General features: G+C 42.3%; 35 protein-coding genes and 1 pseudogene. 9 read left to right on the forward strand and 27 right to left on the reverse strand.

Annotation, left to right across the window (positions count from 1 at the left end):
* Positions 1 to 249: 249 nt before the first annotated feature.
* A complete protein-coding gene (locus ACXLDX_RS02080) occupies positions 250 to 810 on the reverse strand; it encodes a DUF4136 domain-containing protein (protein ID WP_457575532.1) in 561 nt (186 codons plus the stop codon).
* The gene (gene lepA, locus ACXLDX_RS02085) at positions 807 to 2,600 is read right to left on the reverse strand and encodes a translation elongation factor 4 (protein ID WP_457575533.1); all 1,794 of its coding nucleotides are present in this window, start codon (positions 2,598 to 2,600) and stop codon (positions 807 to 809) included. Before lepA ends, ACXLDX_RS02080 begins: the two co-directional genes overlap by 4 nt.
* Before the next feature lie 711 nt (positions 2,601 to 3,311).
* Here lepA and ACXLDX_RS02090 point away from each other — a divergent pair.
* From ACXLDX_RS02090 to greA, 4 genes are all read left to right on the forward strand, one after another.
* The gene (locus ACXLDX_RS02090; RefSeq protein ID WP_457575534.1) at positions 3,312 to 4,289 is read left to right on the forward strand and encodes a sigma-70 family RNA polymerase sigma factor; all 978 of its coding nucleotides are present in this window, start codon (positions 3,312 to 3,314) and stop codon (positions 4,287 to 4,289) included.
* 131 nt (positions 4,290 to 4,420) lie between these two features.
* On the forward strand, positions 4,421 to 5,605 hold the full coding sequence (locus ACXLDX_RS02095) for a DegT/DnrJ/EryC1/StrS family aminotransferase (RefSeq protein ID WP_457575535.1): 1,185 nt from the start codon (positions 4,421 to 4,423) through the stop codon (positions 5,603 to 5,605).
* A 432-nt stretch (positions 5,606 to 6,037) separates the two neighbouring features.
* Positions 6,038 to 10,090 carry a tetratricopeptide repeat protein gene (locus tag ACXLDX_RS02100; RefSeq protein WP_457575536.1) on the forward strand — a complete coding sequence of 1,351 codons (4,053 nt, stop codon included), beginning with the start codon at positions 6,038 to 6,040 and terminating at the stop codon, positions 10,088 to 10,090.
* A gap of 587 nt (positions 10,091 to 10,677) precedes the next feature.
* Positions 10,678 to 11,163 (forward strand): transcription elongation factor GreA, encoded by a 486-nt coding sequence (gene greA / locus ACXLDX_RS02105; protein WP_457575537.1) that lies wholly within the window; start codon positions 10,678 to 10,680, stop codon positions 11,161 to 11,163.
* Between the two features lie 57 nt (positions 11,164 to 11,220).
* Here greA and ACXLDX_RS02110 read toward each other — a convergent pair whose 3' ends face one another.
* Positions 11,221 to 11,802 carry a TetR/AcrR family transcriptional regulator gene (locus ACXLDX_RS02110; protein ID WP_457575538.1) on the reverse strand — a complete coding sequence of 194 codons (582 nt, stop codon included), beginning with the start codon at positions 11,800 to 11,802 and terminating at the stop codon, positions 11,221 to 11,223.
* Positions 11,803 to 12,288: 486 nt separating this feature from the next.
* On the opposite strand from ACXLDX_RS02110, the gene purD reads away from it, so the two are divergent.
* From purD to ACXLDX_RS02125, 3 genes are read left to right on the forward strand one after another with little or no spacing between them, the layout of a single operon-like run.
* Positions 12,289 to 14,088, forward strand: coding sequence for a phosphoribosylamine--glycine ligase (purD, locus tag ACXLDX_RS02115; RefSeq protein WP_457575539.1), 1,800 nt, complete (start codon positions 12,289 to 12,291; stop codon positions 14,086 to 14,088).
* A complete protein-coding gene (locus tag ACXLDX_RS02120; RefSeq protein WP_457575540.1) occupies positions 14,072 to 14,665 on the forward strand; it encodes an L-threonylcarbamoyladenylate synthase in 594 nt (197 codons plus the stop codon). The genes purD and ACXLDX_RS02120 overlap by 17 nt, the downstream gene beginning before the upstream one ends.
* Before the next feature lie 21 nt (positions 14,666 to 14,686).
* Positions 14,687 to 15,010 (forward strand): Hpt domain-containing protein, encoded by a 324-nt coding sequence (locus ACXLDX_RS02125; protein WP_457575541.1) that lies wholly within the window; start codon positions 14,687 to 14,689, stop codon positions 15,008 to 15,010.
* A gap of 331 nt (positions 15,011 to 15,341) precedes the next feature.
* Here ACXLDX_RS02125 and ettA read toward each other — a convergent pair whose 3' ends face one another.
* From ettA to ACXLDX_RS02170, 9 genes are all read right to left on the reverse strand, one after another.
* Positions 15,342 to 17,024 carry an energy-dependent translational throttle protein EttA gene (gene ettA, locus ACXLDX_RS02130; RefSeq protein ID WP_457575542.1) on the reverse strand — a complete coding sequence of 561 codons (1,683 nt, stop codon included), beginning with the start codon at positions 17,022 to 17,024 and terminating at the stop codon, positions 15,342 to 15,344.
* Between the two features lie 447 nt (positions 17,025 to 17,471).
* Positions 17,472 to 18,284: a 4Fe-4S dicluster domain-containing protein gene (locus ACXLDX_RS02135; RefSeq protein ID WP_457575543.1), complete on the reverse strand. Its 813-nt coding sequence runs from the start codon at positions 18,282 to 18,284 to the stop codon at positions 17,472 to 17,474.
* A gap of 35 nt (positions 18,285 to 18,319) precedes the next feature.
* Complete coding sequence (locus tag ACXLDX_RS02140) at positions 18,320 to 20,563, reverse strand: molybdopterin-containing oxidoreductase family protein (protein WP_457575544.1); 2,244 nt, start codon at positions 20,561 to 20,563, stop codon at positions 18,320 to 18,322.
* Positions 20,538 to 21,128: a TorD/DmsD family molecular chaperone gene (locus ACXLDX_RS02145; RefSeq protein ID WP_457575545.1), complete on the reverse strand. Its 591-nt coding sequence runs from the start codon at positions 21,126 to 21,128 to the stop codon at positions 20,538 to 20,540. The genes ACXLDX_RS02140 and ACXLDX_RS02145 overlap by 26 nt, the downstream gene beginning before the upstream one ends.
* A 301-nt stretch (positions 21,129 to 21,429) precedes the next feature.
* On the reverse strand, positions 21,430 to 22,293 hold the full coding sequence (locus ACXLDX_RS02150) for a lytic transglycosylase domain-containing protein (RefSeq protein ID WP_457575546.1): 864 nt from the start codon (positions 22,291 to 22,293) through the stop codon (positions 21,430 to 21,432).
* Between the two features lie 8 nt (positions 22,294 to 22,301).
* Positions 22,302 to 23,615 (reverse strand): M18 family aminopeptidase, encoded by a 1,314-nt coding sequence (locus tag ACXLDX_RS02155; RefSeq protein ID WP_457575547.1) that lies wholly within the window; start codon positions 23,613 to 23,615, stop codon positions 22,302 to 22,304.
* A 163-nt stretch (positions 23,616 to 23,778) separates the two neighbouring features.
* The gene (locus ACXLDX_RS02160; protein ID WP_457575548.1) at positions 23,779 to 24,435 is read right to left on the reverse strand and encodes a putative metalloprotease CJM1_0395 family protein; all 657 of its coding nucleotides are present in this window, start codon (positions 24,433 to 24,435) and stop codon (positions 23,779 to 23,781) included.
* Positions 24,436 to 24,687: 252 nt separating this feature from the next.
* Positions 24,688 to 25,683 (reverse strand): TIGR00266 family protein, encoded by a 996-nt coding sequence (locus ACXLDX_RS02165; RefSeq protein ID WP_457575549.1) that lies wholly within the window; start codon positions 25,681 to 25,683, stop codon positions 24,688 to 24,690.
* Positions 25,684 to 25,806: 123 nt separating this feature from the next.
* Positions 25,807 to 26,406, reverse strand: coding sequence for a hypothetical protein (locus tag ACXLDX_RS02170; RefSeq protein ID WP_457575550.1), 600 nt, complete (start codon positions 26,404 to 26,406; stop codon positions 25,807 to 25,809).
* A gap of 1,742 nt (positions 26,407 to 28,148) precedes the next feature.
* On the opposite strand from ACXLDX_RS02170, the gene ACXLDX_RS02175 reads away from it, so the two are divergent.
* Positions 28,149 to 29,078 (forward strand): manganese-dependent inorganic pyrophosphatase, encoded by a 930-nt coding sequence (locus ACXLDX_RS02175; RefSeq protein ID WP_457575551.1) that lies wholly within the window; start codon positions 28,149 to 28,151, stop codon positions 29,076 to 29,078.
* A gap of 105 nt (positions 29,079 to 29,183) precedes the next feature.
* On the opposite strand, the gene ACXLDX_RS02180 is transcribed toward ACXLDX_RS02175, so the two are convergent.
* The 15 genes and pseudogenes from ACXLDX_RS02180 to ACXLDX_RS02250 form a co-directional block, all read right to left on the reverse strand.
* Positions 29,184 to 30,035, reverse strand: a complete 852-nt coding sequence (locus ACXLDX_RS02180) for a bifunctional UDP-sugar hydrolase/5'-nucleotidase (RefSeq protein WP_457575552.1) — start codon at positions 30,033 to 30,035, stop codon at positions 29,184 to 29,186.
* A gap of 457 nt (positions 30,036 to 30,492) precedes the next feature.
* Positions 30,493 to 31,224 (reverse strand): TlyA family RNA methyltransferase, encoded by a 732-nt coding sequence (locus ACXLDX_RS02185; protein WP_457575553.1) that lies wholly within the window; start codon positions 31,222 to 31,224, stop codon positions 30,493 to 30,495.
* A gap of 223 nt (positions 31,225 to 31,447) precedes the next feature.
* Positions 31,448 to 32,524, reverse strand: a complete 1,077-nt coding sequence (locus ACXLDX_RS02190) for a tetratricopeptide repeat protein (protein ID WP_457575554.1) — start codon at positions 32,522 to 32,524, stop codon at positions 31,448 to 31,450.
* Positions 32,525 to 32,597: 73 nt separating this feature from the next.
* Positions 32,598 to 33,881, reverse strand: coding sequence for a DPP IV N-terminal domain-containing protein (locus ACXLDX_RS02195; protein WP_457575555.1), 1,284 nt, complete (start codon positions 33,879 to 33,881; stop codon positions 32,598 to 32,600).
* 39 nt (positions 33,882 to 33,920) lie between these two features.
* Positions 33,921 to 34,763 carry an energy transducer TonB gene (locus tag ACXLDX_RS02200; RefSeq protein WP_457575556.1) on the reverse strand — a complete coding sequence of 281 codons (843 nt, stop codon included), beginning with the start codon at positions 34,761 to 34,763 and terminating at the stop codon, positions 33,921 to 33,923.
* A 530-nt stretch (positions 34,764 to 35,293) separates the two neighbouring features.
* The gene (gene tolR / locus ACXLDX_RS02205) at positions 35,294 to 35,725 is read right to left on the reverse strand and encodes a protein TolR (RefSeq protein ID WP_457575557.1); all 432 of its coding nucleotides are present in this window, start codon (positions 35,723 to 35,725) and stop codon (positions 35,294 to 35,296) included.
* 4 nt (positions 35,726 to 35,729) lie between these two features.
* Positions 35,730 to 36,431, reverse strand: coding sequence for a protein TolQ (gene tolQ / locus ACXLDX_RS02210; protein WP_457575558.1), 702 nt, complete (start codon positions 36,429 to 36,431; stop codon positions 35,730 to 35,732).
* A 236-nt stretch (positions 36,432 to 36,667) separates the two neighbouring features.
* On the reverse strand, positions 36,668 to 37,105 hold the full coding sequence (locus ACXLDX_RS02215) for a 3-hydroxyacyl-ACP dehydratase FabZ family protein (RefSeq protein ID WP_457575559.1): 438 nt from the start codon (positions 37,103 to 37,105) through the stop codon (positions 36,668 to 36,670).
* Between the two features lies 1 nt (position 37,106).
* The gene (gene fabG, locus ACXLDX_RS02220; RefSeq protein WP_457575560.1) at positions 37,107 to 37,847 is read right to left on the reverse strand and encodes a 3-oxoacyl-ACP reductase FabG; all 741 of its coding nucleotides are present in this window, start codon (positions 37,845 to 37,847) and stop codon (positions 37,107 to 37,109) included.
* 208 nt (positions 37,848 to 38,055) lie between these two features.
* Positions 38,056 to 39,459 (reverse strand): phytoene desaturase family protein, encoded by a 1,404-nt coding sequence (locus ACXLDX_RS02225; protein ID WP_457575561.1) that lies wholly within the window; start codon positions 39,457 to 39,459, stop codon positions 38,056 to 38,058.
* Positions 39,460 to 39,717: 258 nt separating this feature from the next.
* Positions 39,718 to 41,103, reverse strand: coding sequence for a phytoene desaturase family protein (locus tag ACXLDX_RS02230; RefSeq protein ID WP_457575562.1), 1,386 nt, complete (start codon positions 41,101 to 41,103; stop codon positions 39,718 to 39,720).
* 4 nt (positions 41,104 to 41,107) lie between these two features.
* Entirely contained in the window at positions 41,108 to 41,359 is a 252-nt protein-coding gene (locus ACXLDX_RS02235) for an acyl carrier protein (RefSeq protein ID WP_457575563.1), read from the reverse strand.
* Positions 41,360 to 42,099: 740 nt separating this feature from the next.
* Complete coding sequence (locus tag ACXLDX_RS02240; protein ID WP_457575564.1) at positions 42,100 to 43,347, reverse strand: beta-ketoacyl-[acyl-carrier-protein] synthase family protein; 1,248 nt, start codon at positions 43,345 to 43,347, stop codon at positions 42,100 to 42,102.
* A 221-nt stretch (positions 43,348 to 43,568) separates the two neighbouring features.
* On the reverse strand, positions 43,569 to 44,000 hold the full coding sequence (locus tag ACXLDX_RS02245) for an SH3 domain-containing protein (protein WP_457575566.1): 432 nt from the start codon (positions 43,998 to 44,000) through the stop codon (positions 43,569 to 43,571).
* 30 nt (positions 44,001 to 44,030) lie between these two features.
* Positions 44,031 to 44,354, reverse strand: a pseudogene (locus tag ACXLDX_RS02250) (SH3 domain-containing protein); the annotation flags it as partial.
* A gap of 621 nt (positions 44,355 to 44,975) precedes the next feature.
* Between ACXLDX_RS02250 and ACXLDX_RS02255 the strand changes: the two are divergent.
* On the forward strand, positions 44,976 to 45,523 hold a 548-nt coding region (locus tag ACXLDX_RS02255), incomplete at its 3' end, for a hypothetical protein (protein WP_457575565.1).

The raw sequence follows: 45,523 nt of genomic DNA on the forward strand, positions 1-45,523 counted from the left end.
CTCTTTCGTCCGCATAGGTAGGCTATAGCGAACAAAAGAGCCTGCAAAAATCTGCGGCACCTGTGAGCAATTACAGTTCAGAGGTAATAAAATCATATAATTGCTACCCCTGTGAGTAGTTACAAAACCAGTACAATGTAATTCTTGAATTTACGGCTTATGAAACAGGCACATCCCCAGGTTTTCAAGTAAGGCTGAGTCTGTGCGTAATCAGAAAAGTAGGTGTTGTGGACTCTTATGTTTTCAGCCTTATCGCAAAGGGGGAAACTGTCTGAGCACTGATTCCACCATTGCATTCACTTCTGTTGTAATGGCTTCGGGAGATGAACTGGTGAACACATCTCTTGTGCCGACACCCTGCCAGACTAGATCATGTGTATTCCCATAAAAGATGGAAATCACCAGTTTCCCGACATTGTATTGTCTTATCCCGGGACCATCGTACAATGTTATGCCTCCATATCTCCCGAAAAAACCATATCCATATCCTAAGGAAGGATAAAAAGGATCAGTCTCCAGTCGCTGAATTATGGAATAGGTGTAGGAAACAAGGAGATCAGGATTTTCTTTCAGCTCGAAACCACGGGAAAACAGGGAATTTTCGATGGCGTCCCTGAACCGTTTGTCCATGAGCTGATTTACGTCTTTCTCACCGAAAGAGTTATTATCGTTTTTCTCTGAATCCCAGTTAAAAGAGGAAGTAAATTCAAAACGAAAAGACGGATCATAATCGTGACTCACCCTGGTTGTTGCACAACCGGAGAGAAGAATGATTGAAAAAAACAATAATGGAAAGAAGCGGGAGTTCATTGATCTGATTTCAAGACTGCAAGAAATGCATTTTGTGGAATATCCACATTACCAACTGTTTTCATTCTTTTTTTACCGGCTTTCTGTTTTTCAAGCAGCTTTCGTTTTCTGGTGATGTCACCCCCATAACATTTGGCGGTAACGTCTTTTCGCATGGCGGAAACATTTGTTCTTGCAATAATGGTCCCCCCGATTGCAGCCTGAATGGCAATTTTAAACATCTGGCGGGGAATTTCATTTTTAAGGACTTCACAGGCTGCCAGCCCCCTGGCTCTTGCATTGTTCCTGTGAACGAGCTGCGAGAGGGCATCAACAATTTCCCCGTTGACAAGTATATCGAGTTTAACCAGGTCACTCCTGCGGTGATCAAGCATTTCATAATCAAAAGAACCGTATCCCTGGGTGACAGATTTCAGTCGGTCATAGAAGTCATAAATAACTTCCGAAAGGGGTAACTCGCATTGAAACTCGATCCGGCCGGGCATAGGGTAGTGGAAACTTGTATTTTCTCCCCGCCGATCCATGCAGAGAGTCATGACTACCCCCATATATTTTTCGGGAATAAGAATAGTGGCCTTGATAAACGGTTCCTCGATTTTTTGAATATGTGCAGGGTCCGGGAAGTGGGCCGGATTATCAACAATTTTCCGTGTTCCGTCAGCAAGATGGAAAATATACTGAACGGACGGTACAGTAAGAATGAGTGAGATGTCAAATTCTCTCTCAAGTCGTTCCTGGATGACTTCCAGATGCAACAGGCCAAGAAAACCGCATCTGAAACCGAAGCCGAGCGCAGCCGAGGAGTCTTTTTCAAAAGTGAGGGCGGCATCGTTTAATTTCAGCTTTTCCAGTGCTGCAGCAAGATCTTCATAATCATCTGTTGAAATAGGGTAAATTGATGAAAAAACAACCTGCTGAACTTCACGAAAGCCGGGAAGAGGCTCGGGACATGGGTTGTCCTTCAGGGTAATTGTATCTCCCGGCCGTGTATCTTCAACAGTTTTAATACCAGCAAGTATGTAACCGACCTGTCCAGCACTAAGTTTTTTCTGCGGCTCCTTTTCAAATTTAAAGAGTCCGGTTTCTTCTACCTTATATTCTCTGCCATTGGACATGAATCTTATGATATCGCCTGGCTTTACAGTACCATTAATAATGCGGACCGAAATAATTGTGCCCCTGAACGGGTCATAGGTGGCATCAAAAATCAGAGCCTGAAGAGGTGCATCCGGGTCTCCTTCCGGTGGAGGCAGGTTTTTTACAATCGCTTCGAGAATGTCTTTGACACCTGTTCCGACCTTGGCGGAACAGAACTGTACCAGGTCACTGTCCAGTCCGAGATCCTCCTCTATCTGAAGGGCCACGGATTCCGGGTCAGCTGAAGGAAGATCGATTTTATTGATTACAGGAATAATTTCGAGATCATTCTCCATTGCCAGGTACAGATTTGCCAGGGTCTGAGCCTCGACGCCCTGTGCGGCATCAATAAGCAGAAGTGCTCCTTCACAGGATGTAAGCGCTCTTGAAACCTCATAGCTGAAATCAACATGGCCGGGAGTGTCCACCAGATTCAGAAAATATTGTCTGCCTTCTTCCGAGATGTAGGGCAGGCAGATGGTTTGACTCTTGATGGTTATTCCCCTCTCCCTCTCAATGTCCATATTATCCAGAAGCTGGTCTTTGAATTCTCTTTCGGAGACCATATTGCAGAGTTGAATCATACGGTCCGCCAGAGTGGACTTTCCATGGTCAATATGGGCTATTATACTGAAATTACGAATATTATTCATCGTTGAAGAATATCTGGATAAGAAGAAATAGTTTACCAGTACCTGTTCATAGTTGGTCTTTTTGCCCGATATCTGCGTTCCCTGAAAAATTTTATCCTTGGAGGTAAGCGTAGACTCCGATATCAATTATATGCCTGCGGTAAAATTTCCAGCGCACCTTGATCTCGAACAAAAATCCTCATTTCTGGACAGACACTTACTGATGAAGATCGATCGGAAAATAAACAACCTGAGGCTACCTTGAATAAATTAAGGAAATTGGTTGGATACTTAGCATAAAATATGAATTAATAAAATAGATTTTCCACATTTACTCTCTTGTGGTACCATGAAAATAAAGGGCGGTTTTATAAATTACAGTATATAATTATTGCACTTTAATTCGAGTAGAGTAAAATTCAAATTTTTTCAAAATTACTCACAGACTACGATTTACCTTCTATGGGTGAGTAATAACGAACAATTGAAATGGACCCAGGAAATAAGACCACGTTTAAGAGAGCCGGTAAATCAGCTGTTTACTTTTTTAAATAATTGTACATTAAATTATTTGTTTCTGGTTATACATGAAACTCAGTCACAATAGAAATACGCCTGATAAAACAGGCACAGGCTCACAGGTTGCAGGCTGAGTTTTATCCGTAATTTAAATTTTTTTGTCCTGCGTGATTTAATTATATTTCCGGACAATTTTTTTCGTAAGAGAAATACATGAGTAAAGTGACAAAAACTGATCCTGTTCAAAAAAGCGCAGAAAAAGGGTACGAAAATCCCCTGGTCGCAGTGTCGGATGAAGAAAATCTACCGGCGCTCAGTAATCCGGCCCTGCACAGATATCTGCAGGAGATCAGCCAATATGAGTTGCTGACCAGAGAAGAAACCGATGAACTTGCCATACGGTTCAGGGAGGAGGGTGATCAGGATGCAGCTTACCGTCTTGTGTCCTCAAATCTTCGGCTGGTGGTCAAAGTTGCCATGGATTTCCAGAAATACTGGATGCAGAATTTCATGGATCTTATCCAGGAAGGAAATGTCGGACTTGTTCAGGCTACTAAAAAGTTTGATCCCTATCGGGGGGTGAAATTTTCCTACTATGCTGCCTACTGGATCCGCGCCTATGTGCTCAAGTTTATCATGGACAACTGGAGACTGGTAAAGATCGGTACCACCCAGGCCCAGCGAAAGCTGTTTTTCAGCCTGAATAAGGAAAGAAAACTGCTTGAGGCACAAGGGTTTCAGGCGGAACCGAAGTTGCTGGCTGAAAGGTTGAATGTTAAGGAAAAAGAAGTCATAGAAATGGGACAGCGTATGGATAACTGGGATGTTTCCCTGGAAAGTCCGGTTCGTTCCGACTCTGATGATGAACAGAAAAACTTCCTTCCAAGCAACGGTCCTGGAATTGAATCAACTGTTGCCGGAAAAGAGATTAAAGTGAAACTTGCAGAACTTCTCGATATCCTCAAAGACAGATTGAATGATAAGGAGAGGATGATTCTGGAAAAAAGGCTCTTGACGGATGAACCGTTGACCTTGCAGAATATTGCAGACAAATTTGCCATATCCCGGGAAAGAGTACGACAGATTGAAGTCAATCTGCTTAAAAAAATGAAAAAATATCTTGAGGCGGAAATGCCTGATATTGTAGACTATTTTGATGGTGAAAAAATTGTTATCCACTCTGATCGTTAAACATCCTTTCATTTTTTCCTTCTCGAACCAACCATTATAAGGCAACAATCGTGCGAATTCCATAAAAAGAGAGGCTCTCTGCCTGATATTTATGGATAATGTTGCCGAAAAATTAACATAAAAAATATATTATGAAAGTACCTCTGCTAGACCTTCGTGCTCAGCTGGAATACCTCGAAGATGATCTGATTGAAGCTGTCACCCGGGTTGTCAGGTCAACCCGTTATATCCAGGGACCTGAGGTCACCGGCCTTGAAGAAGAAATTGCTCAATATTGCGGCACTGAATATGGTGTTGCCGTTTCCAGCGGAACTGATGCTCTGCTGATTTCCCTTATGAGCGTCGGGATAGGGCAGGGCGACCTGGTTTTGACGACTCCTTATTCCTTTTTTGCAACAATGGGTGTTATTCTGCGAGTTGGAGCTGTTCCGGTTTTTGCAGATATTGACCCTGTTTCATACAATATCGATCCTGAAAATGTAGCTGAAATTCTTGAAAAGGACAGGGGACAACGAATTAAGGCGATTATTCCAGTGCACTTGTATGGTCAGTGTGCAGATATGGACAGACTCATGGAAATTGCAGGGCAATATAATATTCCTGTTATTGAAGATGCCGCCCAGGCGATTGGGGCCGAGTATCCTTCCGGGAATGGAGATTCAATCCAATATGGCCGGGCCGGGTCCTTTGGATTGTGCGGTTGTTTTTCATTTTTTCCCAGTAAAAATCTCGGTGGCATCGGCGATGGAGGAATGGTAGTTACAAATGACAGAGAATTTGCTGAAAAACTGGTCCTGATGCGTAACCATGGAGCCTGGCCGAAATACTATCACAGCATGGTTGGCGGTAATTTCAGAATGGATCCCATTCAATCAGCTGCCCTGCGAGTCAAGCTGCCATATCTTGACAGATGGCACAGTGAAAGGGGAGAAAATGCCGAGGCCTATAACCGGTATTTTACTGAGACAAAACTTGTGGAGGAGGGAATTGTTCAGTTACCTGTATCCGTTTATGACCTCCTTGAAACAATAAATGCAGAAGACAGGAATCATCATATTTATAATCAGTATATTCTGCGGGTAAAAGAAAGAGATCGATTGCGTGACTGGCTTGTAGATAATGATATCGGCTGTGAAATTTATTATCCGGTCCCCCTGCACAGACAGGAGTGTCTCGGCCGGGAGATTTCATCGAGTTCCTGTTGTCCAGAGGCTGAAAAAGCCGCGGAAGAAACTATAGCCTTACCAATCTATCCTGAATTGACAAGAAAAATGCAGCGCCATATCGTTCAGACAATTGTGCGTTTTTATACATGACCTGAATCATAACTGGTGCCTGTCCATAGTTGGTCTTTTTGCCCGATAGCTGCGTTGGCGGAAAAATTTTATCCTCGGAGGTAAGCGTAGACTCCGATATCAATTAGATGCCTGCGGTAAAATTTCCCGTGCGCCTTGATCTTAAACAAAAATCCTTATTTCTGGACAGACACTGACTGCTCCCGGGGGTAACAACTTAATGGATTTGTTACCCCTGAACTGTAATTGCCCTGAAATCCCTCCGTTCTCTGGTGTTTGATTACGGGGTACCATATTCAAATGGAATCTGGTATTCTTTCACAATCAGTCTGTTCGAGGTTTGAAAACTGACGTGTCCAGTGCAGGAAAAGAGTAGTGTCGGCAGGAACATACGTCCGACATTTTCTGTTTCTGCCCTGTTTCCTGCATCTCTTGAAGAGCTATAGTTTCTGAATGAAAGCGGATTTCACTCAATCGTGCCAGACCGAATATTCTCTTGGAATGGCTTCTTCTGTAAAGTTTTTCACGTCTGCAGTCTTTTTTCTCATTTTGTTTTTTTTCCCACTCAACTCTAATGTCGCGGCGGAAATAGCACCGACCCGGACTATTACAGTTGTGGCGGAAAGCCCGGATGTCCCGGGGTGGAAGAAAATATGGGACAATGCCAGAGAAAAAGTCAAAGCCGATGATTATGACTCTGCAGTTATACTGTATAAAAAATTACATAATCTTAAACCTAATATTGAAGAGGCAAACTGGGAATATTTCAAAGTCCTGATGAACAAGGGACTGATCAAAGAAGCAACCAGAATAATCAATTCTCTGTTGGAAAAGAATCCCTCCAAAAATGAATATTTACTCGGGTCAGGAAGAATTTTTCTTTCTGAAAAAAAATACAATTCAGCTCTGAAACAGTTTGGAAGGGTTTATGAGTTCGATCCTGACGGCAGCTTTTCTGTCAATGCTCTGGGAGGAATGATTGTAAGTCTGGAGGGTGAAAAAAAGAAGAATGTCCTATTGCCTCTGCTGGAACAACTCCATCTTCGACAGAATACTGACACCAGTATTGTCCAGAAACTGATTGAGACAGCAGCAGCCCTTGGGAAAAACGATAAGGCACTGCACTATTTTTCACTGTTAAGACAAAACAGACAGTTGAAACATATTGACAGTAAGATCCTTTTTCTGGTCGCCGGGGTATTGGAAAAAAAAGGTGACAGAAGAGAGGCAAGTCAATTGTGGGAGGAGTATTTGAGAAGAACCGGTGATTATTTCCCGTTCCACAAAAAACTTGTCGCCTATTATCTCGATGGCGGGAAAAGAGAATCGGCGCTGCCGCATCTGATTCGACTGAGCCGGAGAAGTCATGCTGATGATGCACTTTTAAAACAGATTGCTGAAATTTATCTGCACACCACCGGGCGTCCTGACAAGGCACTCACCTACCTGGAAAAATACCTTGCCAAACACCCTGAAGATAGAAAAATTAAGAAAAAAATAAAAAATATTCAGGCAATACTTGCAAATGATTTTCTAGCCATTGTGGAAAATGATGGTGCATGGCTGTTGTGGAGGGACCTGGCCCAAATTACTCCTAACCGTCTGGCAATTTACAGAGAGATGGCAACTCTTCTTGAAAAGAAAGGAAAAAAAGATGAACTTTTTGAAGTTTTGAAAATCATCTCGCACCATAATCCCGAGGACAGCGGAACGATCTATAAAATAATTTCCATCTGTCGGGAAAAGAAAAATTATCCACTTGCCCTGAAATATCTGGAGAAATTACCTGAATCAGCTAAAAACACCAAAAAGTTCTTTCTTCTTAAAGGTGATCTTGAATTTATGTCCGGCCGGGAGATATCTTCTCTTATTTCTTATGCAAATGGATTGAAAAAAGATGAAAAGGATTTGAAACTCAGGCAGACCTGTATACGTTTAGCAGGACGGCTGGGCTTTGTTGACAAGGTGAATTTCCTTTTTGAGGGGACGCCGGATCCCCAGGAAAAAAACAAAAATTTCTCATTTATATTCAACTACCTGGAGCAACTGCGCTATAACTTCTTTTTCTCTTCCCTGGATACTGCTCTTGGTAAATATTACAAACTGTTCGCAAGCAATCCTCAACATATTTTAAAATTGAGACTTTTACAGGCACAAAGCCTGAGGGCAAGAGGTAATAGAGCGAAGGCGGAAGAATTGCTCCGTTTAATTGTTGCAGAAGAGGGGCCTGTCCCTGAGGTGTTTTTCGACCTTGCGGTAACCAGTGCTGAAGTACGGAATATTTCCGCAGCCAGAGTCTGGAAAGAAGGTTTTGTTCAATTTTTTCCTGCCGATCCCAAGATCAGAGAAAAAAGAAAGTTTGAAAGGAAGAAAAATTACCTGGAAGGAATAATCAGTCTGGCGGAAGGGGATGTGGAACAGACAGTTGCGAAAACAGTGAACCTGGAAAATCTCAGGCTGAAAAAAAAGGAAGGATTGTTCCTGTCTGATCTGGAATACAAACTCAAAAAGAAACTTTGCTGGCTGTTACTGGAAGATGGAAATATAGATGGAAGCAAAGAGCTGTTGAAAGAACTTTTAAAAATAAAAGAGTTTGATCCGGAACGTGTGGTCCTGAGACATGTAATGGAGACGCTCTCTGGTGCCGAAGCAAAAGCGGGGCCTGAAAAAGACAGCCTGTATATCAACAGACAACCAGTATTGAGCAGATTCATCCAGGTTGCGTTGACTGCCCTTCATCACAATGAATTTGATTTTGGCAGACAAATTCTTAAAACAGTTTTGAAAAATATGCCGGAGTCCATTGTGGGAATGAATCTTCTTGCGGAATTTTCTTATTATTCAGGGAAAATGAAGGAACCCGTGACTATTTTCAAAAAGATAGTGAAAAGATATCCATCTGAGAAATATTTTATAAAAAAGCTTGTAATGAGTGAAGGGAAACTGGAGAGATATCAGCAGGGTTTGTCTGTTCTCGTTGAACACAATACAAACCTTACCGAATTATTAGCAAATAGATCTTTTCCCCTTCCTGCTGTTGATTTTGAAGAAATACTTCTTTTTGCCCGAATGCAATGGGGAGCGGGAAATCGAAACGAATCCCTCAAGCTGTATGAGTTTCTGCTTAATCCGCCGGTTGTTGACATATTGGAAAAAAGATTTGAATTTGAAGAGATTTATTATCTTTATTTAACAAAAGAAAAATCTTTCTGGAACTCATTGAAATTTCTTTTACAGACAAAACCGGAAATAGTAGCTGAACTGATGCAACCACCATTTCTTATAGATAACCTGAAAAATGAAACCGGGAAAATCATCGCGGAATATTACAGTCTCTATACCTGGCAGAAAATGATTGAGAACGAGTACCTGGCAAGAAAAGCCATAGTCAGGAGGGATTACGAAACTGCTGAGCGAAATTATAAACGGATGCTTGAGGATGCAGGAAGCCGGGAAGGTCTCTATGACCTCGCCTCCATCTATGACCGGCGTGGACAGTACAGAAAAGAGGCACAGGTTTATGAGGCAATCAGGAGTTCGGGAACGACCTCGGAACGACTTGAAAGTTCCATTGAAAGCAATTCTCTGAAAATAAGTCCCCATACAGGGCTGAGTGTTAATCTGGTCAGCAGGAAAGGGAGAGGTGGATATATGAATCTGGAGAAAAGAGGAGTCGGCTTTTCTTTGATGTTTACACCTGACCTGCAGAAAGACATTAAATTTGAATTTTCCAGAAATATATATGAGGAAGTGACAGGGCCCGATTCTCTTACCAGTTCATTTCTGGAATCGACGGGTACTGTTGAACTGACGGGAAATACGGATTTTATTTTTTCGGCTGCGGCTGAAAGGTTGAGTGACGATGCCGAAACAAAATTTTACTATTCAGTTGGACTGCATTCGCAACTTGATGATTTTTTCACCGGTTTCATTGAGGGATACAGAAAGAAAATTGATGATACTCTGCTTGCGATTAAAGACAGCATGTACAGTGAAGGGCTGGAGATTGGCCTTTCGGCAGAAACTCCGCTGGGTTTGAACCTTGGAGTATCATACAGGCACCGCTATTACAGTGACGGGAATTCACAGAATGGCTTCCATGGCTGGTCTTCATACAACCTTTATGGAGAATCGATTCTCTGGGCCTTACGGTATGATTATGAATTCCTCAAAAACAACAGTTGCAATGACTGCAGTGATGCAGAGGGTGATGGGGAAATTGAAGAAAAAACCTATTGGAAACCTGATACATTTGATGAACATAGAATTACTCTGCATTTTAAGCATCTTGTTTCTGGGAATTACGGTTCCGACAGGCTTCTCAGTTACTACATCTTTGACAACAGTGTTGGATATGAAGACAATGAAAATGCAATATATATTGGGAAATTTGATATTTTTCTTGAAATGAGTCACCATTATTTATTAAAAGGCAATTTTGTTTTTCAAAAAAATTCCGATTTTGAAGAAAAAACAGTTCTGTTTTCTCTTTTTTATCGCTGGTAGTTTTTTGTTTTTCTGATTACCCATGAAACTCAGCCTGCTTGGGAATGTGCCTGATTTATCAGGCTGAGTTTCGTACGTAATCAGATTTGTTTTTGTTTTACTTGTGAATCCTGTAATTGTGACAAGTTGGAGTTTGAGCTTATGTATAAACTTGCTTCAGACTGTTGATTAGGAAGCAGGAAGATGTTAATTACCCGCAGGCAAACCGGCTTTTCACGGTCTCTTTTTTTCCGCATAGATAGACTATAGCCGAACAAAAGAGCCGGAAAAATCTGTGGCCGTGAAGCAATTTTTAATCAGAAGTCAATGGCATTAACTTAAAGATAAAATGGTTTAAAACAGTCCCATTCTGATCTTGGCCGATGGTGTCTACAGTCGGGAAGGATTGCAGACAAGCCCCCATGGACGTGTTTATAGCGTCCCTCGGACAATGTCAGAATGGGACTCATCGCTTAAGTTAGTGACACCGGTTCAGAAGTTTTAAATCACAGAGTTATTGCTCCTGTGAATAGTTGCGTAAGATTATTTCCCTGTACGGGTTCCCGGGAAAGGATCCCTGCAGGTTTTTTTATGGAGGTTTAATTAAAATGGTTCAGAGAATACCGATGTCTAAAACCGGTAACACCAAGTTGCGGGAAGAACTTATCCATCTGGAAAGAGTAGAACGTGGAGAAGTGGTCAAAGCTATCGAAACAGCCCGGGAGCATGGAGATCTAAAAGAGAACGCTGAATACCATGCTGCAAAAGACAGACAGGGGCATATTGAAGGTCGGATACTTGAACTCAAGGATAAACTTGCAAGAGCTGAAGTTATTGATTGTTCCAAAGTGAATACGGATCGTGTTATTTTTGGTACAATAGTGAAGCTCCTCGATATGGATACTGAGGAAGAAGTGACATATCAACTGCTCGGACCCGAGGAAGCAAACGTCAAGGATGGTTCCATTTCAGTTCTTTCACCAATAGGGAAAAGTATGCTCGGAAAAGAGGTTGGAGATGAAGTGGTTGTAAAAACTCCTGGAGGCACAAGAGAGTTCGAAGTGATTGATATTATGCCCTCCGACTTTGCCTGATTGACATGACTCACAGGCACCCCCGGATTTTCACGGTCTTTTTTGTCCGGTGAGCAGTTACAAAAGTATTCCACTCAGAAAGAGTGACAGAACCTGATTTGTTATTTCATCAACTGTATAATGGGTTTCCAGGGAAACATTCCAGACCCTGGAAACTTCATCAAGAGCTCCAAAAAAAGCTCTTTTGGCTACGTCGGGTAAAATGTCAGGACGAAAAACCCCCTGTCTCTGTCCTTTTCTAATGATGTCTGCAATAATATTGATATATGAGCTGAATTTATTGTTACGGTAGTTTTTAATTACCTTGTTGGTTTGGCGAAGCTCGATCTGAATGACTTCCGCCAGGTTCTTGTTTTTCTTCATTTGACGCAGATGTTGATTTGTAAAAATTTCCAGCATCCGCTTCGGATCGTCTTCTTTTGCAAGAAGCTGTTGGGTTTTATCAAAAATTTTTCCGACTTCTTCTTCAAATATTGAAAGCAGAATGTCGTATTTATTGTTGAAATAGAGGTAAATTGTGCCGTCGGCAACCTTGGCTTCTTTTGCAATATCGGATATTCTTGAATTAAAGAAACCTTTTTTGGCAAATACTTTTGTTGCAGCTAAAATGATTTTTGCGTGTTTATTTACGGCTGCCATTGCTGAAACTATTTAAAGGTGGACTCTTAACCGACACAATTTTATTATGACCCGAATCCCGCAATTGGCAAGTTCGGAATTTACGCTTACCTACCGGATATACAATATTCAATGGCGCTGACGTATTTGCATACTTCAAACCATTGATAACGAAGAAGGTAAGCGAGCCTGTAAGACTTCAGGTCCGGTGAAATTGCCAATCCCGCAGGGTAAAGAAAATGGAAAAATGTTCAGTCTCACAAAAAATGAATGTCTGATTCCATTAACTATATCGCAATACATTAAGATAAAACCACAATCCTGTTTTTCATTTTCTGAAGTGCAGATTCAGGTATGAATGACTATTCATTCATGTAATATCTCGAGTGACATTTGTCAATGTTCAAAAAAACCTGTACAGATGTTTTCGATCTGGTTATGTCATATACATGCTGTTGTCTTTATAAACAACCCGAAAAATAAAAATTCTTGTTACTGGAGCAACTTATGAAAATATTAGTGGTCGGTTCAGGTGGTCGGGAACATGCCCTGGTCTGGAAAATACAGCAAAGCAGAAAAGTCAGTAAAATTTATTGTGCACCCGGAAATGCCGGGATAAGCAGAATTGCTGATTGCGTGGATATTAGTGCAACAGATATTCAGAAACTCCTGGAATTTGCCCTGGAAGAAAAAATAGATCTTACAGTGGTTGGTCCCGAATCTTCCCTGGTGGAAGGGATTGTTGATATTTTTGAAGAAAATAACCTGAGGATTTTCGGGCCTACGAAACGGGCAGCCATTCTTGAAGGAAGCAAGGTGTTCACTAAAGAATTTTTTAAAAAATATGGTATTCCTTCATCTTCGTTCAAGGTGTTCAAGGACAGAAAAAAAGCAAAAAAATATATTGAGAAAAAAGGCGCTCCTATCGTTGTTAAAGCGGATGGTCTTGCCGCCGGGAAAGGTGTAATAGTTGCGGGTACTGTAAAAGAAGCCAGGCAGGCTGTTGATCTGATCATGAAAGACAAGGCCTTTGGCTCTGCCGGAGAAAAAGTAGTCGTGGAGGCTTGTCTCACAGGAGAGGAGGCATCATTTATCGCCTTCACCGATGGAAAAACTATCCTTCCTCTTCCAACTTCACAGGATCATAAAGCAGTTTATGAAAATGATGAAGGACCGAACACCGGGGGGATGGGTGCCTATTCACCGGCACCGGTTGTTACCGACGAGATAGCAGATTTTGTGATGAACAAGGTAATGCTGCCAACGGTGAAGGGTCTTGAAGCTGAAGGAAGACCCTACAAGGGAATGCTGTATGCCGGACTTATGATAGACGGTGATGATATTAATGTTCTTGAATTCAATTGTCGGTTCGGAGACCCGGAAGCACAGCCATTGTTGATGAGGTTGAAAAGTGATATTGTCGATATTTTTGAAGCGGCCATTGATGGAAAACTTGATACTGTCGATATGAAAATAGACCCACGTCCTACCGTATGCGTGGTAATGGCCTCCGGTGGATATCCAGGATCTTACGAGAACGGCAAAATCATTAACGGCCTTACAAAGGCCGCGGCGGTCACCGGTGTTGAAGTATTTCATGCAGGTACCGCCCGTAAAAACAGAAGAATTGTCACCAGCGGTGGTAGAGTTCTGGGCATCACTGCTGTAGGCAAGAACCTGAAGGAAGCTATTGACAGATCTTACAGAGCTGTAGCACAGATAAAATGGACAAACTGTTATTATCGCAGAGATATTGGGGCGAAAGCACTGAGAGAAAGACCAGGCGGAAAGCATGAACCGGTTGTGGGAATCGTCATGGGCAGTGATTCTGATCTGCCGGTAATGCAGGTGGCAGCAGATTTTCTGAAGTCTATGGATATTTCCTATGAAATAACGGTGGCTTCCGCCCACAGAACTCCAGAAAAAGCAGCCCAATATGCAAAATCTGCTCGAAAAAGAGGTTTGAAACTTATTATTGCAGGTGCTGGTATGGCCGCTCATCTGGCCGGTGTGCTCGCCTCGCATACTGATCTGCCGGTGATTGGTGTACCTCTTGATGCATCATCTCTAAGGGGAATGGATTCTCTGCTTTCCACTGTTCAGATGCCTCCAGGTGTTCCTGTCGCAACCATGGGAATTGGAAAAGCAGGTGCAAAAAACAGTGCAGTACTGGCCTTACGTATCCTGGCTTTGAATGATTCGGCTCTCGGTTGTAAACTTGAGCGTTTTCGGTCAAAAATGGAAGAGGAAGTTGAGAAAAAAGCAGACAAGGTGGAAAAAAACAATCAGCATGTCAGCAATATTTGACAGAGCAGTTAATATTATTCAAGAAGGTGGTATTGTTGCTTTCCCGACTGAAACAAGTTTTGGACTTGCAGTCGATTATGAAAATGAAAAGGCCCTGGAAAAACTCTACAGAATAAAACAAAGATCCCATGAAAAAGCGTTACTTGTGCTGGTTGAAAACAGAGATCAGCTTTCTGAACTCGTAACTTATGTACCGGCTGAATACCGGAAACTGATGGATAAATTCTGGCCGGGGCCTCTCACCCTGATTTTTCCAGCGAGAAAAGAACTGTCAACAGTTTTAACAGGAGGAAGTGGTACAATTGGTATCAGAATTTCACCTCACCCTCTGGCCACCCGTCTGGTGAGTTGCTATGGCAAGCCTCTGACAGCAACAAGCGCCAATCTTTCCGGAAATCCCCCTGCGAAATCTGCAGAGGAAATAAGGAGAATTTTCAAGGAAAGGGTAGATTTTATAATAGAGGAGGAAAGAGTTCTTTCCGGGAATTGCTCTACAATTGTTGGAATACAAAACAGAAAGCTTAAAATTTTTCGAAATGGTGTTCTGGACATGACTCTAGATGACCTGATACCATAGATTGACAGAAAGGAATTGCCCATGAATTTATTGAAATGGAACAGGGAGTTTGCCTTGGAACAGGCCGCAGACGATATGGAACTGCTGCTGGAACTGCTGGAAATCTTTAAAGGATCTTTTAAGAATGATCTGCAGCAGATGGAAGAAGGTCTGGAGAGCAATGATGCGGAAAAGATCTGTTCCGCCGCTCATTCAATCAAAGGTGCTGCAGCAAGCCTGGGCATTGAGGGTATCCGGGAAGTGGCCCTGGCGGTTGAAGAAGACAGCAGGGCCGGTAATATGGAGGTGGCACAAAGCAAACTGCCCCTGCTGAAATCATTAATGACTGAACTGCAGAATATCTGAATTTACGAATTAGTGTCTGTTCAGAAATGAGGCTTTTTGTTCAAGATCAAGGTACACGGGAAATTTTACCGCAGGCATATAATTGATATCGGAGTCTGCGATTACCTCCAAGGATAAAATTTTTCTGTCAACGCAGATATCGGGCAAAAAGACCAACTATGGACAGACACGAACTATCTGCTGCACCTGTGAGCAATTACAGTTCAGAGGTAATAAAATCATATAATTGCTACCCCTGTGAGTAGTTACGAATAATGATGAAAACGGGCCAGCAGATAATTACAGTTCAGAGGTAATAAAAACACAGAATAACGCTGTGGTCAGTTACATATTATCTTGTCAGTTGCCTGTATTTGATCCTGTGAGGACGGTCAGCCTCAGCGCCTAACCTGGCTTTTCTGTCTTTCTCATAATCTGAATAATTCCCTTCAAACCACACAACCTGCGAGTCTCCTTCAAAAGCAAGAATATGAGTGGCAATCCTGTCAAGGAACCAGCGGTCGTGACTGATTACAACGCCACAGCCGCCAAAATTTTCCAGGGCCTCTTCCAGAGCCCTGAGTGTATTAACGTCCAAATCATTCGTCGGTTCATCCAGCAGGAGAACATTGCCGCCTTCCTTCAACGTACGGGCAAGGTGAACCCTGTTGCGCTGACCACCTGAAAGAAGACCCACTTTTTTCTGCTGTTCTGAACCGGAAAAATTAAATTTAGCAACATAGGCCCGGCTGTTAACTTCATGGGTGCCGAGCCAGACGGTGTCCTGATTATCCGATATGGCCTGCCAGATAGACGATTCAGGATCCAGAGTATCCCTGGACTGATCACCATAGGCAAGTTTGACCGTTTCTCCTATACGTATGGTGCCTGAATCTGGAGACTCCTCACCGGTAATCATCTTGAACAGGGTGCTTTTTCCGGCACCATTCGGTCCGATAATCCCGACAATACCGCCCGGAGGAAGACTGAAGTTCATATTTTCGATCAGCAGTCGATCTCCAAAAGATTTACTGACATTTTCTGCTTCAATGACAACCTTGCCGAGACGGGGCCCCGGAGGTATAAAAATTTCAAGATCCCTGGCAAGTTTTTCAGTTTCCTGGGACATCAGTTTTTCATAGGAACTGATCCTCGCCTTTGATTTGCTTCTTTTTCCTTTTGGTGACATCCTTATCCATTCAAGTTCCCTTTTCAGGGTTCGCCTGCGGTCACTTTCTCTTTTTTCCTCTAAAGACAGCCTTTTCTCTTTCTGCTCAAGCCATGATGAATAATTACCCTTCCAGGGGATGCCGATTCCCCTGTCCAGTTCAAGAATCCAGCCGGCCACATTATCGAGGAAATACCTGTCATGGGTTACAGCAATAACTGTTCCCGGGTAGGTCTGCAGATGGTGCTCGAGCCAGGCAACAGACTCAGCGTCCAGATGATTGGTAGGTTCATCCAGCAAAAGAATGTCTGGTTGGTTCAGAAGTATGCGGCAAAGGGCGACACGTCGCTGTTCGCCCCCGGAAAGAATGCCGCATTTCGTTTCGGAAGGAGGACAGCGAAGGGCATCCATTGCCATTTCAAGACGACTGTCAAGATCCCAGGCCGAAAGATTATCAAGTTTTTCCTGGACAGTTCCCTGTCGTTCAATGAGATTCTGCATTTCATCATCGGACATTGGCTCTGCAAATTTTTCATTAATTTCATTGAATTCATTGAGCAGATCTACTGTTTCCCGGACACCTTCCTCGACAATTTCCTTCACGGTTTTTTCAGGATCAAGGGAAGGTTCCTGGGGCAGGTAATCAACTTTTAGTCCAGGTGACAAATGGGTTTCACCGTTAAATTCTGTTTCAATACCAGCCAGTATTCTTAACAGGGTACTTTTACCGGAACCGTTGAGTCCCAATACTCCGATCTTTGCTCCGTAAAAATAGGAGAGGGAAATATCCTTCAATACAGGTTTATTGTCATAATATTTGCTGACCTTTATCATTGAATAGATAATTTTTTTATCATCTGTGCTCATGGAAGTTTCCTTGATATATTTTATATTTAATTGCGTACAACACTCAGTCTGCAATTGGTGAGCAATTACAGTTCAAGGGTAACAAAATCATAGATTTGCCGTTCCTGTAAGGAGGTAAGTTTTATTCACTTCAGCCTGATTATGAGAGCAAATGAGACCGAGAGTATATAAACTGATATTCTCTTACTCAAAATTTCAAATGTTTTCTAGAGAAGTTTTCTAAAAACAAAAGCGTGCAGATTGAAAAATCAATCTGCACGCTTTTGTTTTTAAACGTGGGCAGTTTTTATTAAATCTACCCACATCCCTACAGGTACCTGAATCCGTCGGCGAACACGCCGAATGGAAGCGAGTTATTTTTCAGAATAAACGTGATTATAAATAATTATTTCAATTTGTTATTAAGAAAAAAATGAAAATTCGTCACGGATTCAGGATGAAAACTGTTTAATCTTTATCTTCTGATTTATTACTTTCATTCAACAGAATGGAACCAACAGCGCCGATCAGACCAAGATTTCTGATGGTTTTCATTGCCGGTTTTGCAAGAGACGCCAGCATGGCGCGACGTCTTGCGCTGCCCAGATCTGCAAGTTCCGGAGTATGAGTCCTGAAAAGAAGGCTCATGTCTTTCTTTTTGCCGTAGTAACGGGAATTGGGGCCGAGTTCACCGCCGTCGGGCTCAATTCCTTTGGCCCCTTTCTTAACATACTTTGAAACTTCTGAGTTCGGATCGTCAAGATCACCAAAGATCCTGGCTCCTGCAATGCAGGTCTGGACACAGGCAGGCACTCCGCCCGCCTCAACACGTGGTTTACAGTAGGTACATTTATCCGCCTTGCCGTCTTCCGACACATCGTCCACCAGGTCAGGGTTAACGTAGCGGGCATTGTACGGGCAGGCATCAGCACAGGCACCACAGCCGAGACAACGGCTTTTGTCTATCTGGACTGTTCCGTCAAAAGGATCTTTCCAGGTGGCGGCAACTTCCATTGTCTTTGTTTTTCCGGTTTTGGCATCCTTGAATGTAACTTCCACCGGGTCAGCCGGGCATTCCGGTACACAAACCGGATCTGTACAATGATTGCACAGTCCGGGATAGTAGGTGGAAGCCATTTCACCGTCAACCATTTCCGGCCCCATCCTGTAAACCCAGTTCCGGGCAAATTCCACTGGGACCTCCCATTCGGCCTTACAGGCTATGGTGCAGGCATGACAGCCGACACATCGTTCGAGGTCAATAATCATTCCATATTGCATTCCTTATTCCTCCTGAAGTAACCTTAAAAGCCGGTTTAAGCAGCCGTCGGGATATTGATGACTTTACCGTCCTTGATGAATTTGACAAAATTATTTCGCATTCCGTTTGCCCCGGTTTCAGGGTCCACACCAATTTTGGTTACCAGGCTCGTGTCATCAACACCTGCTCCAACTCCAACTGTCATAAGCGGATTGGCTGACCCATAACCATGTCCCATATAGACACAGTCTTTTCGTATACCTGGAGTGGTCTTGACAACAGTTGTTGTCCTGGATTTCACTCCGTCCTGATTGATAAAACCGACCTCGTCACCATCCTTCAGCCCCATTTTTGCTGCAAGCTCATCATTGAGCCAGACAGGATTCGTTGGCATGGCGCTGTGCAGCCAGACATTATTCTGGGTTCTGTTGAAGGTATGGACAGGGACGCGACCATAGATCAACCGAGCAAAACCAGCCGGTGGTTCATCAACAGGTTTATAGGTAGGCACTCCTGGGAAACCGGCATCTTCAATATCCTCATTATAAAAGACAACCTCAAAATCATCGGGCATGTTGTACGGGTTTTTACCAGGTTGAATATGAATGCCATCTTCCTTTTTCAACTGGGCCAGTGAAAGACCGGCAACCTTCAGATTTTTTTCCACCATATCTTCCGCGCTTTCCACCGGGATATCCTCTTCGTATCCCATGCGTTTAGCGATTTCGTTGGTAATATAAACCTGATCTTTCCGTTCAAACAGGGGAGAGACAAGCGGCATCCTGGCTGAAATAAACTGCTGTTGTTTTTCTGATAAATCCCATTGGGTCCCTGTTTTGATGTAATCATATCTTTCCAGATAACTGACTTCAGGAAGAAGTATATCCGCCCACATGGTTATATCTGTAGGCATCACATCAACGCACATGACAAAGTCCATCTGCCTGAGAACGTTCTTCATTTTTTCCTGACCGGGAATAGTCTGGATAGGATTCTGACCCCAGACAACACATCCTTTAATCGGATAGGGCTTACCTGTCAGTGCCGCATCGCGAATGAGTTCAGTGGGTGTTCCCGGAGGGGTGAAAGGATGGTATAATTCATCATCACTGTTGAGATTGAGGTTGAATTCTTCCTCATGTTCCTTGTGTGCCCAACTGAGTTTACCAACCTTTGGCCCAATTGAGGGCACCCAGCCACCTTTAACATAAAAGGCACCCAGAAGACCAGTCAGGCAGGCCAGGGAGCGCTGGCGTTGAAAATCGTTGCCATACCAGGAGACATGTCTGCCTGGATGAATGGAGACATTTGGTGCGTTATCCGCCAGCAGCTCGGCCACCTCTTTTATCTGCTGTACCGTAAGATCACATTCTGCAGCAGCTTTTTCAAGGCTCCACTCTTTAATACCTTTGGCAAATTCTTCGAAACCATCACCATATTCGTCAACGAAATCAGCATCATATTTTTTGGTTGTAATGAGATAATTCATTATACCAAGGAGAAAAGCAGTATCGGTACCCGGTTTTATTGGAACCCAGATATCTGATTTTGCAGCGGAAGCGGAATAACGTGGATCAACAACAATCAGTTTAGCGCCGTTCTGTAACCCCTTCAGGTATCGTTTAATATGGGAGACATGAATGTTTTCACCAAAATGGCCTCCAAGAAGGAAAATGACCTTGGCATTAGGCATGTCAACTTTCTCTCCGGGTGCTTTGCCGATAGTCGCCACGTAGGCAGTGTCCCGAATTCCCCTGCACTGGAAAAAAGACGCTTCACTGACATTTTTTGTGCCGACAGTCCTCTCAAAGAAATGCATGGGATACTTTGCTGAAGAGCCATGGGGAAAAACGCAGATGCCTTTTGCACCGTATTTGTCCTTAACAGCCTTCAATTTAGTCCCGCATTCATCAAGAGCGTCTTTCCAGGAAATCTTTTTCCACTTGGGGTTTCCACGTTCACCGACATTTTTCAAGGGGAATTTCAGTCGGTCTGGATCGTAAAGAAGTTTGATCCCGGCGTTACCTCTTGCACAGATAGAGGTTCCATTGTCAATCGATTTCGGATTTCCCTCAAGTTTTACGAGGCGCCCACCCCTTTTTTTACCAACAAGCTGGCACCGCCAGAAACACATCTCGCAAATGCCCCCAACTACGGTTTCATCTTTGAAAGAGCCTTTTGCCTCTAGGGGAGAACGTTTGACACCGCTCTCTGATGCTATTGCCCGGGAAAGGGGCAAAGCTACAGCTGCCAAAGAGGCAGATTGTAAAAATTTACGCCTCGTTAAGTTGAACGCCATATTCCTTTTCCTCCTTTGTGAAAAAGTCGATTAAAGTAATGATGATACGATAAAAAGGGTGTTTTGCTTCCTTTTTTACCAGTTTTGAAAAAGTTTCAAACCAGGGCAGAAAATAGGTGCCTAAAAATTCGTTTTCACTTTCCTGATCTTTATCTTCGGCTAAAAACGACAGAAATTCAAGTTGATGTATCAGATTGTCAGGGAAATCAGCTTTTTCGGTCAGAATATATCCTTTAGAATGATAGTACTGCAAGACCTGCTCCGCATATTTACCCTGCAGGGATTTATCAAAATAAACAGAACCGTAAGGAGGAGCCGCGACATGTGGAAAACCATTGATGAAAAGTCGGGTATACTCTACCTGTAAATCCTCCAGAAAATCCCTGCTCTTTTTTATCTCAGTATCAATCGCATCCTTTTCTTTTTCACCACCCAGCGCATCGAGAAGAGTATAAAGACTTCCCAGGTAGGTTTCATTCATCCAGTCAGTTTCCGGGTACTGCATGCTTTGGGCGCAGAACCTGTATATCGTTGCTATATGGTCTGTTGAAAGAGAGTCTGTCATTAAAGAATTCCTGAGAAAAACCGACCGGCTGAACAATCTTTATAGATGTCGGAAATTTTAATATTTATAGCTGGTTAAGAGGAAAATGTACCACAATGTAAGCAATTTGATAATACTTTTGAATAATAAATTTGTAAATACCACAGTGTAGTGTGTTGATGTCATTTTCCGTTGATTTCAAATAACAAAAACACCTGTCATTATTGATACAATGTCGCATATTTTATCAACTACAGCAGGGATTGTAAATATTAAATTAATATCTAAAATAGAATGGTCGTACTTTATTTTGTAAAAAATGTCATGGAAAGGGTCTTTGCCTGAGCAAATAGATAAAATAATTGTTAATTTTGCCTATTAAATCTTCAGTTTCACGAAAAGGGGCGTGTTTTCCCCGGGCGAGAGACTCGGTATTCTCTCCTGCATTCCAGGCTGAAACGACAAGATCGAGTCTGCCGTTAAATTTATAATTGTATTTAGCAATCAGATAACATGTCAGCAGAATATTTACAGCGGGATCAAAAAGGTCTCTTTTTTTAAGATTTTTCAGGGTTGTTTTTGAAACATGTCGGAAATGTGTTCGTGATTCACTCAACTCCTTTGCCGCTTCCTTCCCTGTAGAATAAAGGATCTGCCCAAGGCCGATCGCCTTTCGATTCGACACAGCCCTGGGGTTGGCTCCGGATTCAGCAAGGATAAGGGCCCGGATAAAGTTCGGGTTAACCTTGTGTTTTGGTACAAAATAGGAAAAATCAGCAAAATATCGTATGAGATGGTCAAAACGAGCTAGTTTCTCTATTTCATTTTGTTCTATTTTTTTGTTTTTAAATTTTTTGAGAGACTGGTCGAGATCTGCCCAGGAAGTGTTAATCATACCCAGAAGAATCAGCACTGAAATGATAAAATGTTTTATACTGAAACATTTATCTGAAAATCCGCAGTCAAAAGTTATACCGCCGCAGTTGAGAATTTTATTAGTTTTTTGTGGCTGAGCCATTGAGTCCGGCCATGCCGGTTTATTTGAAAATCCGCAGCGAGGAAGTTCCTTTAGCCGCAGTCGGGTTTTCTTTTCTTTGCCGTTGATAAGCCTGAACCATTCGGTCCAGTCATGTTGTTTTGTCTGCCTTGCGTTGTCGCGTTTTGTATGGGACCTGGAAAAAAACATGGGACGATTCATTGACGAACGACCAGCCCGTTCATATCCATCTGCATGAACCCGGATGTAGTGCGATACAGGAGAAAGGGATCTGCGGCTCCAGTAAATTCGCGAATGGAATGCATGGCAAGTGTAGGAATACCCACATCAACAGTTTTGATACCAAGGCGGGCTGCAGTCATCGGTCCAATTGTGGACCCACAAGCCATATCGCTTCTCATAACGAATTCCTGAGGGTTCACCTCTACTTCATTGCAGATTTTTTTGTAAATTGCGGCGCTGATACTGCTGGTTGCATAGCGTTGATTGGCGTTTATTTTAATAACAGGAGCCATGTTGAGAAAAATCTTATGGGCCTTATCTGATTTACTTGTGAAATTTGGATGGGTCGCATGGCTGTTATCTATGGAAATGAGAAAAGATTTTTCCAGGGCTTTCAATCTCATGGCCGGATCTGGGATAATGCGCTTGAAAAAAGATTCAGCAAAGTTGGATCCGGCCCCGGCTACGGAAACAGAGCCGTTTTCCTCATGGTTTGTACAGAGAAGCAGACAGTTTTTCCTCATCTTACCGGCCCCAATTGACTGCATACCGACAAAACAACTCAACAGGTTATCAAGCTTACCTCCACAGATGAATTCTTTTTTATGACCTGTAAAAACAGGTGGTTGTGTGTCATAGCAGGATAGGTCGAAAGTCAGGATACTGCCAATTTTTTCCTGGGGATATTCCTGTTTGAGTTGTTCGAGGAGCAGTGTTTTCAGGTCAGGCAGTTGCCCTGTAATCGTTTGTGCAAGAAGGGGAGGCAGGTCATCCTGGGCATTGATTTCATTTTTCCTGTTGGCTTCACGGTTAAAATGAATGGCCAGGCTTGGAATAACAAGCATTGGTCGCTTGAAATCTACCAGGAAAACAGCCAGACTACCATCCTGCATCAGACAGCAGGTCCTGCCGGCCAGGGAAAGATCACGATCAAACCAGGTCTGGAGAAGTGGTCCTCCATATATTTCTACCCCAAGTTTGAGGTAAGTATCCTGTTCTATGTCCGGCAATGGTTTAATTTGTAGACACGGGCTGTCCGTATGAGCCGCCAGAATACGAAAACCGTCTTCCGGTTTCTCATCTTTTCCAAGAGTACAGGCAATAATTGAGCCATTATCTCTGATATGATAGTAGGAGGAGCCAGGATCTGCAGAGAGGGTTTCCAGGTCGAGCAATTGGGAAAAACCATGGTCATCAAAAAACTGTTTCATCTGAAAAACCGCATGATATGGAGATGCGGATTCTCTGAGAAAAGAAAAAAGCTGACTGTTAAAAATTGTCTGGTTCATTTTAAAAAATTAAGTTGACTTAAGGTAATCCTTGTTTGATCACCGGATACGCAGAGAAGATGTGTGTTAATCATGTTTGATTTTTGAATTGTATAGTGATATTTCGATTTTTTATTAAGAAAATTAGGAAGATGACGCGGGTTCAGTGTGATGACAGATGGAACTACGTTGGATTTTTCTGGAGGGCCGCTATTGTCTCATACCTGCTGAGCGCCATTTGAATGACCATTGTGTTTTGCTGTGTATTTGACGATGATTCAGATAAAGACGGGTCTTTTTCTGAATCCAAAAGGACTTCCTGGGTTTTCAGAAGAAGTTCTTTTCTTGCGGCAGCTTCTTTAACAGCCGCCTGCGCAGCTATCCGTCTGTCAGCAGAAGAAGGATTCTGCGGAGCCAGAGCGGCACGCTTAATGGTCTCCATTTTACTGATTGTGGCTTCCGGGCTGTTTTCCGTGCTGACATCAATGGGAACTTCACCAGACACGGCATAGGCACGGCCATCCGGTCCCTTCTGTGTGGTAAAATGAGCTCCACCTCCTGCATAACGCCCGGCTGCAGCAAGATGTGCCTGTTCGTGGGTCCGGACTTCTCGATCCCGTTTTTTCAGACTCTCAAGAATACGTAAGTCATCCTCGCCGAGCTGCACCGGTCCGTTCAGATTTTCATTTTTCTCTTTTATGTTTCCGGAAGATTCTCCTGACAGAGATACCTTGTCTTTGACCACATACTGACTCACAGGGGAAGAATTGTTCCCGTTGTTTTCCGGATATCCCTGCAGGTGAGACCTGTTGAGATAATTTGCTGGAGAAACAGTTGTCATAATCTGCGGGAGAGTAACATTTTCAAGGAATCGTCTTTATGGAGTAATTACAGTTCAGATGTAATAAAATCATATAATTGCTACCCCTGTGAGTAGTTACTTTATGGAAATGATGCCTGATAGTTAAGGTCCATCCATAAATGGTCTTTTTCCTGCATTCCACGTTGCAGGAAAAAGAAAATCATTCACAGGTAACTCTGAAATTATAAGGGAAAAAGTGTAAAATGGCAAATTCGGTGCCACTTCCATGAATCAGCGCTGAAAGAGATTCCCCAGCTCTCCCAGTACAGATCCCTCGCCGGAAGTTGAGAATCCAGCATTGTTCTGGGGTGCAGCCCTGTGGATTCGGCCAGCCAGGCGGGAAAATGGCAAAGACTGCAGCCAGACGTGGCCTGGTCCCGTAAGCGTAGTGAAGAAAAATCCTTCACCGCCGAATATTGCTGATTTTATACCACCAACAAACTGGATATCATAGTCAACCGTACCGGTCATGGCAACTAGACAACCTGTATCAATTCGCAGTGTTTCACCGGCCTGAAGATCTTTCTGCACTATGGTTCCTCCGGCATGAACAAAGATCTGCCCATCACCTTCGAGTTTCTGCATAATGAAACCTTCTCCACCGAAAAGGGCCGCCCCGATTTTTTTCTGAAATTCAACGCCGATTGAAACACCTTTGGCGGCACAGAGAAAAGCATCTTTCTGACAGACCAGTTTGCCCTGATAGTCTTTCAGGTCAAGGGGAATAATTTTACCGGGATAGGGTGATGCAAAGGCAATTTTCCCTTTATTCTCGCCTTTAAAGGTGAAAATCGTGGTGAAAAGACCTTCTCCGGTAATAAGTCGTTTTCCAGCACCAAGCATTTTCTCCAGGAATCCACCACGTTCAGAAGCAACACTACCATCACCAAAAACGGTTTCCATTTCAATGCCATTGGACATGTACATCATTGAACCGGCTTCAGCGACTGCACTTTCATCCGGATCCAGTTCAATTTCCACATACTGCATTTCATGGCCGAAAATTTCATAATCGATTTCATCGGCTCCTCTTTGAAGGGGAGGAGAGGGAGGTATCTCTCTGTTCTGCAGTTCAGAAACCGAGGAAAGGGGGACCCAGTTTTCAAATCCCTGTTTCCATACCAGCGTATCATTATTATAGACACCGCTGTCCAGATTTGTCTGCACCTGATAAGACGAAAAAGGACCTTCCTGTTTTCCATTTACTGCCACATACCAACTGTCCATAATATTTCCTTTGTTCCTTGTTCCTGTACACTTATACCTGAAATTGCAGAATTTAGGTTTTACTAAAACTCACCTGTGCGGGTAAAAAACGTGAAAAGCTTGAGTAAAGACTTCACAGCCACCTTAAAAATATTTTTCTTTAAGATCATATAGCTTGTCAAGGTATTCTTCCCTGTAACGCAGGTTTTTCCCAGTATTTTCCATTTCCTCAATCAGTGAGTCTATGGCCGGCCGTAAATCAATACCATGCCTGTTGTATCCTTCTGAATTCGCCCTGTCGATTATTAATACAGCATAAAAACTGATGGCCATGCGTGAAGCTGAATCTCTTCTGAAGAGATAAAGTCTTCCTCCCATCGTACTCTGAAAGAAACTGGCATAATCGTAAAGTTCCTTATCTGTAAAAATTATACCGTATTCTTTTTGGAGGGCATCAGGGTATGAAGTCAGCTCATAAAAAGTTTTGATTATTTCCTCAAAGGAAGGCTTTTCCCGATCCAGAATTCCCTTGAGTATAAGAATATTTTTTTTCCCAAGAATCCTGAAAAAATGGGCTGTATTTTTTAAAATTGTGAACAGATCATCTGTCTCATTGGTCACCACAGGAGGAGTGTCGAACAGTTTCTGCAGCAATTTTGAAAAATGAATTTTACTTGGCTCGGAAAGATGGAAATCCTTCATGTACTGCTGCTGGTCCAGATGGTCGTAAAATCCGTTAAGCAAGGCAATGAGTTTCCGGGGAACTGAGTTTTCCTGCCCTTTTTTCAGCAAGGCAGTATTTTGTACATTCTCTATATCCGAATGTATTTCGGTATTTTCTGGAATATTATGTTGCCTCTCTGAAGGTTTTTCCTCTGTGAATATTTTTTCCTTTGTGTCCGGTCTGTCAGAAGTGGGAACAGAGCTGCCATGAGTTTTTTCTTTAGCTATGACAGATTTGTCTCTACTGGTTCTTGTAGAATTTACAGATTGTGTATCCGGGCCAATTGGTATTTCTGTTGAGTTCTCAATCTGTTTATAGGGGGATTCTGATTTGGCCCGAATTGATTTTTGTTCCGTATAAAAATAAAAAAAAGCTATGAAAATACTGATCAAAAAGCAAAAAACATACAAAGCTGTAGTTGATCGTCGCCTTACCCGGGAAGTTGACCGTTGCTTTTTCTCTCTTTCTTTCATTTTTCCTGATTTTTTTATGGGCCCTGCGAGGCAGCTACTCACTGGGCTGCAACTCTAAGATTTTATTGCCTCTGAATTGTAATTACTCTCCCAAAGTCGTTAACTTAAGGGGAAAATAATTTAAAACAGTCCAATTCTGACCTTGGCCGAGACCTGAATGGGACTCATGGCTTAAATTAATCTGATTACGTATGAAACTCAGCCTGTTATTTGTGAGTCTGTGGATGTGCCTGTTAAACCGGCACATCCACAATTTGGCTGAGTTTCATGGGTAATCAAGTAAATTAATGACCTTTATGACTCACCTGCCACAGATTTTACCGGAACTTCTGTTCACTGCAGGTTATGCCTGAGCGGACAAAAAAGTATGTGAAAAGCTGAGGTGCTTGTGAGTAATAACAAATTACGGGTAAATTCATTCAAAGCAGCCATAGTGAGTGCCTGTCCATAGTTGGTCTTTTTGCCCGATATATACGTTGGCCGAAAAATTTTATCCGCGGAGGTAAGTGTAGACTCCGATATTAATTATATGCCTGCGGTAAAATTTCCCGTGCACCTTGCTCTCGAACAAAAGTCCTCAGTTCTGGACAGACACTAGTGAAGATACTATATGGCATTTGTAATGTCACGGCTAACTGTATACTGGGCTGGATAAAACATAATCGCTCACAGGCACCCAAATTTTTCATGGTCTCTTTTGTCCGCAAAGGCAGACTATAGTGAAGAAGAACCTGCAAAAATCTGTGGCAGGTGACCAATTACCACACTGAGCCGAATCCTGAGTTTTACAGGATCTCTCATCTACTTTGTTCTCAGTAGTTTAAAGGATGAAAACAGGGTTGTGCCTTTGCGCCAGACCCCTCCGGCAGAGAATCGAAGATTCGAGCTTTCCGGTTGACCGATTCAGGTTAAAATAATTTTTCAGAATATGTGCTGCTTACTGGAATTGTACACGCTATATTATGCTTGACTCGATAGCCGGAAGGAACTATTTTGGTGTGTTAACGGATTTTTCTCGTTCCGCGAAAACTCAGTCAGATTAAGAAGCTTTTTCCTTAACCGGCAGAGTTGCAATCAGGGATGTTTTTAAGGTTCAGCAGTGTTTATACTTAGATCCTGCGCACCAGAAAATGAAAAACGAAATTTTAATCTTAATGTATTGAGATATATTTTAAAAAATTGGTAATTCACCTGTTGAGTGAATGTATATTTTTCGTTTTCTTTATCCTGCAGGATTTAAGTTACATAGTTTACCCCTTTTTTATAATTTTACTTTTGGAGGAACACAAATGACTATTTCCGTGGTAGGACATTCCAATCCTGATACTGATTCAGTAACAGCGTCAATTGCACTGGCAGCACTGTTCAATGCTCAAGGTCAGGAAGCCCAGGCCTGTATGCAGTGCGCTGCTGCAGATCTCAATCCGGAATCTAAAGTGGTATTGGAAAAATTTGGTCTCGAGGCTCCTGCAGAGATCAACGATGCGGCCGGAAAAGATATTGCTCTTGTTGATTTCAGTGATCTGGCCCAGGGACCAGCTAACTTGGCGGATGCGAATGTAGTCGCAGTTGTGGATCATCACAAGGTTGGTGATCTGACCACAAACAATCCGATTCTCTTCAGGGCGGAACCTGTAGGGTGCACAGGAACTGTTTTGAACAAAATGTTTAAAGAAGCTGGCGTCTCCATACCAAAAAATGTGGCTGGAGGAATGTTGGCTGCTATTCTGAGTGATACTGTTAATTTCAAGTCGCCCACCTGCACTGAAGACGACAAAATTGCAGTAAATGATTTGAAAACAGTTGCCGGTGTGGATGATACTGATGCCCTTTTTATGGATATGCTGAAGGCGAAATCTTCAGTAGATGGAGTACCGGCAAAAGATCTTCTTTTCCGCGATTATAAAGATTTTGATATGAACGGAAACAAAGTGGGAGTCGGCCAGCTGGAGCTTGCCACACTTGATCAGGTTGCTGATATTCGCGATGATCTGATCAAAGCTATGGAAGAAGTGAAAGCCGATGGAAGACATTCTGTTCTGCTCATGCTCACTGATGTTGTTAAAGAAGGTACGGATCTCGTTGTGATCTCAGATGATCCTGCATTGATAGAGAATGCTTTTGAAGGAAAACTTGAAAGCAACTCCATGTGGATTGATGGTATGATGAGTCGTAAAAAGCAGACAGTACCCAACCTGCAGAAGGCTTTTGGCTGTTAATGCAGTAGAAAAAAGAAACTGTACGTTGTAAGCAAATAATGGCGGTAAGATCTTTAAATGTAGATCATGCCGCCATTATTTTTCCTGATTGTCCCTGAACTGTAATTACCCTCGGTTGCCCTTAAGGTATTCTTCTATTTTCTCTTTCAGCTCACTGATCATTTTATCTATGATTGCGGAGCCGCCGGATTCAGGTCGAATGGGGAGAAGCAAACCCTTGAACTGGTTTGCTGAAGGATTGTCCAACCGTTCCTTTTCAAGTATGGAGAATTTCTGATTGAGGTCTTTTTTTCGTTTTTGCAGTTGAGTATGTTTTCGTGCAAACAGATCCTCGGATAACAGGTTCCGCTTGTTCACCAATTCATTTATTTGAAGGTCGACGGCCGAAATCCTTTTTTTGAGTGACGTGATCATCAGGGAATAGTCATTTTCCCAGCGGCTTTCGGGACCAAATTTGAGCACCAGTTTTCCGATATATTTACCTCGCCCCTTAACCTGGGTCAGAAGGCAGTTGCCAAAAACCTGTGGTGCGAAATTCCCTCTTTTCCTGTCTGCCGAAATAATGATATCAATTTCGGGAACAGTTCTGGCAATAATCCTGTTATCTGAAAACGGAAGATTTGAGAGAAGAATAATCATGCCTGCTTTTTTCTTGAGAACTTCAACTTGTTCGAACAAAACATCTTTCCAGTTTTTTACTGTAAATTCAGAATTATACAAACTATCTTTTCCAGTCATACCGATAATGGCAATGGTCAGATTGTCAACTTCCCTGGTAATATATGGAGCAAAAAACAGCTTCTCATCTCCAGTAAAAATATTTGCAGAAATCCAGGGGAAATGATTGTCTTTCGTTCTTAAGAAAAAATCTTTTCCAGCAGAAAGATCACTGGCACTTACAGCCACAGCATCATATCCTGTTTCAAGATAAGCTTTTGTAATTGTTTCAGCCGTCACTAATTCAGGATATGTCCGGTGATCAGTTCTCTGTTTTTTAAAAAGGAGATTGCCTGAATCTACAATGAGAGTATTGGCTCTCCTGTCACCAGTTCTCTTTTGAATGAAATGTGCTTTACTGGACAGTCCGCCCAGTTGATTGGATTTTCAACCGCAGGGTTCAGTTTCTCCAAGGACCGAATTGGAAAAAAAGACCACAATATCTGTCTTTGCTCCTGCCGCTGTGCAAGAGGGGACGAGAATGGAAGAGTGCAGCAGGGTAAAGATAAAAATAATAAAAATATATTGATGTTTCATAAAATTGTCTCAACCTGGAAATAGAGTATTTATCATCTGTGCCTGAATCCGTGACAGCTTCGTGATTATTTGGGTAAGAATTTGAAAAATTAATATAAAAATATCAAAACGATGCATTTAAACGATCACGGATTCAGACTGTATTCCTGAAATGCAGACATCAGGTCGTAATGAGCATGAGAAATTCCCTGTTGCCTTTCGGGCCGAGAATTGGGGAGGGGACGCATCCTATGCTTTTAAGTCCTGACTTCCGTATAAACTGTTCAATTTTATGGATAGTTTCCTGGTGAAGCTGTGGTTCTGTGATCACCCCACCAGGTGGTATTTTCTCTCTTGAAAGCTCAAATTGGGGCTTTATCAGGGTGAGAATTGTTACATTTTGTGAGAAAAGAGTGACAATCGGAGAAATAAGCTTGGTTATGGAGATAAATGATACATCCATTACAACCAGATCTATGGTTTCACCGAGATGTGATGGAGTGATATTCCTGGCATTGAATCGTTCAAAAATAACCACCCGGTTATCCTGTCTGAGCTTCCAGGATAACTGTCCGTATGCCACATCAACAGCATACACTTTTTCGGCTCCATGCTGAAGCAGACAATCAGTAAATCCGCCGGAAGATGCGCCGATATCAACGCAGATCTTACCTTGAGGCGATAAATTGAAATGGTCAAGGCCTTTTTCAAGTTTGAGTCCACCCCTTGAAACATAGGGTATTCTGTCCTTGACCCGGATTTGAGCATCAGCAGGGTAGAGCAGACCCACCTTGTCCGCCAGTGAGTCGTCAACTAGAACCTCCCCGGCACCAATCATGGCCCTTGCCTTTGCAAGATCAGGTGCAAGTCCCTTTTGAAGGAGGAGTTGATCAAGTCTGGTGTTTTTTTTCAACGTAATTAAGAAATTACTGCTGCAGGTTTCAATAACCAGCAGTATCTCCCTGTAAGGTTAAGACTACCTTGAAAAATTGCTTTGCCACCCGGTTAGCGGGGATACAGGATAATGAAAAATGCTCTTATACATTTAAGTTTCGCACTTCCAGTTAAATACCTGCGCTTATTTTTTGCAGTCTTTGATTTTGAATAAAATTAATCATTTCATCGTTGACGTGACACTAGAGTTTTGCAAGTCTTTTTCTTGCAATTTCAGCTTCCGGTGAAGAGCCGTGTTGTTTCAATATTTTTTTATAAATTACACGGGCAGTACCCTTGTCCGACAGTTTTTCAAATGCCAGTCCCTGTTTCAACATGGCCGCAGGCGCTTTCACATGATCAGAATTTTGAGAAATAATTTTCTGATACTGCATGATAGCCTTGTCATATTCTTTTTGTTTGAAAAGGCATTCACCCATCATAAACCGACCCTCTACCTTGTTCCGGGATGAACCATTTTCAGCAATTTGTTCAAAAAGGGAAAAAGCCTTGGTGAATTTATTGTTATTATATAATTTCATGGCTTTTTCCATGTCATTATTAACAGGAGTTGCCAGTTGTTTCTTTCCGGATTTAATATTCTCCTTTGGTGTTTTAACCTGTGCAATGGAGGTAGGTTTGACTTTTTTCCCGGAAACAGCATTGGTTTTTTTCTGTGGGGCTGCCGGAACTGAATATTTTATTTTTTTCCTGCTTGCCAGCAGATGCTTGCCCCGTGTTTTTTTCAGACCTGCATTACTTGCTGCAAGTGCCTTTGCCCTGGCAGCTGCCGCAGCGCGGGCTGCAGCCTGTGCCTTCATTTCAGCGTCCCGAATTCTCGCTTCTTGAATAGCTTTGAGATGTTCATTCTGCAGACGGATCTGCTCATTGAGTTCATTGAGTTTTCTCTCTTTTTCCTTCTGTTTTTCTTCTATAGCCCTGAGAAGTTCTTCTCGCTTTGCTTCTTCAGTCATTGCAACTTCAGTGATTGATTCCGCAAGTTCTTTATTGTTTTCCCTTAACCGTCTGTTCAGGTGGTTGGTTTCTTCGAGCTGACTCTGAAGTTCAAGAATTTCCCGTTCGAGCTGGTCCATTTTTCCAGAAGAGGCAGCCTGTCTTTTCTGCAGTTGACCAAAGGTCGTCGATTTCATGTCTTCGAGTTTTTTATTCACGATCCGCAATTGATAGCGGAGATCATCGATATCAGCCTGGGAGGCGCACTGGATAAGAAATGGACTGCAGGCACAGACAAGAGCCAGATTCAGGAGAGTTTTTTTCATGATAAAAAATATATTATTATTAAATTATTAGTAAATTATAGCTTTCCAGGTATTGTCTATAGATGGTCTGGGGTTATCTTGACCATTGAGGATAAGTCTGACTACCAGGGAAAGAGAACATTCTTCTTTGAAATGAGCCATTTTTCATTATAACGTATATCTGGTGTCTTTTGCCATCCCGTTTTGCAAAGGCTATCTGATTTCCGTCCGGTGACCATACCGGGGATTCATGGTGACTGAGATCAACGGTCAGTTGAGTTGGGGGCTCATCTTTTAGCGGATTCATTGTAAAAAGCTGATATACTCCATTTCTCAGGCTGGAATAAACAATTTTGTTTTCGGTTGGAGACCAGTCCGGCTCGGCATTTTCCGTACCTTCAAAAGTAAGACGTTTTATTTTTCTGTTTTTCATGTTCAGCAGATACAATTGGGGTTTACCGCTTCTGTCTGAAACAAAAACGATATAACGTCCATCTGGTGACCATGTCGGGGAAACATTTATACCGGATTTACTGGTAAGCTGCTCCAGTATATTTCCTTTGCTGTCAAGAAGATAGAGGTCAGGAGTCCCGCTTTTGGAAAGAGTGAGGACCATACGAGTGCCGTCCGGCGACCATGCGGGTGCAAGGTTGAGTCCTTTCCTTCTTGACAAAGCCCGGGTTGTTTTAGACTGACGCAGATCAGTAATATAGAGGTTCTGGTTGCCTGTATGGTACGAGGTATAGGTGAGATAAATACCGCCGGGCTTGAACCTTGGTGAGACTGTGAGATTTCTGTGGCGGGTGACCTGCCTGAGTTTTTTCCCCAGGATATCGGTAAGGTATACTTCTTTGACTTTTTTAACCCTGGAGACAAATGCAATTTTTGTATTTGCAATGCCTTCTACACCTGTGAGTGTTTTGATAACATGGTCACAATATTTAAAAACCATTTTGTCCTTCTGGCCCATCGGGCCGGAAAAGGATTTTCCCATGATGACTTCATTTCCAGCAACATCAAAGAGCCGGAGTTCAAGCTTTATGCTTTTTGGTGCAAGACTATAGCTTCCAAAAATAACGTAATCAACACCATGCCTTTTCCAATCAGCCTTAAGGCTGCCGCCATAACTGGAGACCGGCAAAATTGAAATTATTCCATGAAACTTCAGTGATTTTGCCAGGGTGTCGGCCAGGTCTCTGCCAAGACGCTGTCTATGACCATCGAGATTTTTATTGTTAAACCAGGGTACAGCAATATTGATTTTTCTTGTTTCCGGTGCAGTGATGTCGAGATATACTCGATTTGCTCCAGAAACACTGCCCGTTAAAAAAAGAATTGTAAGAATAAAAAGACCGGTGGTAATTCGTAATATATTCATCGTGTTTTCAGTAGATTATTTTTTATCCAAAAAGAATTACTATCGTATTGAACCGGGTTTAAAACGTAATCCTATTTCATACCGCTGCTTTTTCATTGCTGGAGGAATTGGTGGCAGAGGGCTTGCCGATTCGATGGTTTTTGTCACAAACTGGTCAAAGATCCTGTCCCCGGATTTCTTTTCAAAAAACATATTTACAATATTACCGTTTTTGTTGATTGTAATAACCACTACCGCTGTCAACTCCGGCTTCTTCTGCATATATTCAGGAAGGGACCAGAACTGATGCAACCTGGCAAAAATAGCGGCGTGGTATTGTCCCTGCAGAAGATTCATACTTCCTGAGATCCGGCTGTTACCTGATGTTTTTTCAGCAGGTGTGGATTGTGCTGCAGCAGGCGGTGAAAAAGAATCTTTTTTTAGAAGTTCCCGTTCCCTCTGAAGTTCCTCAAGAGCTTTTTTTGCCCGCTTTTCCGCGATCTCTTCCTGGCGCAAAGCCTCAGCAAGCTTTTGCCGCTTGATTCTTGCGAGTTCATCACGGCTCTGAGTTTTGGCTTTTCTGCGTACTTTTTTTCTTTTTTTACGTTTAAGAGGTTTAATGGAAACAGCTTTCCTGGGTGATTTCACAATCTTTTTAACAGGAACTGCAACGGGAGCTATTTTTTTTGCTTTTACAACCGGGGCATTTTTTTTTATCGCAGGAGCTTTCTCCACAACCGGCTCCGGTGCAACATCCGCAACATTAATAAGACTGACAGTATAAATGTCGGCAAATTTCGGTTTCGCATCAAAAAAACCGGGAAGGTAGATTGCTCCGGCTATAAGAAGAAAATGTAGGCCAATTGCGATAGTGGACGGTATTTTCCATTCACTTTCAGACATAACTGTAATGTTACTACTCACGGGGTTTATAGCTCTGTGTTTTTATGACCCTGAACTGCAGGCCACCTTGATATCGACCTCAATCCGTGACCAAAGGGTATCACCGCACTCGAGATTTTCATTAGTTTGTGCCTGTCCATAGTTGGTCTTTTTGTCCGATATCTGCGTTGGCCGATAAATTTTATCCTCGGAGGTAAGCGTAGACTCCGATATCAATTATATGCCTGCGGTAAAATTTCCCGTGCATCTTGATCTCGAACAAAAATCCTCATTTCTGAACAGACACTTGTCCCTTCAACACCGCCCTGACGTATCTTGCTTGTCCTTTTTCGCGCCATTCTGCCTGAGGCTTATGTTACACAGCTCTATTATGCGCTCAAAGCCGCAGGCAGAATGGCACAAAAAATTACAGCGCAATATTACGTCATTTCATCGTTGACGTGACATTAGTTTGTTGAGGCCGAGCCATAGGTTCCGGATTCAGGATCGGATGAAAATATAAATTTCTCAAGGTGCCCTGCAATTTTAAATCACCTGGGCACTGGCTGTTTTTTTTCCGAAGGTTTGGTAATCATACCTATTTTATCAAATCCGACAGCTTTGATATCAGCCATGACTCCAACGACAATCCCATACGGTACATTTTTATCAGCTCTCAGGAAAATCGGCTGTTTTTTATTCATGGCGTAATTTTTTTCAAGCTCCTGTACCATGAGGGCTCTCACCTGCACAACGTTATTTATGCTTATCTGCCCATCTTTATCGATAGTCACAACAATGGGCTTTTCTTCCTGTCTCAATGACTTGGAGGTGGTTTCCGGCAGGTCGATATTCAAACCCTGGGTCATCATGGGAGCAGTGATCATAAAGATAATAAGTAAAACAAGCATAACATCAACGAGGGGAGTAACGTTGATATCAGACACCAGACGCTTTCTTCCATTTCTGTTCACTGGCCCCATCTTTCTACACCCTGCTTATCATATCTCTTTCAACAAGATTCAGAAAATCAGTTGTGAAATCATCAATTTCGCTCTGAATATAATCAAGCTGATTAGAAAAATGATTGTAAAAAATAACTGCAGGAATGGCCACAGCCAGTCCTGCTGCAGTAGCCACCAGAGCCTCAGAAATACCGGGGGCGACAACTGCAAGCGAGGCTGATCCTCTCTGACCGATATCATGAAAGGAGACCATAATTCCCCAGACTGTCCCGAACAGACCGATAAAAGGGGTGGCACTTCCAGTGGTTGCCAGAAAAGGCAGATTTTTCCCTAAAGAATTCATTTTCCGGGATTCAGCCTTTCGTACCGCCCGTTTAAGATTATCCATGGTTGCCAGCTGCATGTCCAGAGATTCACCAGAGGTACCGGTTTCTTTTTTACTGCGGATTTTGTTTATTTTCTGCAGTTCATTAAAACCGGTTATAAAAACCTCCGCCTCAGGGCTGTAATCAAAATCTTCTGCTGCCACAAGTGCCTCGCTGAGGTTGGCAGAGCTCCAGAAAGTTTCAAGAAAATCTTCTGAATCCAATCGAACCTTTTTGAACAGTCGGGCTTTTGTGATCACTATTGTCCAGGAGACAATAGAAAAAATAAGGAGCGTTAACATGACCAGCTGACCCACCGGGCCAGCATGGAGTACCATATCAGTTATTGAGAGCTGCACAACTTATATCCTTTAAATAATGGAGAGTCTGTAGGCTACCCTGTGGTAAGTCAGAACGTTTTTGATGCCATTCGAAGTTTTCTTATAATGCCACACAAATGGCTTTTACCTGGGAGCAGTATCTTACCTGCTTTGAACAAAAATTCAACCGCCTTGATTATTTTGCCGCTTGTGGAAGTTCTTGAGGTAACTTTGTAAAATCGCTTTAACAGGAAATGATTTTTCAGAAAACAATCTTATTCTGCCGGAGCCGCCAGAGCACAGGAAAAATTTACTGTAACTGCTGTTTTCCGGCCGACTGAGAGCTTTCCTTTCAAAAAACATACGCCTGCCAGAATTTCTTTGAGTGTGACCTGAACAGTTACAGAATCACCGGGATTTACAGTTCTCTTGAATCTGGCATTTTCTATGCGTGTAAGAACCGGAACTTTTCGAATTCCGTTCTCGTTGATCAAACCTTTTTCTGCCATGAGAAGAGCACCACTCTGAAAAATTATTTCACAGAGCAGAACCCCGGGCATTAAAGGATTACCGGGATAGTGACCTGTAAAAATATCCAGATCTTCAGCAATGTGTTTTTCCGTTACAATAGTATCCCCGTCAAGGGACAAAATAGTATCAACCCAGAGAAAAGGAGGTCTGTGGGGAATAAGATCTGTAACTGAATGTTGCATTCTACAGCCCGCCTGTGATTTCCAGGACCGCTCCTGTGATATAGCCGGCACCGGGTCCGGCCAGAAAAAGAACACTTTCTGCAATTTCCTGCGGTGTACCGAAACGACGCATGGGAACCATTTTTTTATAGGCAGCTACCTGTTCTTTAGAGAGATCATTAATAAACTCCGTTGCAATAAACCCAGGTGACACACAGTTCACTGTGATTTTTTTTCTTGCAACTTCTTTTGCCAGGGTACGGGTCAATCCTATCTGTCCGGCCTTGGAGGCTGCGTAATTTGCCTGTCCTGAGAATCCAAGATGAGAAACAGGGGAGGTGATGTTTATAATACGGCCGTATTTTTTTTTCATCATGAGCATAACTGCATGTTTGCACATGAAAAAAGTGCCACTCAAGTTCACGTTAATGACGTCTTGCCAATCCTGATCCTGCATGAGTGCCAGAATGGAATCCTTCCTTATTCCTGCATTATTGATCAGCACATCAATGTCTTCAAATTGTTCTTCAATTTCCGCAAAGAGTTCCTGTACAGCATTCTTATCGGAAACATCACACCGGAATAACGTGAGTGAGGATGCATGTTCAGTATTTTCTTCAAGAAAAAGATCTGCGGTTTTCCTGTTCCCACCATAAATACCTATAACATGGGCACCCTCATTGACAAAAGCTTCTGAAATGGTTTTTCCAATTCCCCGGGTTGCACCTGTAACAATTACTTTCTGTCCTTTAAAAATTTCCATATTGGGTGTATTCCTTTTCACATCTTTCCAGGCCGTCAGAACTGTTTTTCACCAGATCTCCGGGAGACATATGAGCAGTTACGAAAAATGCTCACAGGTGACTAACGTGGTGTGGTTTTTAATCTCCCGGTTCCTTGTCCCCGAATGAAAATGCTCGTTTTCAAGGCTCTCTCCAGTATTACTGAGTTTCACGGATCATCAGGAAAAACTAAGATCGAAGGTAACTGTCAACATCATTGGAAACAATTACTCCATAATTAATAGCTCCAAGCCATCCCGACATTATTATTCCTACTGAACCGACATGAAAAAGTCCTGGAACTTCCTTGAAGATTGATCTGGAAATATCAAGGCCTTCAAATTTGGTGCCGAAGGATGTCCCCCGGGTGTGCAGGGTGTATCTGTTGAATGTCCTTGGTGTAGCTGCTTCTGTCCAGTCAATTTTTTCTGCGACATCGGGAAGATACCTCTGCAGATCTTTGACACTTCTGGCAATGAGTTTTTCTTTTTCGGCCTGGTAATGATCCTCGTCCAGTCCGCTCCAGTCTTCATAACGGCTGTTCATTGAAGCAACCACGGTATAGCGGTTCAACCCCGGTCGTGTTTTGGGATAGTATATTGAAAAAGTTTTGGATTTTGTCTCAATATCAAGCAACTCCTCCGAGTCAAATTGTGGTGCGGTTGAACTGAAGATAAGATCTCCTATATCCTTTATACTTTCACCATTTTTAATACCTATATAAACCTGGCAACTGGAGTTGTTGACTCTGATTTTATCTGCCCGGGCCATGTATTCATCTGAAAAAACTTCCCTGCCGGCCAGATTGTGGATTGTGTTCGTTATACCGCTGTTTGAAACTACAGCCTTTGCAGTGATAACCTTTCCGAAAACTTCCACTCCCCGAACCTTGCCCTGTTCAACCACTATTCTGTCAACACGTGCCTGGGTACAGAGAGTTACTCCGTTTTTCTCCAGCTCATCACCCATCATGCCGATCAGTTTATCGGTGCCACCTTTGAAGGTAAACACCCCACGATTCATGAAATTTGAAAAAACGATTCCATAAGTAATGGCAGGATCGTCAAGGGTTGAACCGTTCGCATAAGTTATCGGCTCCATAAGAAAACGATGGACATCAGTCCTGCCCGGGAAAAAATTCTCAAAAAGTTCACGGGTGGACATGGTGCGGTCATCATAAAAATTCATTCCAGACACCGTTTCAAAAAAACGATCGATAACCGAACGGGATATAGAAAAATGATGCTCAAGGATACGTGTGAAATCGTCCTTGTCAAAGGTTGTTCGAAGAGAAAACTGAGGATTGTCGAAAACTATATTTTTAAGTTGAACTATTGACTCCATGATGGCTTTGTTCCAATACTTTTTGCATGTTTTAACCATGCCGTATGGAAAGCCGTGCAGAGAGATATCAAAAATATGTCCCTTGCGCTTGAACCAGGTGGCCAACCCCCCGAGCCTGTGATGATGTTCCAGCAGGAGAACCTTGTGCCCGCAATAGGCAAGCCGGTTTGCCGCAGTCATTCCACCCAGTCCCGAACCAATTATTATAGCATCGTAATTCTCTGAAAGTTGTGAAAATGTTTTTGGCATTACTTATTGAAAAAAAATGATTCCGAACTGAAGGCCATCTTGAAAAGATGTCTTTTCGTTCAATATTTGCGTCACACCTCAACCCTGCAATTGGAGTGTTCAGGATCTGCACCTGCCTTTAAGAAAATGCGATGCTCAAAGGGATAACGTATCGACATGCTTCAAACCACATAACAAAACAGGAGAATGAAAACTCCAGAAATGCAGTGACGGTGAACGGTTAAATGTGCATTAGTTATGCGGTATAATGTATAATAGTTATAATCGATGGAGAATGTGTCTGTTCACAATGGACACTCCACTCAGCATTGAACCGATAATACCTAGAAACCCCTGGTCTGTTCCAGCTAAAAAAAGATTGGTATAGCCGATATCTCCATCTTTAATCTTATCAGGACTGCCATATATCGCCCCGCCAATTTTTGAAGTATACCTTTCAATAGTTACCGGGGTGAAAGTGTCTTCATATACTATGTTTGTCCTGAAATTTCCAATTTTATTCTCTAACCGTTCCAGGGTAAGCCCTGAGGACATTTTCTTTTGAGCCAGATAATTCCGCCGGTTGTCCGCCAGGTTTTTCCATTGAGCATAATTTGCCAGATGTGTGGCACGTATCTCAATTTCGCTTTTTTTCCCAACCCCATGAAAATGGGCCGGAAAACATATCACTCCGCTGGAATGGTCCACATAATCATCCGGTCTTTGATATTTGAACGTATCGGCATCGTTGTAAAAAATAATAGTTTTCCTGTTTCCTTCAAATAATTCGGGGGTATTTTTTACTCTAAAGATAGTTTCAGTGAAAGCGAGTCGAGGACGGCTGAGAGATGGTTTGTCGCCCAGGAGACGACGGGTTTCATCTGCACCTATGGTGGAAAGAATATAGTCACACTCAATTTCTTCACCGGAAACAAGTTGAACGCCATGTACCTCATTACTATTATTCAAGAGGATCCTGCTGACTTCCGTATTATGCTGTATCCTGCCGCCGAAATCAGTAAAATGGTTGATTAATATATCAAGAAAATCCTTTATTGTGCCCTGAGGGCGAAACATCCCCTGTTGAAAAATGGCCTGGAACATAATGACAAACTGATTGAGATCCATATCATTTTCATGACTCGAACCATAATACATCAGGGGACAGAGCAGCATTTCCACCAGAAGATCGTTCTGTAAAAATTCAGCAAGTACTTTTTTTGCTGAACAAAAAGGAGTTTCTGCAAATGGATCGATTGTGTCAAGATGGGAAATCAGTTTTTTAAATCTGTCGATTGATTGCGGAAATACTTTGTTGATTTCAGACTCCAACAACCTGAAGTCATTAGAAAAACTGATAGAAGCTCTGTTTTTAAAAACGATTTCGCTGCCAAATTGCTGGCAGAAAACAAATTGTTTTCGTTTGAGTTTCAGTTGTCTGAACAGACGGTTGACAGGGGCATCTTTCTGCTCGGGAGGCGCATAGTTTGTGACAGCATGCAAACCCGTTTCAAAAAGTGATTTATTTCTAAAATAATAAGAATTAAGACCACCGGGTCTTGAATGCTTTTCCAGGATGAGAATATCGGGGACGAACCGGGCAGCTCTGATTGCGGCGGCCAGTCCTGAAAGACCGCCGCCAATCACCAAAAGCGGAATTTTCACTAAATCAGGCGTCTTTAAGAAGGGGTTTGAGGTAGGTCACACAACTGTTCAGAGATGCCAGATTCGGATAGTCTTCTTCAGGAATCTGCAATTGATGACGTTTTCTGAGTTCCATGACGATATCCAGAAAATCCATTGAATCCAGGTCAAGCTGGTCACGCAGGGGTTGATCAGGGTCGAGATTGTCAAAATCAGCTTCATCATCAATATCTTCTATGATCTCAAGTATAAGATCTTTAATTTCTTCACTTGTCATGTAGCTCTCCAAATTCAGCGTATTGTCGAAAACATGACAGGATATCTTCCTGCCAATATTTCAAATTACAGATTTTTATGGCCCCGAGGGGATATAACAAAAAAAATATCTGATTACGTATAACACTCAGCCTGATACTTGTGAACCTGTGGATGTGTCTGTTTTTTCAGGCACATTCACAATTCCGCTGAGCTTCATGGGTAATCAAGAAAAAATATCACTCACAGTCAGATTTTACTGTCCTTACGGCCGACAGTATCCTTTTGTAAACTGAGTATGAAATCCTGCAAAAATATGGTGTACACATGCGCCTTTAATGTAACCTGAATCGTGCAATTGGCAAGTTCAGAGTCTCCGCTCATCTGCCTGAGATACGAGTTCTGATGGCACCGATGTATTCATATTCTTCAAGCCATTGAAAACAAAGCAGGTGAATAAGCCTGCAAGATTCAGAATTCAATAACGTTACCAATCCCGCCAGATAAAGAAAACGGAAAAACATACAGTCACTCAAACAAGGACTTGCTGATTTCTGCAAATATCTCGTAACAGATCGAAATTAAACAAATAATCGTGCTTTTCATTTTCTGAGATGCTGGAGTTAGATGCAAGACTCAATTCCATACACAGTTAAAAATATTTATATGCCCGTTCTTTCCCTCCAGAAATTATCAATTTAAAAGGAAACATTCCCTATAACATACCTTGCCTTTCTTTTTTATATTTATTTTTTAAAAAAATTATTTTTCAACATTCCGCTCAAACTTTTTTATGATAACAGCTGAGTTAATTCCCACCATTCCGAAAGAATTATTCAAAATGGTTGAAACAGAATCCGTTTTCAGTGGAGAGTTGATTACCATGTTTTCCAGAGTGCATTCCGGATCCAGGTTGTCAACGTTAATCGTCGGATGAATGAAATTGTCCTCAAATGCAGGAAGATTTCCAGCAAGTTCCAGCACTCCTGCCGCTCCCATTGCATGACCTATAATGCTCTTTGTATTGTTGATAAAAGTCTTGTCAGAGCACCCGAAAACTTCGCGAATTGCTTTGCATTCTTCAATATCGCCCGATTTTGTGCCAGTTGCGTGGGTATTAATCAGATCAATGTCTTCCGGATCCAGTCCTGCCCGAGTCAGAGCCAGTTTCATACATTCCGCCTGTCGTTTGCCATAGGGGAGAACAAAGTCACGTGCATCAGAATTCATGGCGTATCCCACTATTTCACCATAAATGCGGGCACCTCGTTTTACGGCATTCTCCAGCTCTTCCAGAACATATACACACCCGCCTTCAGATATAACAATACCGTTTCTGTCCAGATCGAACGGCCGTGATGCGAGTCGTGGATCATCTGCATGTCCCAACGCTCCCTGTGCCTGGAAACTTGCAAAGATACCGAATGACCCGACAGATTCTGAAATTCCACCGGCAAGGACCATATCCGCCTCACCGAGTCTCAGTATTTGTGTAGCCTGGATCAAAGAAGCGTTTCCGGCGGCACAGGCTGCACCAACAACATAGTGAGGTCCGGTAATACCCAGATTCATAGTTATTTCACCGGCAGGATTGTTCAGGACAGTTCTGGGATTGTGATGATGTGTCCAGTAGTTAACGTCATAATCAAACTGTTTTATATTGTACACTTCATTTTCAGTCTCAACAGTTCCATGTTCCGTTAAACCAATTACAACTGCAACTTTTGAAACATCATAATGGTGTATGTCAAGTTCCGCGTCGGCCAGCGCCTCATTGGCACAGTAAACTCCAATGCAGCCGGCCCGGGTGCCTTTTTTGTTTTCTTTTTTCTTGCGATATTTTGTTTCCTGAAAAGTGCATATTCCTGCAGGGGCTTTACCGAAATAGCGGAGATCAATCTCCTGGATTTCACTGATGCCTTGAAGTAATTTTTCTCGAAATTCCAATAAATTTGAAGCATTTGGTGCAGTCAAACCGACACCTGTAATAACAATTCTACGAGTTTGCATAATGAGCTGATTTACCAATTGAGTTTTTTTGTTTTAATTCCCACCGCAAAAGATCATTGTCCCACGGTCGAGATTATCAAGTACCAACCTATGCGGACAAAAGAGACCGTGAAAAGCTGGGGTGCCTGTGAGCAATTACCTCCATACCGCCAGAGTCTCACGGGCAATCAGATTCTCAAAGGGGACTTTTTTATGTTCTCCAGACACTCAGGATTTATGAATTAATATGAAAATTTACTTTTTCTTCTGCTCCCGATCTTTCCAACGAGAATACCAAAGAAGAAAACCAGTGCTCCACAACCGAACCAGTAATACTTCTGTAGATCCTTGAGCCTGCTGTTTGTTGACTGACACTCATCAAGAGAGGATTTTTCCTTTGTGTATTCTTCCAGAAGATTATTATAGGTATCTTTTAATTTTTTGAGTTGAATGAGAATAAATTCTTTTTCTTTCAGTACTGTTTCCATCTTTTTCCCTTCGGAAGAGACAAGAGTAAGTCTGGCAATTTGGTTCTTCTTGTCTTCAAGCTTTCTCCGCATCACATTTAACTGATTATGAAGGGCTGTTACATCATCCTGATTCGAAAAACTCTCTTTTTCCTGTAACCGCTGTTCCAGTAAGATGATTTTTTCCTGAAGCTGTTTTATTACCATACTCTTCGGCAATGTAGATTTAACATATTGCCTGGCAATCCATCCGGTCTTGCCATTTTGAGTTCTCACTTTGAAGTATTCGTTATTTTCCTGAATAATTTTAACTTGTTCTTCAGACTTAACAACACCGGTTACAGTAAAAGGCCTCTGAATATTGTCTCTGAGATTTATAACCAGAAAGTCCGATATATATCCTGTAGCATCCTGTTGAATGTTCTCCCCAAGGCAGTTGTATGTATCGAAGATGACCAAAAAACTTATTATGAGAAAAATAATTTGAAAGGATCTGTGCATAATGAGCTCCTGCTGTCTTTTCAGTGTGCAGCCGGACAGGGGACCGATTGCTAACTGCATCTCCAGATAAACTGAATTTCCTGGCTGAATGAGATTTTCAATTAATGCTTCTGTATACAAATTGAATATATGGATGTCAATTTTTTACAGTTTTATCTTAAAATTCGCGACTGAAGGTTATTACACCTAAGTCGGGACATGGGATAACTTAAGGTGAAAGGGAGTGTCAAGGGAAGGGTGCCAGTAATTAAAAATACCTAATTACGTACAAAACTCAGCCTGATACTTGTGACCTGGGGATGTGCCTGTTTTATCAGGCGTATTTCAAAAATCACATTGTATTGGTTTGAAAATAATCTGGACTGACACTTTTTCATTTGAATTCCTTATCAATTGAGATTTCCAGTGATTTTTGACCGTAGGCTAGCCTGATAAAGCAGGTACATCCACAATTTGGCTGAGTTTCATGGGTAATCAAGTAAAAATATAATGTTATCCGTTTCAAACTTGACTTATGTCACCTCTAAAAGATAGTGTGAAAATAAACTGTTATTTACAATTGACAGTAACAGGTTTTATTATAATACTAACACGTATATGCTGCCGAAAGCTGTTCAGGCAGTCATCTCAACCCTTACCTGCTGTTATTGAGTAATCCGAAAATAAAAAAAGGAAACCTGGATGGAAAAACGGGAAGTCGGCGAAATTGAAATTATAGAAAACATAAAAAAAGAAATCGCTCTCTCGGAAGAAAAAAGAAAAGAAAAGAGATTTCAACATAATGTCGCAGTGCTCAAACAGGGTAATCTTTCGGTTTTTGAAAATGAAGAATTCGTCCTGAGCTTTGTCGATTATCTCAGCAACACCCTTGAGATCCCGGAAGATGAATTAAAAACACTGCTGGCAGGAATGAGCCAGGGTGCTTTATCCGAAAATGGACGCATCAAGGAAAGGAGCGTGATGCTTCTTACCCTTTCAGCCGATTATATTTTTTCTCAGAATAATAATGACCTTATAATCAATATTCTTGATATTTTCCTTGGCTGGATTGAGTACGAGAACGACTTTATCACAGGTTTCACTGTGATTATGAAAAAACTTGAAGAGATAGTCTTCCGTTTAATTGAAACCAATTCCTGGTCTGATGTGGAACGGGTTTTAACAAAACTCTCCCTTATACAGAAAAATAAAATCCCGAAAAAGAAAGTGATTTCTGGACTGGTCAACGC

This window comes from Desulfomarina sp. (genome assembly GCF_054039375.1).

Excerpts from the sequence above, each read along its gene's own strand:
- ACXLDX_RS02080 (WP_457575532.1), bottom strand. The coding sequence starts at position 810 with ATGAACTCCCGCTTCTTTCCATTATTGTTTTTTTCAATCATTCTTCTC.
- lepA (WP_457575533.1), bottom strand. The coding sequence starts at position 2,600 with ATGAATAATATTCGTAATTTCAGTATAATAGCCCATATTGACCATGGA.
- ACXLDX_RS02090 (WP_457575534.1), top strand. The coding sequence starts at position 3,312 with ATGAGTAAAGTGACAAAAACTGATCCTGTTCAAAAAAGCGCAGAAAAA.
- ACXLDX_RS02095 (WP_457575535.1), top strand. The coding sequence starts at position 4,421 with ATGAAAGTACCTCTGCTAGACCTTCGTGCTCAGCTGGAATACCTCGAA.
- ACXLDX_RS02100 (WP_457575536.1), top strand. The coding sequence starts at position 6,038 with ATGAAAGCGGATTTCACTCAATCGTGCCAGACCGAATATTCTCTTGGA.
- greA (WP_457575537.1), top strand. The coding sequence starts at position 10,678 with ATGGTTCAGAGAATACCGATGTCTAAAACCGGTAACACCAAGTTGCGG.
- ACXLDX_RS02110 (WP_457575538.1), bottom strand. The coding sequence starts at position 11,802 with ATGGCAGCCGTAAATAAACACGCAAAAATCATTTTAGCTGCAACAAAA.
- purD (WP_457575539.1), top strand. The coding sequence starts at position 12,289 with ATGAAAATATTAGTGGTCGGTTCAGGTGGTCGGGAACATGCCCTGGTC.
- ACXLDX_RS02120 (WP_457575540.1), top strand. The coding sequence starts at position 14,072 with ATGTCAGCAATATTTGACAGAGCAGTTAATATTATTCAAGAAGGTGGT.
- ACXLDX_RS02125 (WP_457575541.1), top strand. The coding sequence starts at position 14,687 with ATGAATTTATTGAAATGGAACAGGGAGTTTGCCTTGGAACAGGCCGCA.
- ettA (WP_457575542.1), bottom strand. The coding sequence starts at position 17,024 with ATGAGCACAGATGATAAAAAAATTATCTATTCAATGATAAAGGTCAGC.
- ACXLDX_RS02135 (WP_457575543.1), bottom strand. The coding sequence starts at position 18,284 with ATGCAATATGGAATGATTATTGACCTCGAACGATGTGTCGGCTGTCAT.
- ACXLDX_RS02140 (WP_457575544.1), bottom strand. The coding sequence starts at position 20,563 with ATGGCGTTCAACTTAACGAGGCGTAAATTTTTACAATCTGCCTCTTTG.
- ACXLDX_RS02145 (WP_457575545.1), bottom strand. The coding sequence starts at position 21,128 with ATGACAGACTCTCTTTCAACAGACCATATAGCAACGATATACAGGTTC.
- ACXLDX_RS02150 (WP_457575546.1), bottom strand. The coding sequence starts at position 22,293 with ATGTTTTTTTCCAGGTCCCATACAAAACGCGACAACGCAAGGCAGACA.
- ACXLDX_RS02155 (WP_457575547.1), bottom strand. The coding sequence starts at position 23,615 with ATGAACCAGACAATTTTTAACAGTCAGCTTTTTTCTTTTCTCAGAGAA.
- ACXLDX_RS02160 (WP_457575548.1), bottom strand. The coding sequence starts at position 24,435 with ATGACAACTGTTTCTCCAGCAAATTATCTCAACAGGTCTCACCTGCAG.
- ACXLDX_RS02165 (WP_457575549.1), bottom strand. The coding sequence starts at position 25,683 with ATGGACAGTTGGTATGTGGCAGTAAATGGAAAACAGGAAGGTCCTTTT.
- ACXLDX_RS02175 (WP_457575551.1), top strand. The coding sequence starts at position 28,149 with ATGACTATTTCCGTGGTAGGACATTCCAATCCTGATACTGATTCAGTA.
- ACXLDX_RS02190 (WP_457575554.1), bottom strand. The coding sequence starts at position 32,524 with ATGAAAAAAACTCTCCTGAATCTGGCTCTTGTCTGTGCCTGCAGTCCA.
- ACXLDX_RS02195 (WP_457575555.1), bottom strand. The coding sequence starts at position 33,881 with ATGAATATATTACGAATTACCACCGGTCTTTTTATTCTTACAATTCTT.
- ACXLDX_RS02200 (WP_457575556.1), bottom strand. The coding sequence starts at position 34,763 with ATGTCTGAAAGTGAATGGAAAATACCGTCCACTATCGCAATTGGCCTA.
- tolR (WP_457575557.1), bottom strand. The coding sequence starts at position 35,725 with ATGGGGCCAGTGAACAGAAATGGAAGAAAGCGTCTGGTGTCTGATATC.
- ACXLDX_RS02215 (WP_457575559.1), bottom strand. The coding sequence starts at position 37,105 with ATGCAACATTCAGTTACAGATCTTATTCCCCACAGACCTCCTTTTCTC.
- fabG (WP_457575560.1), bottom strand. The coding sequence starts at position 37,847 with ATGGAAATTTTTAAAGGACAGAAAGTAATTGTTACAGGTGCAACCCGG.
- ACXLDX_RS02225 (WP_457575561.1), bottom strand. The coding sequence starts at position 39,459 with ATGCCAAAAACATTTTCACAACTTTCAGAGAATTACGATGCTATAATA.
- ACXLDX_RS02235 (WP_457575563.1), bottom strand. The coding sequence starts at position 41,359 with ATGACAAGTGAAGAAATTAAAGATCTTATACTTGAGATCATAGAAGAT.
- ACXLDX_RS02240 (WP_457575564.1), bottom strand. The coding sequence starts at position 43,347 with ATGCAAACTCGTAGAATTGTTATTACAGGTGTCGGTTTGACTGCACCA.
- ACXLDX_RS02245 (WP_457575566.1), bottom strand. The coding sequence starts at position 44,000 with ATGGTAATAAAACAGCTTCAGGAAAAAATCATCTTACTGGAACAGCGG.